Origin of the sequence: Bradyrhizobium sp. NP1 (assembly GCF_030378205.1) — a bacterium.
Taxonomy (GTDB): Bacteria; Pseudomonadota; Alphaproteobacteria; order Rhizobiales; family Xanthobacteraceae; genus Bradyrhizobium.
In genome coordinates, this window is the sequence record NZ_CP127385.1 from 3,480,788 (window position 1) to 3,536,324 (window position 55,537).

General features: G+C 64.9%; 56 protein-coding genes, 1 tRNA gene and 1 pseudogene (2 of these 58 cut by a window edge). 39 read left to right on the forward strand and 19 right to left on the reverse strand.

Annotated features, from left to right (window positions below):
• The 5 genes from QOU61_RS16610 to QOU61_RS16630 all read left to right on the forward strand — a co-directional run.
• Positions 1 to 586, forward strand: partial view of an ankyrin repeat domain-containing protein gene (locus QOU61_RS16610; RefSeq protein WP_289660494.1) — the 3' portion only. It extends 1,073 nt beyond the left edge of the window; 586 of the gene's 1,659 nt are visible here — the last part of the coding sequence; the start codon falls outside the window, past its left edge; its stop codon occupies positions 584 to 586.
• A gap of 55 nt (positions 587 to 641) precedes the next feature.
• The gene (locus tag QOU61_RS16615) at positions 642 to 1,364 is read left to right on the forward strand and encodes a M15 family metallopeptidase (RefSeq protein WP_289661558.1); all 723 of its coding nucleotides are present in this window, start codon (positions 642 to 644) and stop codon (positions 1,362 to 1,364) included.
• A 17-nt stretch (positions 1,365 to 1,381) separates the two neighbouring features.
• Positions 1,382 to 3,025, forward strand: a complete 1,644-nt coding sequence (locus tag QOU61_RS16620) for an acyl-CoA dehydrogenase family protein (RefSeq protein ID WP_289660496.1) — start codon at positions 1,382 to 1,384, stop codon at positions 3,023 to 3,025.
• A gap of 1 nt (position 3,026) precedes the next feature.
• Positions 3,027 to 3,794: a CPBP family intramembrane glutamic endopeptidase gene (locus QOU61_RS16625; RefSeq protein WP_289660498.1), complete on the forward strand. Its 768-nt coding sequence runs from the start codon at positions 3,027 to 3,029 to the stop codon at positions 3,792 to 3,794.
• Between the two features lie 130 nt (positions 3,795 to 3,924).
• Positions 3,925 to 4,617, forward strand: coding sequence for a CPBP family intramembrane glutamic endopeptidase (locus tag QOU61_RS16630; RefSeq protein ID WP_289660501.1), 693 nt, complete (start codon positions 3,925 to 3,927; stop codon positions 4,615 to 4,617).
• On the opposite strand, the gene QOU61_RS16635 is transcribed toward QOU61_RS16630, so the two are convergent.
• The 4 genes from QOU61_RS16635 to QOU61_RS16650 all read right to left on the reverse strand — a co-directional run bounded on the left by QOU61_RS16635 (position 4,595) and on the right by QOU61_RS16650 (position 8,047).
• Complete coding sequence (locus tag QOU61_RS16635) at positions 4,595 to 5,539, reverse strand: AEC family transporter (protein ID WP_289660504.1); 945 nt, start codon at positions 5,537 to 5,539, stop codon at positions 4,595 to 4,597. The genes QOU61_RS16630 and QOU61_RS16635 overlap by 23 nt on opposite strands.
• A gap of 3 nt (positions 5,540 to 5,542) precedes the next feature.
• Positions 5,543 to 6,025: a Holliday junction resolvase RuvX gene (gene ruvX, locus QOU61_RS16640; RefSeq protein WP_289660507.1), complete on the reverse strand. Its 483-nt coding sequence runs from the start codon at positions 6,023 to 6,025 to the stop codon at positions 5,543 to 5,545.
• Between the two features lie 86 nt (positions 6,026 to 6,111).
• Complete coding sequence (locus tag QOU61_RS16645) at positions 6,112 to 7,047, reverse strand: cyclase family protein (protein WP_289660510.1); 936 nt, start codon at positions 7,045 to 7,047, stop codon at positions 6,112 to 6,114.
• Between the two features lie 109 nt (positions 7,048 to 7,156).
• Positions 7,157 to 8,047, reverse strand: coding sequence for a LysR family transcriptional regulator (locus QOU61_RS16650; protein ID WP_289660512.1), 891 nt, complete (start codon positions 8,045 to 8,047; stop codon positions 7,157 to 7,159).
• Between the two features lie 101 nt (positions 8,048 to 8,148).
• Between QOU61_RS16650 and QOU61_RS16655 the strand changes: the two genes are divergently transcribed.
• The 7 genes from QOU61_RS16655 (at position 8,149) to QOU61_RS16685 (ending at position 14,893) form a co-directional block, all read left to right on the forward strand.
• Positions 8,149 to 9,138, forward strand: a complete 990-nt coding sequence (locus tag QOU61_RS16655; RefSeq protein ID WP_289660514.1) for an NAD(P)H-dependent flavin oxidoreductase — start codon at positions 8,149 to 8,151, stop codon at positions 9,136 to 9,138.
• Positions 9,139 to 9,333: 195 nt separating this feature from the next.
• On the forward strand, positions 9,334 to 9,621 hold the full coding sequence (gene gatC / locus QOU61_RS16660) for an Asp-tRNA(Asn)/Glu-tRNA(Gln) amidotransferase subunit GatC (protein ID WP_289660517.1): 288 nt from the start codon (positions 9,334 to 9,336) through the stop codon (positions 9,619 to 9,621).
• Between the two features lie 14 nt (positions 9,622 to 9,635).
• A complete protein-coding gene (locus QOU61_RS16665; RefSeq protein ID WP_289660521.1) occupies positions 9,636 to 9,860 on the forward strand; it encodes a hypothetical protein in 225 nt (74 codons plus the stop codon).
• Between the two features lie 157 nt (positions 9,861 to 10,017).
• Positions 10,018 to 11,493 (forward strand): Asp-tRNA(Asn)/Glu-tRNA(Gln) amidotransferase subunit GatA, encoded by a 1,476-nt coding sequence (gene gatA / locus QOU61_RS16670; protein ID WP_289660524.1) that lies wholly within the window; start codon positions 10,018 to 10,020, stop codon positions 11,491 to 11,493.
• A gap of 2 nt (positions 11,494 to 11,495) precedes the next feature.
• Positions 11,496 to 11,789, forward strand: coding sequence for a hypothetical protein (locus tag QOU61_RS16675; protein ID WP_289660526.1), 294 nt, complete (start codon positions 11,496 to 11,498; stop codon positions 11,787 to 11,789).
• Positions 11,786 to 13,264: an Asp-tRNA(Asn)/Glu-tRNA(Gln) amidotransferase subunit GatB gene (gatB, locus tag QOU61_RS16680; RefSeq protein ID WP_289660528.1), complete on the forward strand. Its 1,479-nt coding sequence runs from the start codon at positions 11,786 to 11,788 to the stop codon at positions 13,262 to 13,264. Before QOU61_RS16675 ends, gatB begins: the two co-directional genes overlap by 4 nt.
• 1,362 nt (positions 13,265 to 14,626) lie before the next feature.
• Positions 14,627 to 14,893: a hypothetical protein gene (locus tag QOU61_RS16685; RefSeq protein WP_289660530.1), complete on the forward strand. Its 267-nt coding sequence runs from the start codon at positions 14,627 to 14,629 to the stop codon at positions 14,891 to 14,893.
• Positions 14,894 to 15,067: 174 nt separating this feature from the next.
• On the opposite strand, the gene QOU61_RS16690 is transcribed toward QOU61_RS16685, so the two are convergent.
• The 3 genes from QOU61_RS16690 to QOU61_RS16700 form a co-directional block, all read right to left on the reverse strand.
• Positions 15,068 to 15,718: a hypothetical protein gene (locus QOU61_RS16690; protein ID WP_289660532.1), complete on the reverse strand. Its 651-nt coding sequence runs from the start codon at positions 15,716 to 15,718 to the stop codon at positions 15,068 to 15,070.
• Positions 15,719 to 15,919: 201 nt separating this feature from the next.
• On the reverse strand, positions 15,920 to 16,042 hold the full coding sequence (locus tag QOU61_RS16695) for a hypothetical protein (protein WP_289660534.1): 123 nt from the start codon (positions 16,040 to 16,042) through the stop codon (positions 15,920 to 15,922).
• 2 nt (positions 16,043 to 16,044) lie between these two features.
• Positions 16,045 to 16,263 carry a hypothetical protein gene (locus QOU61_RS16700; protein ID WP_289660536.1) on the reverse strand — a complete coding sequence of 73 codons (219 nt, stop codon included), beginning with the start codon at positions 16,261 to 16,263 and terminating at the stop codon, positions 16,045 to 16,047.
• Between the two features lie 260 nt (positions 16,264 to 16,523).
• On the opposite strand from QOU61_RS16700, the gene QOU61_RS16705 reads away from it, so the two are divergent.
• Positions 16,524 to 16,823, forward strand: coding sequence for a hypothetical protein (locus QOU61_RS16705; protein WP_289660539.1), 300 nt, complete (start codon positions 16,524 to 16,526; stop codon positions 16,821 to 16,823).
• Positions 16,824 to 16,916: 93 nt separating this feature from the next.
• Here the strand turns inward: QOU61_RS16705 and QOU61_RS16710 are convergent, their stop codons facing one another.
• The 4 genes and pseudogenes from QOU61_RS16710 to QOU61_RS16725 form a co-directional block, all read right to left on the reverse strand.
• A complete protein-coding gene (locus QOU61_RS16710) occupies positions 16,917 to 17,171 on the reverse strand; it encodes a hypothetical protein (protein ID WP_289660542.1) in 255 nt (84 codons plus the stop codon).
• An 11-nt stretch (positions 17,172 to 17,182) separates the two neighbouring features.
• Positions 17,183 to 17,506, reverse strand: coding sequence for a hypothetical protein (locus QOU61_RS16715; protein ID WP_289660544.1), 324 nt, complete (start codon positions 17,504 to 17,506; stop codon positions 17,183 to 17,185).
• Positions 17,507 to 17,585: 79 nt separating this feature from the next.
• Positions 17,586 to 18,033 (reverse strand): annotated as a pseudogene (locus QOU61_RS16720) (Hsp20 family protein).
• A gap of 657 nt (positions 18,034 to 18,690) precedes the next feature.
• Positions 18,691 to 18,784, reverse strand: a tRNA-Ser gene (locus tag QOU61_RS16725).
• Positions 18,785 to 19,056: 272 nt separating this feature from the next.
• Here QOU61_RS16725 and QOU61_RS16730 point away from each other — a divergent pair.
• Complete coding sequence (locus QOU61_RS16730) at positions 19,057 to 19,770, forward strand: hypothetical protein (RefSeq protein ID WP_289660546.1); 714 nt, start codon at positions 19,057 to 19,059, stop codon at positions 19,768 to 19,770.
• Positions 19,771 to 19,808: 38 nt separating this feature from the next.
• Here QOU61_RS16730 and QOU61_RS16735 read toward each other — a convergent pair whose 3' ends face one another.
• A complete protein-coding gene (locus tag QOU61_RS16735) occupies positions 19,809 to 20,660 on the reverse strand; it encodes a tetratricopeptide repeat protein (RefSeq protein ID WP_289660548.1) in 852 nt (283 codons plus the stop codon).
• A 267-nt stretch (positions 20,661 to 20,927) separates the two neighbouring features.
• On the opposite strand from QOU61_RS16735, the gene QOU61_RS16740 reads away from it, so the two are divergent.
• The 3 genes from QOU61_RS16740 (at position 20,928) to QOU61_RS16750 (ending at position 25,902) form a co-directional block, all read left to right on the forward strand.
• Entirely contained in the window at positions 20,928 to 23,066 is a 2,139-nt protein-coding gene (locus tag QOU61_RS16740) for a class I SAM-dependent methyltransferase (RefSeq protein ID WP_289660551.1), read from the forward strand.
• A 570-nt stretch (positions 23,067 to 23,636) separates the two neighbouring features.
• Positions 23,637 to 25,319, forward strand: a complete 1,683-nt coding sequence (locus QOU61_RS16745; RefSeq protein WP_289660554.1) for a porin — start codon at positions 23,637 to 23,639, stop codon at positions 25,317 to 25,319.
• Positions 25,320 to 25,461: 142 nt separating this feature from the next.
• The gene (locus QOU61_RS16750) at positions 25,462 to 25,902 is read left to right on the forward strand and encodes a DUF3617 domain-containing protein (RefSeq protein WP_289660557.1); all 441 of its coding nucleotides are present in this window, start codon (positions 25,462 to 25,464) and stop codon (positions 25,900 to 25,902) included.
• 117 nt (positions 25,903 to 26,019) lie between these two features.
• On the opposite strand, the gene QOU61_RS16755 is transcribed toward QOU61_RS16750, so the two are convergent.
• Positions 26,020 to 28,197 (reverse strand): lytic transglycosylase domain-containing protein, encoded by a 2,178-nt coding sequence (locus QOU61_RS16755; RefSeq protein ID WP_289660560.1) that lies wholly within the window; start codon positions 28,195 to 28,197, stop codon positions 26,020 to 26,022.
• A gap of 262 nt (positions 28,198 to 28,459) precedes the next feature.
• Here QOU61_RS16755 and dapA point away from each other — a divergent pair, with 262 nt between their 5' ends.
• Genes dapA through QOU61_RS16775 form a run of 4 tightly spaced genes read left to right on the forward strand, consistent with a single transcriptional unit; the run spans position 28,460 to position 30,885 of the window.
• Positions 28,460 to 29,350, forward strand: a complete 891-nt coding sequence (gene dapA / locus QOU61_RS16760) for a 4-hydroxy-tetrahydrodipicolinate synthase (protein ID WP_289660561.1) — start codon at positions 28,460 to 28,462, stop codon at positions 29,348 to 29,350.
• 44 nt (positions 29,351 to 29,394) lie between these two features.
• Positions 29,395 to 29,811: a large conductance mechanosensitive channel protein MscL gene (gene mscL, locus QOU61_RS16765; RefSeq protein WP_289660563.1), complete on the forward strand. Its 417-nt coding sequence runs from the start codon at positions 29,395 to 29,397 to the stop codon at positions 29,809 to 29,811.
• A gap of 1 nt (position 29,812) precedes the next feature.
• Positions 29,813 to 30,286, forward strand: coding sequence for an SsrA-binding protein SmpB (smpB, locus tag QOU61_RS16770; RefSeq protein WP_289660566.1), 474 nt, complete (start codon positions 29,813 to 29,815; stop codon positions 30,284 to 30,286).
• Positions 30,287 to 30,303: 17 nt separating this feature from the next.
• The gene (locus QOU61_RS16775) at positions 30,304 to 30,885 is read left to right on the forward strand and encodes a peroxiredoxin (protein WP_289660569.1); all 582 of its coding nucleotides are present in this window, start codon (positions 30,304 to 30,306) and stop codon (positions 30,883 to 30,885) included.
• Between the two features lie 157 nt (positions 30,886 to 31,042).
• On the opposite strand, the gene QOU61_RS16780 is transcribed toward QOU61_RS16775, so the two are convergent.
• Positions 31,043 to 31,696: a uracil-DNA glycosylase gene (locus QOU61_RS16780; RefSeq protein WP_289661560.1), complete on the reverse strand. Its 654-nt coding sequence runs from the start codon at positions 31,694 to 31,696 to the stop codon at positions 31,043 to 31,045.
• Positions 31,697 to 31,709: 13 nt separating this feature from the next.
• A complete protein-coding gene (locus tag QOU61_RS16785; protein WP_289660572.1) occupies positions 31,710 to 32,342 on the reverse strand; it encodes a LabA-like NYN domain-containing protein in 633 nt (210 codons plus the stop codon).
• Positions 32,343 to 32,691: 349 nt separating this feature from the next.
• On the opposite strand from QOU61_RS16785, the gene rpoZ reads away from it, so the two are divergent.
• The 10 genes from rpoZ (at position 32,692) to QOU61_RS16835 (ending at position 41,405) form a co-directional block, all read left to right on the forward strand.
• Positions 32,692 to 33,084, forward strand: coding sequence for a DNA-directed RNA polymerase subunit omega (gene rpoZ, locus QOU61_RS16790; protein WP_079603537.1), 393 nt, complete (start codon positions 32,692 to 32,694; stop codon positions 33,082 to 33,084).
• A gap of 375 nt (positions 33,085 to 33,459) precedes the next feature.
• A complete protein-coding gene (locus tag QOU61_RS16795) occupies positions 33,460 to 35,757 on the forward strand; it encodes a RelA/SpoT family protein (protein WP_289660579.1) in 2,298 nt (765 codons plus the stop codon).
• 29 nt (positions 35,758 to 35,786) lie between these two features.
• Positions 35,787 to 36,548, forward strand: a complete 762-nt coding sequence (locus QOU61_RS16800) for a pyridoxine 5'-phosphate synthase (protein WP_289660581.1) — start codon at positions 35,787 to 35,789, stop codon at positions 36,546 to 36,548.
• Positions 36,545 to 36,964, forward strand: a complete 420-nt coding sequence (gene acpS / locus QOU61_RS16805; RefSeq protein ID WP_289660583.1) for a holo-ACP synthase — start codon at positions 36,545 to 36,547, stop codon at positions 36,962 to 36,964. Before QOU61_RS16800 ends, acpS begins: the two co-directional genes overlap by 4 nt.
• A gap of 245 nt (positions 36,965 to 37,209) precedes the next feature.
• Positions 37,210 to 37,971, forward strand: coding sequence for a signal peptidase I (lepB, locus tag QOU61_RS16810; protein ID WP_289660586.1), 762 nt, complete (start codon positions 37,210 to 37,212; stop codon positions 37,969 to 37,971).
• Entirely contained in the window at positions 37,968 to 38,810 is an 843-nt protein-coding gene (rnc, locus tag QOU61_RS16815; RefSeq protein ID WP_289660590.1) for a ribonuclease III, read from the forward strand. Before lepB ends, rnc begins: the two co-directional genes overlap by 4 nt.
• Positions 38,803 to 39,729 carry a GTPase Era gene (era, locus tag QOU61_RS16820; protein WP_289660593.1) on the forward strand — a complete coding sequence of 309 codons (927 nt, stop codon included), beginning with the start codon at positions 38,803 to 38,805 and terminating at the stop codon, positions 39,727 to 39,729. Before rnc ends, era begins: the two co-directional genes overlap by 8 nt.
• Before the next feature lie 3 nt (positions 39,730 to 39,732).
• Positions 39,733 to 40,113 carry a hypothetical protein gene (locus QOU61_RS16825; RefSeq protein WP_289660596.1) on the forward strand — a complete coding sequence of 127 codons (381 nt, stop codon included), beginning with the start codon at positions 39,733 to 39,735 and terminating at the stop codon, positions 40,111 to 40,113.
• 120 nt (positions 40,114 to 40,233) lie between these two features.
• The gene (gene recO / locus QOU61_RS16830) at positions 40,234 to 40,977 is read left to right on the forward strand and encodes a DNA repair protein RecO (RefSeq protein WP_289660599.1); all 744 of its coding nucleotides are present in this window, start codon (positions 40,234 to 40,236) and stop codon (positions 40,975 to 40,977) included.
• 152 nt (positions 40,978 to 41,129) lie between these two features.
• The gene (locus tag QOU61_RS16835) at positions 41,130 to 41,405 is read left to right on the forward strand and encodes a hypothetical protein (protein WP_289660602.1); all 276 of its coding nucleotides are present in this window, start codon (positions 41,130 to 41,132) and stop codon (positions 41,403 to 41,405) included.
• Between the two features lie 53 nt (positions 41,406 to 41,458).
• Here QOU61_RS16835 and QOU61_RS16840 read toward each other — a convergent pair whose 3' ends face one another.
• The gene (locus tag QOU61_RS16840) at positions 41,459 to 42,445 is read right to left on the reverse strand and encodes an ABC transporter substrate-binding protein (RefSeq protein ID WP_289660605.1); all 987 of its coding nucleotides are present in this window, start codon (positions 42,443 to 42,445) and stop codon (positions 41,459 to 41,461) included.
• 180 nt (positions 42,446 to 42,625) lie between these two features.
• Between QOU61_RS16840 and parC the strand changes: the two genes are divergently transcribed.
• The 5 genes from parC (at position 42,626) to QOU61_RS16865 (ending at position 49,116) form a co-directional block, all read left to right on the forward strand.
• Positions 42,626 to 44,881, forward strand: coding sequence for a DNA topoisomerase IV subunit A (parC, locus tag QOU61_RS16845; RefSeq protein WP_289660608.1), 2,256 nt, complete (start codon positions 42,626 to 42,628; stop codon positions 44,879 to 44,881).
• A 90-nt stretch (positions 44,882 to 44,971) separates the two neighbouring features.
• Positions 44,972 to 45,901: a cation diffusion facilitator family transporter gene (locus QOU61_RS16850; protein ID WP_289660611.1), complete on the forward strand. Its 930-nt coding sequence runs from the start codon at positions 44,972 to 44,974 to the stop codon at positions 45,899 to 45,901.
• 146 nt (positions 45,902 to 46,047) lie between these two features.
• Complete coding sequence (gene dmeF / locus QOU61_RS16855; RefSeq protein ID WP_289660614.1) at positions 46,048 to 47,037, forward strand: CDF family Co(II)/Ni(II) efflux transporter DmeF; 990 nt, start codon at positions 46,048 to 46,050, stop codon at positions 47,035 to 47,037.
• A gap of 252 nt (positions 47,038 to 47,289) precedes the next feature.
• Positions 47,290 to 48,105, forward strand: a complete 816-nt coding sequence (locus QOU61_RS16860) for an N-acyl homoserine lactonase family protein (RefSeq protein ID WP_289660616.1) — start codon at positions 47,290 to 47,292, stop codon at positions 48,103 to 48,105.
• A gap of 132 nt (positions 48,106 to 48,237) precedes the next feature.
• A complete protein-coding gene (locus QOU61_RS16865; RefSeq protein WP_289660619.1) occupies positions 48,238 to 49,116 on the forward strand; it encodes a DMT family transporter in 879 nt (292 codons plus the stop codon).
• 19 nt (positions 49,117 to 49,135) lie between these two features.
• Here QOU61_RS16865 and QOU61_RS16870 read toward each other — a convergent pair whose 3' ends face one another.
• Together QOU61_RS16870 and QOU61_RS16875 are read right to left on the reverse strand one after the other, a co-directional pair.
• Positions 49,136 to 49,327 (reverse strand): hypothetical protein, encoded by a 192-nt coding sequence (locus tag QOU61_RS16870; RefSeq protein WP_289660621.1) that lies wholly within the window; start codon positions 49,325 to 49,327, stop codon positions 49,136 to 49,138.
• Positions 49,328 to 49,527: 200 nt separating this feature from the next.
• Positions 49,528 to 50,682 (reverse strand): MFS transporter, encoded by a 1,155-nt coding sequence (locus QOU61_RS16875; RefSeq protein WP_289661562.1) that lies wholly within the window; start codon positions 50,680 to 50,682, stop codon positions 49,528 to 49,530.
• 277 nt (positions 50,683 to 50,959) lie between these two features.
• On the opposite strand from QOU61_RS16875, the gene QOU61_RS16880 reads away from it, so the two are divergent.
• The gene (locus QOU61_RS16880) at positions 50,960 to 52,219 is read left to right on the forward strand and encodes an adenylate/guanylate cyclase domain-containing protein (protein ID WP_289660624.1); all 1,260 of its coding nucleotides are present in this window, start codon (positions 50,960 to 50,962) and stop codon (positions 52,217 to 52,219) included.
• A gap of 21 nt (positions 52,220 to 52,240) precedes the next feature.
• Here the strand turns inward: QOU61_RS16880 and QOU61_RS16885 are convergent, their stop codons facing one another.
• Positions 52,241 to 53,488, reverse strand: a complete 1,248-nt coding sequence (locus QOU61_RS16885; RefSeq protein ID WP_289660626.1) for an MFS transporter — start codon at positions 53,486 to 53,488, stop codon at positions 52,241 to 52,243.
• A gap of 174 nt (positions 53,489 to 53,662) precedes the next feature.
• Between QOU61_RS16885 and QOU61_RS16890 the strand changes: the two genes are divergently transcribed.
• Both QOU61_RS16890 and QOU61_RS16895 read left to right on the forward strand, forming a co-directional pair.
• Positions 53,663 to 55,045 carry an Nramp family divalent metal transporter gene (locus tag QOU61_RS16890; RefSeq protein WP_289660629.1) on the forward strand — a complete coding sequence of 461 codons (1,383 nt, stop codon included), beginning with the start codon at positions 53,663 to 53,665 and terminating at the stop codon, positions 55,043 to 55,045.
• 49 nt (positions 55,046 to 55,094) lie between these two features.
• Positions 55,095 to 55,537 carry the 5' portion of a hypothetical protein gene (locus QOU61_RS16895; protein WP_289660632.1) on the forward strand. The gene runs 433 nt beyond the window's last position, so 443 of the gene's 876 nt are visible here — the first part of the coding sequence; it begins with the start codon at positions 55,095 to 55,097; the stop codon falls past the right edge of the window.

Genomic DNA, 55,537 nt, shown 5'->3' on the forward strand with positions numbered 1-55,537 from the left:
CGGGCTGGGCGAGGTCGCCGATCTCCTCAGCCGGACCGGCAACGACGGCTCGCTTTCGGAGAGCGAGCGTTTCATCGCGGCCTGTGCCATGGGCGACGAGGCGGCCGCGCGACAGATGCAGTCCGCGCGACCGGACCTGCTCCGGACATTGTCGGATGTTCAGTTGCGATTGCTGCCGGAATTGGCCGCTCAGGGCCGCGATGAGGCCGTGAAGCTGATGGTCAGGCTCGGCTGGCCGATCGAGACCCGCGGTGGCGACTGGGAGGCGTCGGCGCTCAACCATGCGGTCTTCCGCGGCGACGCCGCGCTCGCCCGCTTCCTGCTCGAACATGGCGCGAGCTGGCAGGAAGCGCACGCCTTCGGCGACAATGCTTGCGGCACGCTGTCATGGGCGTCGTTGAACGAGCCGGCCGACGGCGGCGATTGGCTCGGCTGCGCCAGGACGCTGGTCGATCACGGGATGCCGGCGGGATCGCGAGACCCGGTGCACCCGGACGCCGTGATCGTCAACGGCCACGTCAAATGGTTTTCCGACGAGGTGACGGATTTCCTGCTTGATCCGTCGACCGCGCGGCTTGAGCATTAGTGCGGAGACAGCAATGGGAAGAACATCTGGGATCACCTGGCTTGCGATCCTTGCCATGATCCTGCTGACGGGTCGCCCCGCGTGCGCGCAAGCGCTGCCCGGCGGGTTCGTCTATCTGCGCGACATCGATGCCTCCATCATCCAGGACATCCGCTATGCCGGCGCCAACAATTTCGTAGGGAAGCGGCTCTCGGGCTACGCCGCGGCCGAATGCGTGGTGAAGCGCGAGGTGGGGTTGAGGCTGAAGGCGGTCCAGCAGGAGCTGTCGCGGCAGAACCTGTCGCTGAAGATGTTTGATTGCTACCGCCCGACCCGCGCCGTCGCCGACATGGTGGCGTGGTCGCAGAACGGCCGCGAGACGCCGGCCGACCGGCGCTTCAGCCCGCGCCTGTCGAAGACCGACCTGTTCCGGCTCGGCTATGTCGCGACACATTCGCAACATTCGACCGGCGCTGCCCTTGACCTGACGCTCGTCGACCTCCGGGCTGACAATTCGGCCGCCTTCGATCCGGCAAAAGCCTATGCCGACTGCACGGCGCCCGCCGAAGCCCGCGCGCCCGAGGGCAGCATCGACATGGGCACCGGCTATGATTGCTCCGATGCAAAGGCGCATACGGCGTCAGGCGCGATCACGCCGGAGCAGCGGCGCTGGCGCAAGCTGCTGGTGGCTGCGATGGCGCAGCAAGGCTTTGTGAACTATTCGAAGGAATGGTGGCACTTTTCGCTGCCAGGGGCGCACTGGGCGGCCTATGATTTCCCGATCGCGCGCCACCCTTGATTCCCGAGAGACCGGCCATGAGCAAGCCTGCCTTCGCGACCCACGAGGTCTTCAACCAGTCGCCGCCCTTCGAGGACGTCGATCTGTTTGCGCTCGACCGGCCGCTGGTGGAAGCGGTTGCGGCCAATGGCGGGGCCGCGGCGGAAAAGGAGCTTTCCGATTTCGGCAAGCATTGGGGCTCGGCCGCGATGGCGGCGCGCGGCCGGACCGCCAACGAGAACACGCCGAAACTCAGGACCTTCGATGCCAAGGGCAACCGGCGCGACGAGGTCGAGTTTCATCCGGCCTATCACGAGCTGATGGCGCACTCGGCGCATGCCGGCATCCACAATTCGACCTGGACCGCGGACGGCAAGCCAGCGGGCGGGGCCGCCGAAGTCATGCGTGCGGCGAAGTTCCATATCGCCTCGCAGGTCGAGACCGGCCATCTCTGCCCGATCACCATGACGCGCGCCTCGGTCGCGGCGCTCGCGATGCAGCCGGATCTTCTCGCGAAGCTGATGCCCGTGATCGGGACGCGGTCCTATGATCCCGCCTTTGCGCCGTGGTGGACCAAGCGCGGCATGACGCTGGGCATGGGCATGACCGAGAAGCAGGGCGGCACCGACGTGCGCGCCAACATCACGCGGGCCGCGCGCGACGGCGACGGCTACCGCATCACCGGGCACAAATGGTTCATGTCGGCACCGATGTGTGATGCGTTCCTGGTGCTGGCGCAGGCCGACGAGGGCCTGACCTGTTTCCTGATGCCGCGCTTCGCGCCTGACGGCTCGATCAACGCGATCCAGTTCCAGCGGTTGAAGGACAAGCTCGGCAACCGCTCGAATGCCTCCTCCGAGGTCGAGTTCATGGGCGCCTATGCGATGCGCGTCGGCGACGAAGGCAAGGGCGTCCGGACCATCATCCAGATGGTGCAGCTCACGCGGCAGGATTGCGCGATCGCCTCCGCCGGCCTGATGCGCTCGGGGCTCGGGCATGCGCTCCATCACGCCAGGCACCGCAGCGTGTTCCAGAAGCATCTCGCCGACCAGCCGCTGATGCAGGCGGTGCTCGCCGACATGGCGCTGCATGTGGAAGCGACGGTGGCGCTGGTGATGCGGCTCTGCCGCTCGTTCGACCGCACACCGGCCGACGCCGCGGAAGCCGCCTATATGCGGCTGCTGACGCCTGCGATCAAATATTGGGTCTGCAAGAGCGCGCCTCCTTTCCTTTATGAGGCGATGGAGTGTCTCGGCGGCAACGGCTATGTCGAGGAGGGCATCTTGGCGCGGCACTACCGCGAGGCGCCGGTCAATGCGATCTGGGAGGGCTCGGGCAACGTGATGTGCCTCGACGTGCTGCGCGCGCTGTCACGCGAGCCGGATGCCGCGGCTGCGGTGCTGCAGGGCCTCGCCGAGGATGCGAAAGGCCTGCCGGGCGTGACCGAGACGGTCGCCTTCATCGCAAAGGCGTTCCGCAGGGGGGATGGCGAACGGGTGGCGCGGCTTGCCGTGGAGCGGCTGGCGCTGCTCGCGGCCGCCGCTGCGCTCAATGGCGTCTTTCCGCATCACGCCGAGCTTTTCGCGGCGACGCGCCTTGCGACTGCTCATCCCAGCATGTATGGCGCAGTCGACCTCGCCAACGACGATATCAGAGGCCTGCTCGCGCGGGCGCTGCCGTAAGATGGATTCGCTCAATCTGGAAAATCCGGTCGTGACACCGGTCCCGGCCGAGAAGCCGAGGGCGTGGGGATTCTGGGGCACCGCGCTGTGGGGCCTCTTCATCTTTGCCGCGATGTTTGCCGGCCAGGCGGCCGTGATCGCCTGGTTCGTGCTGCGCCAGGACGGCCCGGTCGACATCGCGCACACGATCAGCGTCGTAGGGCGCGGCCTCACGATCTCGCTGTCGGTGATCATGGGCTTGCCGACGGTGCTCGCCGCACTGTGGCTCGCCATCCACTTCACGCGCATCTCGTTTGCCGACTATCTCGCGCTGCGCTGGACGTCCTGGCGCAATGTCGTGCTCGGCGTCGTCGGGCTTGCGGTCATCGTGTTCGGCTGGGACCTGCTGTCGCGCGCGACGGGCCGCGAGGTCACGCCGGGCTTCATGGTCGACGTGCTCAAATCGGCGCGCACCGACGGTGCGGTTTGGCTGCTGGTGCTCGCCTTCTGCGTCGCTGCTCCCGTCTCGGAAGAATTGTTCGCGCGCGGCTTTCTCTATCGCGGCTGGTCGGAAACTTTCTTGCGGCCAGCCGGCGCCATCGCGCTGTCGTCGGCGGTATGGACCGTCGTCCACCTGCAATACGACTGGTACTTCTTCGGCGAGATTTTCTCGATCGGGCTCTGGTTCGGCTATATCCGCCACCGGACCAATTCGACCTGGCTCACCATCCTGATGCACGGCCTCAACAATCTTGGCGCGGTGGTCCAGACGATGTGGCTGGCCGGATGATCAGTCCATATGTTAAGTAGAAGGCGGGCCCACCTTCGCTGCGACGTTGTTGCGCAACATCCACCACATGTCAGATCTCCAAAATGCCCACTCGCCGGTCTCGGCACGAGCGCCGAGGACGTGGGACTTTATGGAGACCACGCTCATCAGCCTGCTCGCCTACGGCGCTTTCACTCTGATAGCTGGATTTGTCCTGTTCATCGCGGTGGTCGCGCACGAAGGGGCAAACTCCTTATCTCACAGTCAGCTGCAAACATTGGCGATGCAGGGGCGTTGGCAAGGCATTGCGCTCACTTTGGCAAGTCCGGTCGCCATCGTCGTGCTTTGGGTCGCCATCCGCAGGGCTGGCCGCGGGTTCTCCGAATATCTGGCGCTCAATTGGCCGAGCTCAGGCGAGCTGCTCCGCGCGTTCGCGATCACAGCCATTGTCGTGATGGTTGGCGGATTCCTCCTGTCTTTCGTCGATAGTGCAGGACGCCCTTCGCTTATTCCCATTCTCAGTGTTCAAGGACCGGGTGGTTTGCTGATCCTGTTGATCGGCGGCTGCATAGCGGCGCCGATGATGGAAGAGTTCATCGTCCGCGGTTTCATGTTTCGTGGCTGGTCGCAATCTTTCCTGGGTCCGGTCGGCGCCATTGTGCTGACCTCGGTGGTGTGGGCATTGAATCACACTCAATACGATTGGTTCGATCGTTTCTGGATATTTGTTCTTGGTCTTGCTCTAGGCCACTTTCGATGGCGCACCGGTTCAACCTGGCTGACAGTGATCGTTCATTCGGCCACCAACATCTACCTGTTCTTCACCATGGGGCCGTACCGCTAGAGCCGGCTGCAGCGATCGCGACCGGCATCGTGATCGCCGCCAGAATGGTCTGCAGCGTGATGATCTGCGCAAGCAGCGGCGCGTCGCCCCCCATCTGCCGCGCCAGCACATAGGCCGAAGAGGAAGCCGGCACGGCTGACGCGGCCGCGACGATCACGAGATTGGCGCCGGATAAGCCGAACCACAGGGCGAGGGCGATCGCGAGCATCGGCATGGCGACCAGCTTGAGGAACACGCCGATGGCTGCGCCTGCGCTCGGACGCAGCAATCCCTCCAGATGCAGGCCGGCGCCGGTTACGAGCAGGCCGATCGCAAGCGAGGAGCGACCCAGGGCATCGGCGACCTCGTGCCAGATTTTTGGTAGCGGCACATGCGCGACATTGAGCAGGAGTCCGATCGCACAGGCCCAGATCAGGGGGTTGCGCACGACCGTCAAGACGATGCGGCCGGCCGGCTGCTTCTTGTCGGACGCATAGTGGGCGAGCACCGCGACGCTGAAGACATTGACCAGCGGAATGATCGCAACCATGGCGACGGATGCGAGCGCCAGCCCGACGTCGCCGAACAGATTGCCTGATACGGCGAGCGCGACATAGGTCTGCCAGCGGGTCGCGCCCTGGAAGATTGAGCTGAAGGCCGGCCCGTCAATCCTCAGTCGCGCCAGCAGCGGCTGCAGGGCGAGGCACAACAGCGACATCGCGAGCGCCGACAGGAAAAGCGCGCCGCCGACGCCGGCGACCGGCACCTTCGAAAGGTCCGCTTTCACCAGCGTCTGGATCAGGAGTGCCGGGAACAGCACATAATAGGTCAGCCGCTCCAGCCCATGCCACTGCGCGTCCTCCCGCATCAGGCTGCGCTTGAGCACGGCGCCGAACACGATCAGCAGGAATACCGGCAGCAGCGCCGAGACCACCACAATCATGGTTCAGCGCGATCCCGAAAGCTTCGCCAGCCGGTCGAGCGCGCCCTGCAGGATGAAGATCGCCGCATGCTCGTCGATCACCTCGGCGCGCTTGGCGCGGCTGACATCCATGCCGATCAGTTCGCGCTCGACCGCGGCGGTCGAGAGCCGCTCGTCCCACAGCGCGATCGGAAGGTCGGTGAGGCCGGCGAGGTTGCGGGCAAAGGCGCGGGTCGACTGCGCCCGCGGTCCTTCGCTGCCGTCCATGTTGATCGGTAGGCCCAGCACGAAGCCGACTGCCTTGCGCTCGCCGGCGATGGCGAGCAGCCGCGCCGCATCCGCCTTGAAGGCCTTGCGCCTGACGGTCTCGACGCCGGTGGCGAGCCGCCGGTCCGGATCGGAGACGGCGACGCCGATGGTCTTGGTGCCGAGATCGAGACCGACAAGCGCGCCGCGTTCAGGCCAGTGGGCGGCGGCATCGACCAGGGGAAGGATGGGGGCGGGCATCGCCCCGCATAACACGCGAGCTACGCCGCAGGCAAAGCGCTTCACCTCTCCCAATGGGAGAGGTGCAGCTGCGTTCGTTGATGCCTTTAGCGGATCGCGACCGGGTTGACGATGCCCTGCACCGCGCCGGTGATCTTGGGCACGCCGAGCACGAACAGGAATTCATAGGCCTTGTCGGCGGCAAGCTGCCCGGTGTTCATGTTTTCGAGGATGTAGGTGCCGGACATCGGCAGGAAGATCTGGTGCACCTCGAACACGTTCTTGGATTCGAACGGGATCACCTCGACCGCCCAGGTGTCGGCGCCGACGGCGACCACGCCCTTGCTGACCAGATATTTCGCGCCTTCGACGCCGACGCCGGGCTCGCCGGCATTGTAGCGCTTGTCGTCCTTGCCGATCAGGCCGACCCAGCCGGTGTGGAAGATCACGACGTCGCCCTGGCGGATCTCGACGCCCTGCTTTTTGGCGGCCTCCTCGATCTCCTTGGTGTTGAAGGCGGTGCCTTCCTTGACGACGTCGGTGTTGTAGTAGGCGGCCATGTCGAGCAGGACCCCGCGGGTGACGATCGGCGGGATTTTTTCGACGCCGAGCTTCTTCAGGCCGTCGGCGGCGGCGAAGTCGGTCGACTTGTTGCCGTTGTAATAGGTCCAGTCGACGCCGATATGGCCGAGCCCGTCGATCTGGCTGCCGATGCCGACCCAACCCTCGATGATGTCGTCATTGTAGGTGGTCTTGTTCGGCCCCAATCCGTTGCCGCCGGCCTGTCCGGGCTGCAGCACCAGCACCTTGAAGGTGCGCGGCGGGAAGGCGGGTGTTTTCGAATTGGTCTCGATCCCGAGCGCGTAGGTCTTGCCGGTCTTGATCAGGCCAGCCGCCTTCACCACGACCTCGGGCGACATGTTGTTGGCGGCGCCGATCTCGTCGTTCACTCCCCATTTCGACTTGGTCCAGTCCTGGGCGCTGGCCGTGCCGGCCGTAGCCAGCAACGCAAGCGAACAATACAGCACGAATGTGGTGCGCATCGCAGTTTCCTCCCGGAGGTTATCGTTGTTGCGCCCGGATGGTCGCGAGTGCGGGCGCTACCGTAGCGTGTGGCCGCTTTGTTGCAAAAGGATGACGGAAGCAAGCTCCTCAGGCGGCGGCGATGCGCTCGTCTTTCTTCAGGCAGGACAGGAAGCCGCCGAGCGCGCTGTATTGATGCGCGCTGCGCCGGTGGATGAACAGCGTGTCGACGCGCGACCAGGCCCGGTCAAGCGTATGGATATGGACGTTCTCGCGCTGCTCGCTGCGCTCGACCACGGCGCGCGGCAGCAGCGTGACGCCCATCCCGGCGGCGACGCAGCCGATCATGCCGTCGAGTGTGCCGAGCTCAAACCGGGTTGCCGACGGCCAGCCGAGCTCCGAGAGCACCTGCTCAAGCCTCTGCCGATAGGTGCAGCCGGTGCGGAAGACCAGAGCGGTCGGCCCGGACTCGGGCGTGCCGGCGCGAAGGCTTGCGAGGCTCGGCCAGCGCCGCGCGCTGACCAGCACCAGCTCTTCGCGGAATGCGATCGTGGCGGCGATCTCGCCATGCTCGATCGGACCTGCAACGAACGCGCCGTCGAAGGTCCCGTCGAGCACGCCGGCGACGAGATCGGCCGTGGTGGCCGTGCGCAGCGTCAGGCTCACCTGCGGAAACCTCCGATGGAATTCGGCGAGCAGCGACGGCAGCCGCACCGCGGCCGTCGTCTCCATCGAGCCGATCGAAAGCGGTCCCTTCGGCTCGCCATCGTCGCGCGCCGCCAGCATGGCCTCGCGCGACAGCGCCGCCATCCGCTGCGCGTAAGGCAGCAGGCGCCGGCCGGCGCCCGTCAACGTCATGCCGCGGCTGTGCCGCTCGAACAGCGCGGCGCCGATTTCCGCTTCGAGCGCCTTCACCCGCTGGGTGACGTTGGATTGCACGGTGTGGAGCTCCTCGGCGGCGCGCGTGATGCCGCCGGTGCGGGCGACCGCCAGGAAGGTGGTCAGGTCGGTCAATTCCATCGCGGTCACCGTTTCCAAAACAAGATCGGAACATTCTCCAGTATTCATTTTCAGAGAAAGGTAGTTGGCGCTAACGTGTCTGTCCAGAGCGGGAGGAGAGCATGCCGATCAGTACGCCACTCACAGCGCTTCTGGGTATCCACCATCCGATCCTGTCGGCGCCGATGCACCGGATTGCGGGGGCCCGGCTGGTCACGGCAGTGAGCAAGGCGGGTGGCTTCGGCATTTTGGGCGGCGGCTATGGCGAGCGGGCGTGGCTGGAGCAGGAAACCTCTACGCTCAAGCAATCTGCATCGCCCTTCGGCATCGGCTTCATCACCTGGAGCCTCGCAAAACAACCGGAGCTGCTGGACATCGCGCTCCATGCAAAGCCGCGGGCGATCATGCTGTCGTTCGGCGACCCCGCGCCCTTCGCGCCCCGCATCAAAGCCGCAGGCAGCCTTCTGATCTGCCAGGTTCAATCCGAGGACATGGCCAGCCAGGCGCTCGATGCCGGCGCCGACATCCTGGTCGCGCAAGGCACCGAGGCCGGCGGGCATGGCGCGTCGCGCACGACACTCGATATCGCGCCGGCCATTGTCGATCTCGCGGCAGGCCGCGTGCCGGTGGTTGCCGCGGGCGGCATTGCCGACGGACGCGGCCTGGTTGCCATGATGATGCTTGGCGCCGCCGGCGCGCTGATCGGGACGCGCTTCTATGCCAGCGTTGAATGCGACGCGCCCGACAAAGCCAAGCAACGGATTTGTGCCGCGACCGGCGGGGACACGGCGCGCGGCGTCCTGTTCGACTGGTCGCGCAGGATTTTCTGGCCGGCGCCGTTCACGCTGCGTGCCCTGGTCAATGATCATGCCCGGCGCTGGAGCGGCCGCGAGGCCGAGTTGATCCAGAACATGGATGCCGTCGTGGCCGACTATGCGTCGGCCCAGGCTGCGGGCAATTTCGACATCGCGGGCGTGTTCGCAGGCACCGCTGCCGGTCTGATCCATGACGTCCCGCCCGCATCGGAGATCGTGGAGCGAATCGTGAGCGAGGCCGAGCAGATCGTCCATGGCAGGCGCAATTCCGCCATGCTTGGGCAGGCGGCGTCGTGAGCAGGCCCGCGACGGGGCCGGGGCAGGCGCTGCAGGCACACCCGTCGGCGCGCTGACCCCCTGCGGCTACCCGGGAAACACCATCCATCCCGGTCATTTGGCTGCCCACGGCAGCTGCCCCGCGGTTGCGGCGCAAAAGCGGGCTCTGCTATACGGCGGGATAGACCTGCCGCCAGCGATTGAGGCCCCTATATAATGTCTGTAGACGCCGCCACCGTCCGCCGCATCGCGCATCTGGCCCGGATTGCGGTCAGCGACGAGGAAGTTCCGCATCTGCAGGGCGAGCTCAACGCCATGCTGGCGTTCGTCGAGCAGTTGTCCGAGGTGAATGTCGAGGGGGTCGAGCCGATGACCTCGGTGACCCCGATGGAAATGAAGAAGCGAGCGGACGTCGTCACCGACGGCGACATCGCGGACGATATCGTGAAGAATGCGCCGGCCACCGAAAATCACTTCTTCCTGGTGCCGAAGGTCGTCGAGTAACAAGGCAGGAAACCATGTGTCTGCTGTGCGACGATGAAAAGGCCTATCAGGCCTATATGAATTATCTCGACGCCATGGCGCGGCAGGGCAACGCTGCCGATCCGCAACAGGCGATCGATGCCGTGCTCGACCAGCTCGAGGCCGAGGCCAAGGATAAGGCCAAGGCGCGCGCCAAGGACGACCCGGCCAACGACAAGACGCTCTCTCCGTTCTTCTGCAGCCCGGTGCCGCCCAAGTGAAGTTCCTGCACTGCAAGCGGCAAATTCCGTTCAGGAACTTCACTTGGATAAGCGGCTCCGGAATTATAGGTTTGCTAGTGCCCATGACTTTCCGAAGTTCGTGAAAGTGGGTGCTGCGACGGGAGACGAACTTCGGAAAGTGGGCACTAGTCAATAAATGACCGATTTGACATCGCTGACGATCGCCGAGGCCAGGTCTGGCCTGGCGAGCAAATCCTTCACGGCGCTTGAGCTCGCCGACGCGCACCTCGCCGCGATGGAAGCCGCGCGCGCGCTCAACGCCTATGTGCGGGAGACGCCCGACCAGGCCCGCGAGATGGCGCGGCAAGCGGACGCTCGCCTTCAGAAGGGCGACGGCGGCCCGCTCGCCGGCATTCCCTTGGGGATCAAGGACCTGTTCGCGACCAAGGGCGTGCGCACCACGGCCTGCTCGAAGATCCTCGGCAATTTCGTGCCGACCTATGAGTCCACCATCACGTCCCAGCTCTGGCGCGATGGCGCGGTGCTGCTCGGCAAGCTCAACAATGATGAGTTCGCGATGGGCTCGTCGAACGAGACTTCCTGCTTCGGCCCGGTGACCAATCCGTGGCGGCGTGACGGCTCGAACACGACGCTGGTGCCGGGCGGCTCCTCGGGCGGATCGGCTTCCGCCGTGGCCGCGATGCTCTGCATGGGCGCAACCGCAACGGATACCGGCGGTTCGATCCGCCAGCCCGCGGCCTTCACCGCAACCGTCGGCATGAAGCCGACCTATGGCCGCTGCTCGCGCTGGGGCATCGTGGCGTTTGCCTCCTCGCTCGACCAGGCCGGGCCGATCGGCCGCACCGTGCGCGACACCGCGATGTTGATGCGCTCGATGGCCGGCCACGATCCGAAGGACACCACCTCGGTCGATCGTCCGGTGCCGGATTACGAGGCCGCGATCGGCAGGTCGATAAAGGGCATGCGGATCGGCATCCCCAGGGAATATCGGCTCGACGGCATGCCGGCCGAGATCGAGAAACTGTGGAGGGAGGGCGCCGCCTGGCTCAAATCGGCCGGCGCGGAGCTCGTCGAGGTGTCGCTGCCGCACACCAAATACGCGCTGCCCGCCTATTACATCGTGGCGCCGGCGGAGGCCTCGTCGAACCTGGCGCGCTATGACGGCGTACGCTACGGCTTGCGCGTGCCCGGCCGCGGCATCAAGGAGATGTATGAGGCGACCCGCGCCGAAGGTTTTGGCGCCGAGGTGAAGCGGCGGGTGATGATCGGCACCTATGTGCTGTCGGCCGGCTATTACGACGCCTATTATCTGCGAGCGCAGAAGGTTCGTACCCTCATCAAGAAGGACTTTGAGGACTGCTTCGCCAAGGGCGTGCAGGCGATCCTCACCCCGGCGACGCCCTCGGCCGCCTTCGGGATCGGCGAGAAGGGCGGCGCCGACCCGGTCGAGATGTATCTCAACGACATCTTCACCGTGACGGTGAACATGGCGGGCCTTCCCGGCATCGCGATCCCCGCCGGCAAGGATGCGCAGGGCCTGCCGCTCGGGCTGCAACTGATCGGCCGTCCCTTCGACGAGGAGACGCTGTTCTCCCTCGGTGAAGTGATCGAGCGGGCGGCAGGACGGTTCACGCCGCCAAAGTGGTGGTGAGCATGGCGGATTTCCGCGCCAGTCTCTCGGATGCGGCGCCGGCAAGCGACCTCGCGCCGCCGCTCGCCGCGCTGTGGTGGGCTCACAAGGGCGATTGGGATCAGGCGCACAAGATCGTCATGAACCAGGCGACGCGCGAGGCGGCCTGGGTGCACGCCTATCTGCACCGCGTCGAGGGCGATCTTTCCAACGCCGGCTACTGGTATCGGCAGGCGGGGAAGCCGGCGGCAAAGGATTCACTGGAAGCAGAATGGGAGCGGATCGTGTCCGATCTGCTCGGAGATCAGAAGTCATGACGGCAACAGGCGGCAAGCTGGTCAAGGGCGCAACCGGCGACTGGGAAGTCGTGATCGGCATGGAAGTCCACGCCCAGGTCACCTCCAACTCAAAGCTGTTTTCGGGCGCGTCCACCGCGTTCGGCGGCGAGCCCAACTCCCACGTGTCGCTGGTTGACGCCGCGATGCCGGGCATGCTGCCCGTGATCAACGAGGAATGCATCCGGCAGGCGGTGCGGACCGGGCTTGGCCTCAACGCCCAGATCAACCTGCGCTCGGTGTTCGACCGCAAGAACTATTTCTATCCCGACCTGCCGCAAGGCTACCAGATCAGCCAGTACAAGTCGCCGATCGTGGGCGAGGGCGAGGTCGTCGTCGAACTCGAGGGCGGCAGGACCGCAACCATCGGCATCGAGCGGCTGCATCTCGAGCAGGATGCCGGCAAGTCGCTGCACGACCAGTCGCCGACCATGTCCCTTGTCGACCTCAACCGGTCCGGGGTCGCGCTGATGGAGATCGTATCAAAACCCGATATCCGCGACGCCGAGCAGGCGAAGGCCTATGTGGCGAAGTTGCGCTCGATCCTGCGCTATCTCGGCACCTGTGACGGCGACATGGAGAAGGGAAACCTGCGCGCCGACGTCAACGTGTCGGTGCGCAAGGTCGGCGGCCCGCTCGGCACCCGCTGCGAGATCAAGAACATGAACTCGATCAACTTCATTGGTCAGGCCATCGAGTACGAGGCGCGTCGCCAGGTCGAGATCCTCGAAGACGGCGGGTCGATCGACCAGGAGACGCGCCTGTTCGACCCCAACAAGGGCGAAACCCGCTCGATGCGCTCCAAGGAAGAGGCGCACGACTACCGCTATTTCCCCGATCCGGACTTGCTGCCGCTGGAATTCTCGCAAGGCTTCGTCGATGAGTTGAGGGCGAAGCTTCCCGAGCTGCCGGACCAGAAGCGGGCGCGCTTCATCGCCGATTTCGGCCTGTCGCCCTATGACGCCGGCGTGCTGGTGGCCGAGCGCGAAAGCGCCGACTTCTACGAGACGGTGCTGGGAGGGCTTGCCGACAAGGCGCGGGACGGCAAGCTTGCCGCCAATTGGGTGATCAACGAGCTGTTCGGACGCCTCAACAAGGAAGGCCAGGACATCGCGGGCTCCCCGGTGTCGGCCGAACAGCTTTCGGCGATCGTCGACCTGATCGGAGAGGGCACCATCTCCGGCAAGATCGCCAAGGATCTGTTCGAGATCGTCTGGCAGGAGGGCGGCGACCCTCGCGCGCTGGTCGAAAGCCGCGGCATGAAGCAGGTCACCGACCTCTCGGCGATCGAAAAGGTCGTCGACGACATCATTGCGGCCAATCCCGACAAGGTGGCGCAGGCGAAGGCGAAGCCGCAGATGGTCGGCTGGTTCGTCGGCCAGGTCATGAAGTCGTCCGGCGGCAAAGCCAATCCGCAGGCCGTCAACGACCTGCTCAAGGCCAAGCTCGGCCTCTAGAGCATGTTCGGTTCTGATGGAATCAGAGCCGATGCTCCAGATTCTTGTTTTGACGCGCTTTCTTGACGCGAACCGGCCTCCACTCCGCTCGAAAACGCTCTAGTCGTCTGATTCCAACACCTTACTCGCTCCCGATTGCCTGACCGTCCGCGCGCTTGGCGCGCCGACACGTCCCGCGTTCAACCCCCGCCAGCTGTCCCTTCGTTGATCGGTCGACCGTGCGGCGCGGCGAATCGGATTGCCGCGATTCGGACGGAATCGCCGGTCGAGCGAGCCGCGACGCGGAAACGAACTCGTTAAGCATGAAAATTTTTTCGTTGCCAAAAAAGGCGACTCAGAGTCCGCGCGAGACGCTCTCCGTCAGCGACAGCGACTCGCAATCGCGTGATCGTGTCGCGATGCGTACTGCGCATCGACAACGAAAATGCTTGTGGCGCAGGCTTTTCTTGCAGTCTTGACTTTGTCGATGCCGTAGCGACGCGGGTTTTTCGCTTCCCACTTCGCGCGCGACGCAATGTGGTGTAGTATTGGTCTTGGCGCACCCGCACATCGGTGCGTCAACACTTCCTTAAGCGGGAAGCTGTTTTTTTCGATGTGTTGGTGTATTCGGGATGAAGTGCATCTCGATTCCCGAATGCACGCAGCGATTAAGCCATCTCACAATAGGAGGGCAACATGGCTAAGAAGGCTAAGAAGGCTAAGAAGGCGAAGAGCGCAGTGAAGAAGACTGCGAAGAAGACCCGCAAGGTCGCCAAGAAGAAGAAGTAACTCTCGCTAGCTAAATGCCGGCGTCTTTTGTGCCGGCTCGTCTTCAGACGCGCGCCGCGTGAATTGCCTCTCGCAATCTCGATGCGGCAGCCCTGATCGACGCAAGAGGGTGTCGGCGAGACATCAGGCCAACGGCTGGACCAGCTTCAATTCGAATCCGGTCCGGCAGAAGAAAGAAACAAGCTTTCTTCGTTCGGTGCGGTTCCCTCTCATGAGGCATCCGCAAGCTCACGGGTCGCAAAGGCCTTCAGGTGAGATCTGGTCCTGACGTGTTCGCCGACGCCCTCGTTCCCGTAGCCGGGCGCTGCGCCGGCTCTTGATCCGTCCATAATCCCTGAATGCCGCGAGCGTGCTGGTTTATTGCCAGCATCGGTCGCGGTCTTGTGCTTGCCGCGATCGCCCGCGGGCGCGATCGGCGTGTTTACGGGCCGTTCATCGCAAAGCTTAAGCCAGCCTTCAAACATGATCGGCCATGGTGCTCCCATAACAAGCCGGTCAACGGCAATGGGGATTAGAGGGACGTCGAACGGTGGGCAGGAGCCGCACTCGGCAAAAGGCCGGGCCGGCCAATAACAACAAGGGGAGGGGGCAAAGATGTTTCAGGGCAATATCGATGTGGACGGCGCGACGCCGGTCGAGGCGACGGCGGTCCCGGATATCCTGTTCGAGCGCGGATTGTATTGGGCGAGCGGCCGCTCCGGCGTCGTCAATCTGGTCGCCGCGCACAAATGGTTCAATCTCGCCGCCCTGAAGGGCCGGCGCGACGCGGTCGCGCTGCGCCAGGAGATCGCCGCATTGATGTCCGACATCGAGATCGCGATCGCCCAGCGCGAGGCGCGCGCCTGGATGGCGACGCACTGAGCGCGGGGCTCGCTTGTTGGCGCGCCCGCACCGCCTGCATGAGGTGACGTGGCCGCGGCACGACGCCATCCGTCGCACAGCCTGGTGTTGAGCAGGACGTTGCCGTTTGCGCCGTCGATCAGCCGCGCTGACGGAGCAGTCTTGCGTTTCGCGGCTCCTCGCCGTCGCGGCGGCTCACCCATTCTTGAAGGCCAGCCGAGCGAAGGTGCTCGATCTTAATTGCCCGGACATGCGGCAGTAATGTCCATCCCGGTAATTTCCTTCACAAACCGATGATGCACTTCCCGGGAGGAGGGCGAACCTCAGAGGGGAGATCAAAATGCGGCAATTGCCAAGCTCGCAGTCCAGCTCGGCAACGTGCCGGTCTTCGTTGGGATCGCGAGCTGCGTCCCGAAAGCCGTCGCGCAGGTCATTTGCCCGGGACAAACGCTCCGCTTGTCGTTCCCCAGCCCTCGCCGCCGATCCAGCTCCCACCGATGCCGCAAATGAACGTTCCTTTGCAGCCGAACCTCGCGCCGCGAGGGCAACCAATGGCCGCAGATCGCCGCGGGCGCCGGGCGTGGCGCTCGTTTCCCACGGTTCATCGCTGTGTCCGGCGCTCTGGCGCTCCTTCTGGACGAGGTGCGCGCCGAGCCGGAAGGCTGGGAAGAGGGCTTCGAGCAGGAGCTGAGTGATAGGATTGGTGAGGCCGAGCGGTACGAAGACGAATGTGATCAGGCAATCGAGGCGTCCGAAATTGAAGCGCGAAAGGAGCAAGTGCAGGCTTGCGCCGACGCTCTGTTCGACCTGACGCACCAGATGCCGCGAGCATCCGCCTCGCACCATGGCCGGTGTCTTGATCCACGCAGGCGCGTTGGCTGGCTACGCGGACGTCGAGCGGGACGGCTTCCAGAGGGCGCCAATGCAGGCTGCGGCGCCCCGCCAGCCGGGGCACACGCGCGTTTGGAGCCCGCTGCGAGGGCGCTCGCAACGATCACCGTGAGGCTAGGGACGACGGCGCATTGTCGGCGGCTTGCCCGTTTCCAACTAGAGGCCCGCAAAGTAGCGGGCGGCGAGGGTGGCGGCCGTGAAGCAAACCACGGTGAGAGCCGCGGAAAGCGCAAGCGCCGTCCGCAACTCGCGCGCCTTCTTGCTCAGCCGAATACTCACGATCAGGCCTCCCGCCAGTGGTCGGGCTTCTTCTTATCGTTGAGGTGACGGACGCGCGCGACGTGCGGTCGGTGTCCGTTTTTGCGCGCCCAATCGATCGCTTGATGCTGCATCTCGAATGTTGCAAGCACGTGGTCTGCGTGGTCCTCAACCACGAAGTCGTCGATCGGGCTGCCATCGGGCCGCCCTTTTGGTCGGGCCTCCACATAAACCACTGCCATGGGGCCAATCTCCTCTAATCAAAATTGTGGCTCTGGCGATGCGGGACACATCGCCAGAGCCGGTCTACGCATCGTTGGGGTTGTGGCGGGGAGCCACGCACGAATAAGCCGCTCGCATCATTCTCGTTCCAACCGATGCTAGAAAATATGCTCCGACGCCCTATTGGCCGACTACCGTGCGCATGTCGAGATCGAGGTCGGCAAAACTCAATCTGTGTATTTTGAGTAATTTTGCGTAGTCTCCGCACCGTAGAGGTGCGGTGCAGACCAGCGCGGTTAACGCCGGCTACTTTCTCATCATGGACGTGAACTCCGCGCAAAATTTAAAGTACGATGATGCCGTCGTCCGCTGCCCGCGCTGCGAGGCCGACGCAATAGTCGTGCGCACCATGCTCGATAGCGCGAAGGCCGAGGAGGTTCGGCTCTGCCGTGATCGCCGCGGCCGCACCGGGCTGCCGCCGCGGCCGAAGCACGCAAAGCCCTACGCCGCGCGTGAATGCGACTGTTCTCGTAGAAGCCCGGACAACGATCGTTCGTGCTCTTCGATCCGCCGTCTGTAATGTTCGGCTTCCGCTTCGGACGTCGCACTCGCCAACAGCTGCTGGTAGTGCCCGATGACTTTGTGGTGGCTCTCCACGACGAACGCCTGAAGGTCAAACATGGCTAACACCTTGGTCGATTGGTTGCGCGCGCCGCCCCGCGGGCTGCACCATCGGGAACGTCACCGAGATATTGTTGAGCGCGTCGGTCTCCTCCTCGAGCCGCTTCAGGACGTACCCTCGCTCGATCTCCGATAGCTGGGTCGTTAACAAACGACGATAGCGACTGATATTGTTGCGATGAGTTCGGAGGCGCGCGAGCTTCTCATCAGTCGACAGCTCGCGCGGCGATGGCTTGATCGTAGTCATAAGTCCGCTCTCTACGCCGCGAGCGTCCGGTCGACAGAACACAGTCGCTGTGGTTTACCGCCTGGTGGATGTCGCGGATGATCGTCGAGAGCCCGAAGAGCCTCAAGGATTTCGTCGATCGAAACCGGCGCCTTGAGCCCTTCCGGCGCGCGCAGGGACGGACATGACGCGATCGCCGCCGCGTCAGATGCCCATGACGCCAGGATGGCTCGCTTTTCGCTAGTGGAAAGCGTGGGGTGATCCAGAACATCCTTGGGATGCTCGAAGACCGTGCCCGGGTGAAGAAGCGCCTCGAAGTCAAAGACCTTCGGATCGTGAGCGGTCGTCGGCCGCATGGGTTGCCTCCGTTCTATAGACGATGCTGTCGATGAGGCGCCGCGCGACGTGCGAACAGCGCGCGGCGCCAGCGCGTGGTCAGGCCGCCTTGGCCTCGATCCGAGGCGCAGATCCATCGATCACGATGCGCCGCGGCTTCATGGCCTCCGGCACCTCGCGGACCAATTCAATCTTCAGCAGGCCATTGTCGAAGGCCGCGCTTTTCACTTGGACGTAATCGGCCAAGCTGAATTGGCGCTTGAAGTGCCGCGTCGAAATCCCCCGGTAGAGGTATTCGCGCTCGGTCTTTTCGACCTTGCTGCCCTCGATCGTGAGCACGTTCTGCTCTGCCGTGACGGATATCTCGTCGGGCGCAAAGCCCGCCACCGCCAACGCGATCTGGTAGCGATCGTCGGACAGTCGTTCGATGTTGTAGGGGGGGGTAGTTGTCCTCGCCACCGGCCCTCTGGGCCATCTCGGCCAGGTCGAACAGGCGATCGAACCCGATCGTCGATCGGAAGAGGGGGGAGAAGTCGTATGTGCGCATAGCCAAATCCTCCAAAGAGCAAGATGGATATGAGCGGCACCGGACACGACCGGTGCCCGTCCTCACCCGGACCCGAATGGGGCGCCCGGGACCACCCTAGGGGTGGCGCCGAAAAAACTAGAAAAGGCCCAAATCGGTTTCAAGACCTGGCCAAAAAAATTTCTGCTCAGCAGGCCCGGATCGTCCGAGCACCGCTCCGGACCGTCCAGTTGCCGCGCCCCCTGCCCGACGCCGCGCTCAAGATTGTCATGCGGCGGCGCCGATGATCGCAGGCTCGATGGGATCGACGCTGATGCCAATGGCTGCCGGCCGTGCTCATGACGATCGATCGTCGGTGGTTGGCAATCGTTGGCGGACTTATGCGTATTCTTTTTTCCGTTCTGGCTTGCCGACCTCGCGATCACAGTTGGCAGGAGTGCGTAAGCGCAGGCGCCAATCAATGCGGCTCGAGGTTTGCAGCACGCCGCTGCCATATAGTGAAAGCCGAAGGTCCGGCCCACGATCCTCATGTGGGGTAGACATAACGAGAACGGACCGCGAAACCGACTGTGCCGGGATTCGTGCCGGTGCAACCCGCTCATGGTCCGAGACGGCAGCACAGCCGCCGTGACACCATTTCCAGCGCCGGGATTTACGCAAGTTATTGAAATCATTGGCTGGCGGAGACGGAGGGATTCGAACCCTCGATAGGCCTTTACAAGCCTATAACGGTTTAGCAAACCGCCGCCTTCAGCCACTCGGCCACGTCTCCAGCACGGCCGATATGCCCGACGCGGCGTCGGGCCGCAAGCGGCCAATTTGACCCGCGGTACGCCGACATCGAAAAGCCGTCCCCCCGAGCCGCGACGATGGCAGAACGCGGGCTTTGCCGCGATCGGGCCTCGCCGCGAGCGGGCCGCCCGGAAAAGCCGGGAACCCGCATCGGTATCCGGGGGCGGGCCATTGCAGGTCTGCTTGACGCGTCAGGCGCACATGCCGCAAGTGAACAGGAGGCCCGTAGCCAGGGCAGGAAACGCGCAGCCCATGTCACAACAGCCGCATTCGATGACCCTGATCTTCCGCTGCCCGAAGGAGCTGGAAGGGCTGCTGCCGCCGCCGGTTCCGGCCGCGCAGGGACTGCCGGGCTGGCTGCGGGCGATGCCGCCGAAGGCGTTCAACACGGTGTTGGCGGGGGAGGACAACACGGTCAAGCGCTGTCCGCCCTTCGTCGACGCCATGACGTCAGGTTTCCTGATTCCGCTGATCTGCGATGTCAGGGTCGAGAATGGCGAATTCACCTGGGACAACGAGTTGCCGGCGGGCGGCGCTGTCGACTTCGTGCGTTCGCCGATCGGCTTCCACGATCCCGGCCAGGTCACGGGCACGCCGCTGTTTGATGGCGAGCGCTTCCTGATCAAGTTCCACAATCTGTGGACGATCGAGGCGCCGGAGGGCTACGCGCTATTGTTCACCCATCCGGTCAATCGTTTCGATCTGCCGTTCACCACCTTGACCGGGCTGGTCGATTGCGACCGCTTCCATGATGCCTGGATCCATTTTCCGGCACGCTGGGACGACGCGACTTTCAGTGGCGTGCTGCCGAAGGGCACGCCGGTCGCGCAGTGTTTTCCGATCAAGCGGGACGATTGGGGGGTGCGAACGGCAGCGTTCACGGAGGAGGAGACGCAGCGCGCGCACGATCTCACCAGCGAGATCTTCCGCGAGCCCGGCGTCTACCGCCGACAATTTCGCGCGTAAGGATTTTCTCGCACCAGGCGGTGGCGGCTGAGCGGCCGTCAATTCCTGTCGACGCGCAGGAATTTTGCAGCATGGGCCGGTCGAAGGAAGAAACGGCCGTGCGGGGCCGCGGCAAGCGCCAGCATCGCGCGGCCCGCGAGTTGCGGCGCAGTCCGCGCCGCCGCGCGCAGAGCCGCTTCGCCGGCGTCGCGCTCACCCATTTCCAGGAGACATTTGCCGAGATTGATCCGGGTGTCGGCGTCGTCGGGCTGCAGTCCGAGCGCATGCCGGTAGAGATCGGCGGCGGGCGCATATTCACCGTCCAGCACCATCACCTTGGCGAGCGCGACCAGCGCGTCGTGCCGCTGCGGCGCCGCGTCGCGCACGCGCAGGAACAGCGCGCGCGCCCTGGTGCGCTCGTTCCGCTTCAGATGCAGATAGCCGAGCGCCATCAGCAGATCGACATGACCGGGCACGAGCGCCAGCGCGCTTTCGAGCAGGGGGACGGCCTCGTCGAACCGTCCCGTTTTCGACAGTTGGCCGGCAAGTTCGAGAAACGCCGGCGGAAATGGGGGCCGCCGAGCCGTCGTCCGGCGCAGTTGATCCAGCGCCTCGTCGTCTCGTCCGGCGGCAGCCAGCGCCACCGCAAGCAGCGTTTCGGTTTCCGGGTCGTCGCTGCGCCGCGCGGCGCGCTGCAAGGGATCGATCGCCTCGCTGGCCCGGCCCTGCATCAACAGCGCGCGCCCGACGACCTGCGCGGCGAGGATATTGCCGCGGTTCGATTTGAGCACGGGGAAGGCGAGGCGCTCTGCCTGGTCGGGGCGTTGCATCTGCAGCGCGATGATCGCCTGTTCCAGCGCCTGGGGGATCGGGCTCGCCCTTTCGGGCGCTGAAGGCGGACGCTTCGACATCGGTCTCGACAACAAACAAGATCGCGCCGGCTGAACGCTGGATGAGTCGGCGGCTCAACGCATGCTGAGCGTCAGCCCGGCGACTTCTGACGCAATCGCCGGCCTTATGCAATAGCGGGGCGCGTTACGCCTTTTCGGCCGTGAAGGCCTTCCGCCGCTCGTGGCGGGTTTGCTTTCGCCGAAATTTCGCGGTTATCCTGTGGGCCAGAGGGCGCAAAAAGCGTCCCAGCGAGTCCGGGGTCAAACCCGGCTGCCGTGAGGTACTTGGTGAAGAGGAAACGTCCTGAAGTCGCCGCGACAAGCGGCGGCGAAGCAATGCTGTTCGAGCAGGCCTTGGTCTTGCACCGGGCGGGCAATCTGCTGCCGGCAGAACGGGCCTACCGTGACGTGCTGATGCTCAATCCGCGCCACGCCGGGGCACTGAGCCATCTGGGGGTGCTGGCCCATCAGGTTGGCCGCGTCCGCGACGCTGTCGCGTTGCTGCGGCAGGCGCTCGACGTGACACGCCGCGATCCGCAAATCCATTTCAACCTGGCGCTGGTGCTGTCGAGTTTCGGACAGGACGACGAGGCGATCGCTCACAATCTCAAGGCCCTGAAGATCAAGCCCGACTATGCCGACGCCCATACCAACATGGGCGCACTCCTGCTCCGCAAGGGGCAGACGGAGGAGGCGATCAGGCATTTCAATCGTGCGCTGCTGTTTGCTCCATCAGGCGCCGCGCGCGAGAACCTCGTCAAGGCGTTGTTTGCGGCCGGAAGAAATGGCGAGGCGCTCGGTTTGGTGCTTGACGCGCTGTCAAAGGGGGATAGCGAGGAACTGCGAAAGCTTTTCACCGTCATCGTGCGATCGATCGCGGCGGCCGGTGTTCCTGACCTGCCGCGTTTCGAGCATTTTTTGATCCGCGCCATGCAGGAGGCGTGGTGCCGGCCGCGCTATCTTGCGGGCACCGCGGCTGCCTTGCTGCTCAGGACGCCATCCATCACGGCACTGCTTCACGACATCGACCAGTCGGGCGCGGAGGGGCCATCGGCATTTCGGAAGATCGACGGCGACAGACTTGCGGCGCTTGATGACCACAGGCTGCTTCACGTCCTGCTGGTGGAGACGCCGAATGCGTCACTGCCGCTGGAACGCGTGCTGACGGCCGTGCGGCGGACGCTCCTCGAAAGTTTGGCAGGCGATTTGACGCGAGCTGAAGACAGCGGCTTCCTTGCCCTGCGCGCGGCGCTGGCGCGTCAGTGCTTCCTCAATGAATACGTCTTCGCCATCGAGCAGGAGGAAAACGCGCAGGCCTGTCGTCTCCGCGAGGCGGTTGCGGAAGCGTTGGCTGCGGAGCAGCCGGTATCGCCGCAGACGCTTGCAACGCTTGCAAGCTATTTTCCGCTGCACTCGATTCCCGGTGCCGAGCGACTGGCGCTGAGCACGTGGCCCGAGCCCGTCCGGCAACTGGTGGAGCAGCAGGTCATCGAGGTCGAGAACGAGCGGAAGGGCAGGGAGAGCATCGTCCGGCTCACACCGATCACGGATGCGACGTCGCAGCTTGTCCGCGAGCAATACGAGCAAAATCCCTATCCGAGATGGGCGAAGACGATCACCAACACCAATCCCGTCTCGGTCGATCAATACATTCGGACGCGGTTTCCCGGCGTTCGCTATCAGAACATCGACCGTGGCGATGTCGATTTTCTGATCGCAGGATGTGGAACGGGTATCCAGGCCGTCGAGCGCGCGCGGCAATTCAGGCTTCGAACGATCCTCGCGATCGATCTCAGCCTGAGCAGCCTGAGCTACGCGGCGCGGAAGGCGCATGAAGCGGGGATAACGAGTCTGGCGTTCGCTCAGGCTGATATCCTGAATGCGCAGGCGATCAATCGCCGGTTCAGCGTGATCGACTCGGCTGGCGTGCTGCACCATCTTCGTGATCCGCTCGATGGCTGGCGCAAGCTGATCGATCTGCTGGAGCCGAATGGCCTGATGCATATCGGGCTCTACAGCGCAAAGGCGCGCGCAGCGATCCGCGCGGCGAGGGAGATGATCACGGATGCTGATGTCGGTGATTCCGAACCAGCCATCCGCTCCTTCCGACAGCAACTCGCGGGATTGCAGCCGGGCAGCCCGCTTGCCGATATCGCCGGCTTTCCCGACTTCTACACGTTAAGCGAATGCCGCGATCTGCTGTTTCACGTGCAGGAACATCAGTTCGAGATTCCGGAGATCGCTTCTTTTCTGGCCGCACACCGGCTGAACTTTCTCGGTTTCGAAACCTCATCGATCGACGCCTACCGGCAGCGGTTCCCGGAAGACGGATCTGCCGCCGACCTCGAACGCTGGCACATTTTCGAAACAGAACGTCCGGCGACGTTCAGGGGGATGTACCAGTTCTGGGTTCAGAAACAGGGCTAAGCACCTGTGCCCTGTCATGTCGCGCCTCTCCTTTATATTAGGACGCGACTCGAAGGCGTGATCGGGCCAAGCAGGTGGTTTCGTAGCGCTTCCAGGCCCTTTCGCGAGCTGGCCTTCGCTGCCCCGAGAATCACGCTGACGATCACGCGATTCGAAGCGGCTCCGCGCCGCTCGCGTTCGGAGTCGCATTCGCCGCTTCAGCGCCACGATCTCGTGGGCAAAACATGGCTTCTAGAAATCAATTATAGAACAATGGGTTAGATGAGCGGCGACTTCACGACTGCGTGTTATTTGTGCAACACCCTTTTAAAAACGGTCGGAACAGGTCCGTTTGGCTCGGTTCCTTTATTGCCTGTGCATTGCCCTTCGGTAATTCTGACCCTGCGACGGAGGGGGGCATCCCGAGGTCGTCCCGTATTAGGTGGTTCGCTTAAGTCCCTCGCGTTCTCGCGGGTGTGTCCGAAGGCGCGAAGCGGCTAAGCGGTGGGATTAGGGACTAGGGAACCAACCTTCGGGTGTCTTCACCCAGCGGATGAGATCCTTCCCTTAGAGCAACTTGGAGGTTTAGCAATGAAGATGGTTAAGAGCCTACTCCTCGGCTCAGCGGCGGGACTCCTCGCCATGAGCGGAGCACAGGCAGCCGATCTTCCCGTGAAGGCCAAAGCGGTCGAATACGTGAGGATCTGTTCGCTGTACGGTGCCGGTTTCTTCTACATTCCGGGCACTGATACCTGCATCAAGCTGGGTGGTTATCTGCGCGCTGACTTGACGATCAACGGCGCGATCTATGACGGCCCGTTCTGGAACGGCGAAGGCGCGATCCGCGACCGTTACGCCAACTTCTACAACGACCGTTCGCGCTTGGCGCTGACGATCGACACGCGCACCGCGACCGAGTACGGCGTGGTTCGCACCTTCGGTCAGGCTGACTTCCAGTTCTCGACCTTCGGCGCGACCAGCAGCATCGGCACCGCGGCCGCCGTGTTCCCGTCGGCGTCTGTCGGCCAGGTGAACAACGACACCGCCGGTAACGGCTACACCGCGGTGGAAATGGTGTTCATCCAGTTCGCCGGCTTCACCTTCGGTAAGTCCGCTTCGGCGTTCTCCACGCCGTGGCATGGCTATCCGGGCAACAACTCGTCGTTCCTGATCGGCGGCTTCGACACGGTCACCGGCATCAACAACGTCCAGTACACCTGGCAGTTCGGCAACGGCGTGTCGGCGACCTTGGGTGTTGACGACTCCAGCGCCAACGCCTTCAACCGCACGCAGATCCTCAATACCGTGGGTGGTGCGGCCGGTGGTTCGATCGGCGCCACTGGCGCGGCCACGGCTTTCGTCACCGGTGTCGGCACCGCTTACGGCGGCACCTCCGCCCCTGACATCGTCGGCAACGTTCGCGTCGATCAGGCCTGGGGTCTGTTCCAGATTTCGGGCGCCCTGCATGACAACCATGCGGGCTACTTCCAGAATACAAACGGGCCGTCCACTGCCTTGGGTGGCGCGAGCCAGGTCGGTGCAATAGCTAACGGTCACCCCGACGACAAGTGGGGCGGTGCGGTGTCGGCTGCGTTGCAGATCAAGAACATCCCGACCGGTCCCGGCGACGATATCAAGATGGATGCGACCTGGTCGCTCGGTGCGTCGAAATACGTGCTGGCGACGAGCTCGCCGACTCCTTCGGCCTTCGACATCCTCAACAGCAACAAGCTCGCGATGGGCGTCACGACCGACTCGATCTACTCGGGCCAGAGCGGTATTAACGGCACCGTCTTCAACGGGAACAACTTGACCCAGCAGCAGCTGACCCGCGGTTGGGGCTTCCGTGGTGCGTTCAACCACAACTGGGATCCCTACTGGTCGACCAGCTTGTTCGGCGGCATCGCCGGCCTGAGCTACAACTCGACGGCGAAGACGCTGTATTGCAACGCCTACTCCTCGACTGCGGGCATTGCGATTGGTGGCACCAACAACGTCACCACGGGTGCTGCGGCTAACCCTGCCGGGTTCCTGGCGGGTTCGACCTGCGATCCGGGCTTCACCATCGGAATGGTCGGCCTCGTGACCCGCTGGACCCCGGTCAAGAACCTGACGTTCAGCGCCGAAGTGCTGTACGCCAATCTGCACACCAACATGAAGGGTGCTGCTAACTTCCCAACGCCGTCAACGGCTCTGCCGCTGCCGGCCGGGGTCTACACCTTCGGCGACAACGGGACGACGTCGCTCAACCTTCGCGTTCAGCGCAACTTCTGATCCTGGTCGTCTAACGACGCTCTAGGGGAAACCCCGGCGGGAAACCGCCGGGGTTTTTCTTTGCCGGTGAGGGATGCGAAATGCCGGTGGCCCGCGTGGCGCACGTCGATTAACAAGAGCAAGCCGATGCAAGGAGGGCTGAATGACCCGGTTCGGATACATGCTGATGCTCTGCTCGATCGTGGCGACGACCGGCGGGGTCGCCGCCGATCAGCTCATCGAACCCGGGCAGTGGAAGGTCACCTCCAGCACCGTGGTCAACGGCGCCGCCACACCGCCGCAGGTGAAGGCGCGCTGCCTCTCCCCGGAGCAGGCCGAAGATGTCGCCAGGACCTTTGGGCCCCAGTCGGGCACCATCAACTCCACCTGCGAACCGGCGCAGTATGAAACGAATGGACGAACGCTGAGGTGGCGCCTCCAGTGCAGGGGGCAACTTGATATGGACGTCGGTGGCGATTTCAACTTCGACAGTCCGCAGCACTACACGGCGACCATCACCTCCAGGGGCCGGATGGCTGGCGCGCTGGTCAGCGACCTCAAGACCGAGCTGGAAGCCGACCGCATCGGCGAATGCACTCAGTAGGTAGCTGATCGGAAACGGCCGCGCTTCGGTCCGTGCCCGGAGCAGGCGCTTGCACTGCGATCGCGCCGGAAGGCAACACGCCGGCAGCCGCGCCGCGATCATGCCAGAGGATGCCGCCTATTCCAGGCTTGCCCCACGACGAAGGTCCGCCTCGATCTGCAGCCGCGTGCCGCCGCCGAATCGCGCGCGGTAGACCTGCAGGTTCTCCATGATCCGCTGCACGTAGTTGCGGGTCTCCGAGAAGGGGATGAGCTCCACCCAGTCGACGGTGTCGACCTTCGGATCGCGCGGATCGCCATAGCGCTCCACCCACTTTTTCACGCTGCCGCGGCCTGCATTGTAGGCGGCGAACGTCATGACATAGGACCCGCGGTAATCCTCCAGCAGACCGCCGAGCTCGGCGGCGCCGAGGGCGGCGTTATAGACCGGGTCCGTCTTCATGCGGGCGAGATCGAAGGCGACGCCCGCCCGCTTGCAGACATAGCGGCCGGCTTCCGGCGTGACCTGCATCAGCCCATAGGCCTGCGCCGGCGACACCACGGCCGGGTTGAAGGCGCTCTCCTGCCTGGCGATGGCATAGACGACGCTTTGCTCGACCTCCGGACCGATCGACCTGAAGGAGGGAATGCCGGTCGCCGGATAGGCGTAGAAATCGAACGGCAGTCCGCGGTTCAGCGCCGCCTTGCCGAGCAGCAGCATGCCGCGGGCGTCGCCGTGGCGGGAAGTCAACTCGCCGAGCCCCACCAGGGCGTCCGGATCGCCGTTTTCGCCCATGTCGGCGAGCATGGGAATCGCGAGCTCGCCTTCATCCAGCTCGTAGAGCAGCTGCGCGGCCCGCACGATCTCAAGCCTTTCGACGCCGCGCGAGCGGGCGGCCGGCGTGCCGTTGAGCGCAAGCTGGGGCAGGCCGAGCTTTGCGCGCGCCAACTGGCCATAATAGCTGGTCGACTGTTCCGCCGCGGCCGTATACGCGGCACGGGCCTCCTGGGCGCGGCCCGCGGCTTCCGCGGCGCGGCCCTGCCAGTAGCCTGCGCGCGCCAGCGCGGTCGGATTGACGCTGCCGACGCCGATTCGCGCGAAATGCTGCGAGGCCACCGCCGGGTCGTTGAGGAAACGAAGTGCGATCCAGCCGGCGGTGAATTCCTGCTCGGTCTTGTAGATATCCCGGTTGGGCAGCGCCGCATCGCGCGCGATCAGGTAGGCGGTGCGAGGCTCGCCGACGTCGATCATCTTGCGCGCCAGCAGACGGCGCTCGATCCACCATTCATCGACGTTGTGAAGGCGGGCCGGATCCTTCGGCGCGCTCAACATGAGCTGTCCGGCCTCGGCGAATTTTTCCTCACGCCGCAGCAATTGGATCCTGCTGAAGAGGTAGCCGGTATCGCCATGCAGTTCGCGCGGGACCGCTTCCAGTAGCGCCCTCGTGTTCGCCGCCTTCTTCACGGCGGCAAGGCGCGCCTTCGCGAGCGCAACATAGCCCGCGCCGAGACGTTTTGCCGCGCGCATGGCGGCTGCTTCGTTCTCGGTGGTGTACAGCAGCGTGTCCATCCGCGCCTTGTGGTCGCCTGGCGTCACCAGCGCGCCGAACAGATCGAGTGCCGCGTTCTCGGTGTCCTCCGACATCGGATCGCTGCGCCAGGCTTCACGCACCAGCCTCTCGGCGTTGGCCTTGTCGCCGCGCGCCAGCATGGCGCGCGCAAGCACGAAGCGACCCTTCGCCGACAGCGGCGACTCGTTCTCGAACCAGGACCAGACGACGGCGTCTTCGCGCTTGTCGTCCCATAGCGCCGCCTCGAGCCGCTTGCGCAGGAAGGTCTGCGACGGCCAGCTCGGATTGGCGGCGAGGAAGGCGCGGTAACGCTCGACGCTGGCATTGTTGTTGTCGCTGCGCAGGATGATCCATTCCGCCAGCTTTTTTGCCACCGGGTCGGAAATCGCGGCTTCGAGCTGGGTGGCGTCGTCAGGCTTGCGGTTGCGCACGAGCTCGATGACGTTCTCGAGGGCGTCGGTATCGGCTTTCGATGTCGATGAGGTCGCAGCGATCGCGGCCGGCACGGTCGGTTTGCGCGCCGGCAACGCGGCACGTTGACGGAGGGAAGGGGCGGTTGCCGCCCCCGCAGCCGGCGGCACCGCGGACGTCTGCCTCGCCGGCTCCTTCGGCGTAGCAGTCGCGACATTCGTCTTCGGAACGACATTGCGCGCGATCGGCCGCGGCTTGGGCAAGGGAACCTTCGCCGCCCATGCGTCGGCCGCCAGGCATGTCACGTCGAGCGCCAGCATCAGGCTGGTTGCCATCGCCGTCGATCGCAAAGCGGCTACGCGGATGAAGGGATTCACTGCGCTCCCCGACGGCGAATCATTCGGTCGCCAAACTACTACTGGATTGAATATGTGGACAAAATGCTAATCACGCGGCGGTGCGGGGCTGTCTGCACCAACACAGCGGCAAAATCGCGGCCCCGGGCTGGGCTGCGGCCTTTCGTCGGGCGACCAGACCCGATATGAATGGTCTTTCGCGCGAAAGCCGTGCCGCAAGCCACGCGTTTGGAGAAAGTCCATGGCAGCCAAGACCAAGTTCCGGGGGTCCTTTACCGCCCTGGTGACGCCCTTCAAGAACGGTTCGGTGGATGAGGGCACCTTCCGTTCGCTGGTGAATTGGCAGATCACCGAAGGCACCCACGGCCTCGTGCCGGTCGGCACAACCGGCGAAAGCCCGACGCTGAGCCATGACGAGCACAAGAGGGTGGTCGAGTGGTGCATCGCGGAGGCAAAGGGCCGCGTTCCCGTGATCGCCGGCGCCGGTTCCAATTCGACCAAGGAAGCGATCGAGCTTGCCGAGCACGCGGAAGAGGCCGGCGCCGACGCCGTGCTGGTGGTGACGCCCTACTACAACAAGCCGACCCAGGAAGGGCTGTACCAGCACTTCAAGGCGATCAATGACGCGATTGGAATTCCGATCATCATCTACAACATCCCGCCGCGCTCGGTGATCGACATGTCGGTCGACACGATGAAGCGGTTGTTCGAATTGAAGAACGTCGCGGGCGTGAAGGATGCCACCGCGAGCATGGTGCGGGTCTCGCAGCAGCGCGCGGCGATGGGCGAGGACTTCAATCAGCTTTCCGGCGAAGACGCCACGGTGATCGGCTACATGGCCCATGGCGGCCATGGCTGCATCTCCGTGACCGCGAACGTCGCGCCGCGCCTGTGCTCCGAGTTCCATGTCGCCTGGCAAAAGGGCGATCATGCGACGGCGCTGAAGCTGCACGACAAGCTGATGCCGCTGCACACCAACCTGTTCATGGAGTCGAGCCCCGCGCCGGTAAAATACGCGCTGTCGCTGCTCGGCAAGATCGAGGAGAGGCTGCGCCTGCCGATGGTGCCGGTGTCGGAGCCGACGCGCGTCGCGGTGCGCAATGCCATGGTCCATGCCGGCCTGATCAATTAAGAGGCGGCTGCGCAATCTTCGTTTGCCGGACGGAGCGAGGGGACATGCTGAAGGAATTTCGCGAATTCGCCATGAAAGGCAATGTCGTCGACCTCGCGGTCGGCGTCGTCATCGGCGTGGCCTTCGGCGCCATCGTGAATTCGCTGGTCGGCGACATCATCATGCCGCTGATCGGCGCGGTCACCGGCGGGCTCGATTTCTCCAACTATTTCGTGCCGCTGGCCAAATCGGTCACAGCGACCAACCTGGCCGATGCGAAGAAGCAGGGCGCCGTGCTGGCCTATGGGAGCTTCATCACGCTGACCCTGAACTTCATCATCATTGCCTTCGTGCTCTTCATCGTCGTTCGTCTCATGAACCAGTTGAAGCGCAAGGAGGCGGCGGCGCCGGCCGCACCGGCAAAGCCGACGCGCGAGGAAGAACTCCTGACCGAGATCCGTGATCTCCTGAAGAAAAGCTAAAGTGGCCACCAAGAACGAGCGCCCGATCAAGGTCGTCGCCGAAAACCGCAAAGCGCGCTTCAACTACGCGATCGAGGACACGGTCGAAGTAGGCATTGCGCTCACCGGCACCGAGGTGAAGTCGATCCGCAACGGCAAGACGACGATTGCGGAGTCCTACGCCGACTCCAAGAACGGCGAAATCTGGCTGATCAACGCCAACATCCCGGAATATCTGCAGGCGAACCGCTTCAACCACGAGCCGAAACGGCCCCGCAAGCTTTTGCTGCACCGCAAGGAGATCAACAAATTGATCGGCGCGGTCGACCGCGAGGGCATGACGCTGATCCCGCTCAAGCTTTATTTCAATGAGCGGGGCCGCGCCAAGCTGTTGCTCGCGGTGGCGAAGGGCAAGAAGCTGCACGACAAGCGCGAGAGCGAGAAGAAGCGCGACTGGAGCCGGGAGAAGGGCCGCCTGCTGCGGGCGCGCGGATAGGACAAGCCGAGGCGACGATGAACCAGAGAAACCTGCTTGAAGTGGACTGGAGCAAGATCCCGGCACCCACCGATGATGGCGGTGCCGCACATCTCAAGGGCATGGCGGTTCCGCCGATCAGCCTGCTCGCGACCAACGACACGTCGGTCACGTTGTCGGCGCTGCCCGGGCGCACGGTCGTGTTCGGCTATCCCCGCACTGGCGAACCGGGCAAGATCGCGCTGGTCGACGACTGGGACATGATTCCAGGCGCGCGGGGCTGCACGCCGCAGACCTGCGCCTTCCGCGACCTGTTCGCCGAGTTGAAGGCCGCAGGCGCAGCCCAGGTCTTCGGCCTGTCGACGCAGAGCAACGACTATCAGGCCGAAATGGCGGCGCGGTTGCATCTGCCGTTTCCAGTGCTGTCGGACGAGAGACTGGAACTGACCAGGGCGCTCAAGCTGCCGACCATGGAGGTCGCGGGGCTGACGCTGATCAAGCGGCTGGCGCTGATCATCGACAGCGGACGCATCACCCATGTGTTCTACCCGGTGTTTCCGCCGGACCGGAACGCCGGCGACGTGCTGGAGTGGCTGCAGGAAAACCCCGTCAAAACCTAGTGTGGCGGTGCAGAAGTCCGCATCATTGCCGCCGCAAGTTCGTCATGCGGACTTCTGAACCAAAGCCACACCAGATCAATAAGTTGCTAGTGTCCGTTCGATTACGAAGTTCGCAAACGAGGGGCCGCAGAATGATGCGAACTTCGGAATCGGGACACTAGCCCAGATCGGCGCGCACGGCCGCGAACACGCGGCGGAACATGTCGGGCGTCAGCACGCCCGTGTTGGTGTTGTAGCGCGAGCAATGATAGCTGTCGTACAGCTTGAAGCCGCCGGCCGGATGGATTGCGCCATGCCCGAACGGCGCCGCCGCGCTCTTCACGCCCAGCGCCTTCAATAGCGAATCATGCGCGACCCGCCCCAGCGCGACGATCGCGCGCAGGTTCGGCATGGTTTCGATGGTCGCGGCGAGGAAGGGCCGGCAGGCGTTGATCTCGGCCGGCAGCGGCTTGTTCTGCGGCGGCACGCAGCGCACCGCGTTGGCGATCCGGCAGTCGACCAGCCGCAGCCCGTCGTCCGGGCTGGCGCGATAGGTGCCCGCGGCAAAGCCGTAGTCGAGCAGCGTCGCGTAGAGCAGGTCGCCGGCATAGTCTCCGGTGAAGGGACGACCGGTGCGGTTGGCGCCTTGCAGACCCGGCGCCAGCCCCACGATCAGGAGCCGGGCGTCGGCATCGCCGAAAGACGGTACCGGCGAATTGAACCAGGCCGGCTCGCGCGCACGCGCCTCCTCGCGGAAGGCCATGAGTCTGGGGCAGAGCGGGCAGTTCCGGTTGGGTTCGGTGACGAGGGCAGCTGGCGGGGAGCCCGCCAGCGCCGCATTGCGCTCATTCGTCGAAATCGTCTTCGCCCCTCGGCGCCATCGTGGTGGCGCGATGCAGGAATTGCGGCGCGTGGTGGCGCGACTCGCGCTCGCGCGGGGGCGGGCGTTCGGACGGATCGCGGCCCAGCTTGGATTGCAGCTCGACCAGATCGGTGAACACGTCGGCCTGCCGGCGCAGTTCGTCGGCGATCATCGGCGGCTGGCTCGATATCGTGGAGATGACGGTGACGCGCACGCCGCGCCGCTGCATGGCCTCCACCAGCGATCGGAAATCGCCGTCGCCGGAGAACAGCACCATCTGGTCGATGTGCTCGGCGAGTTCCATGGCATCGACCGCAAGCTCGATGTCCATGTTGCCCTTGACCTTGCGCCGGCCGCTGGCGTCGATGAATTCCTTGGTCGCCTTGGTGACGACGGTGTAGCCGTTGTAGTCGAGCCAGTCGATCAGCGGACGGATCGAGGAATATTCCTGATCCTCGATGATCGCGGTGTAGTAGAACGCGCGCAACAGCGTCCCGCGGCTCTGGAATTCCTTCAGCAGGCGCTTGTAGTCGATATCGAAACCGAGCGTCTTGGCCGTTGCATAGAGGTTGGCGCCGTCGATGAAGAGCGCGATCTTGTTGGAAGAAGTGGACATTCGGTTTCTCGCATAGTTGTTGCTAGTCGTTTATTGGCGCGGCGGCAGTCGATCCGCGCATTTTCACGCACTGCCAGAATCCTCCCAAATCGGATCGGTCGGACGCTACCGCAGATTAGGGAGGTTCAGGGCAATAAAAGTATAGTCTTGATGTCGCAATGAAGCGTTTTCTTGTCCAAATGCCGTGTCCCGCGGCTTTGGATGCTCCGGCCCATAGGCCCCGGCGAGGGGGTTAGCAGAGGGTGTTGCCAGGGCCAAATCACAAATTGATCTTGCGAAACGGCCCCGAGAGCTATAACTAGCGCTCATAATCCGCATTTCTGGTCCCATTTAACGAAAGCGACAGGCGATGGCGCGCGTCACTGTGGAAGATTGCATCGACAAGGTCGACAACCGTTTCGACCTGGTTTTGTTGGCCGCGCACCGCGCTCGGATGATCTCGTCAGGCTCACAACTTACGATTGATCGGGATAATGACAAGAACCCGGTCGTCTCGCTACGGGAAATCGCCGACTCGACCATTTCTCCCGAAGATTTGCGTGAAGAGTTGGTTCACTCGCTGCAGAAATTCGTTGAAGTGGATGAGCCGGAGCCCGATACCGTGCCGCTGATCGGTTCGGCTGGCGCCAGCGTCGATGCCGACGACACCGAAGTCGCAGTCGAGCGCATGACCGAGGAGGAACTGCTCAAGGGCCTCGAAGGTCTCGCCCCGCCGGAAGAGCAGCCTGAAGAGGACGAGTGAGCCGGCCGCGGGCCGCTTCCCGGAAATTCCACAAGGCCCGGACCATGGTCCGGGCCTTTGCTTTTGCCGGCCGCCGCGATCGGGGCGCCGCTGGCGATCGGCCTCGTCCGTCTCCAAATGATCGGAACGGCGCCGGGATTTGGCGCCGGTGAAGCGGATTTGACCTCCGCCGCCCCCCTTGCGGGGCCTTCTTGACGCGAACTCAAATCCGAAGCTTCACCGGCATCAGCGCTTTGCTGGTGGTCCTTTAATTCTAACATTCGCGAAAGTGCCTCCCAAAGTGGCGAGCGAATGTTAGAATCACGTCGTCAGGCTGAGCTTTTTTAAGGGATGCCCCGTAACAGAGGTGTCCCGGACGTTGAGAGCAGTGATCCGATGGCGTATTGGCGCCGCAGCCCACCGCAGATGCAGGCCGCGACCGAGCAGGTCGCGGTGGCGCCATCGTCGTCCTCGCTTCCCGCGAAGCCGGCAAAGCCGGCGCGCCCGCGGATGATGCGGCAATACGACCTGGTCGAGCGCGTCCGCTCCTACAATCCGAACACCAACGAGGACCTGCTCAACCGCGCCTATGTCTACGCCATGAAGGCGCATGGCTCGCAGACCCGCGCCTCCGGCGACCCCTATTTTTCACACCCGCTCGAGGTCGCCGCGATCCTGACCGGGCTGAAGCTCGACGACGCCACCATCGTGGCGGCGCTGCTGCACGACACCATCGAGGACACCGAGGCGACCCGGGCCGAGATCGACCAGGTCTTCGGACACGAGATCGGCGCGCTGGTCGAGGGCCTGACCAAGCTGAAGCGGCTGGAGCTGGTCTCGCGCGAGGCCAAGCAGGCCGAGAACCTGCGCAAGCTCCTGCTCGCCATCGCCGACGACGTCCGCGTGCTCCTGGTCAAGCTTGCCGATCGTCTCCACAACATGCGCACGCTCGAATTCGTAGCCCCGGCCTCGCGCCGGCGCATCGCCGACGAGACGCTCGACATCTATGCGCCGCTCGCCGGGCGCATGGGCATGCAGGAGATGCGGGAAGAGCTCGAGGACCTTTCCTTCCGCACGCTCGATCCGGAGGCCCATGCGGTCGTCACGCAGCGGCTCGACGCGCTCGCCGAGCGCAACCGCAACCTGATCGGCGAGATCGAAAGCCAGCTCTCCAAGAACCTGCGCAGCAACGGCCTCACCGCGCGGGTCTATGGGCGGCGCAAGCGGCCGTTCTCGATCTGGACCAAGATGCAGCGCAAGTCGGTGGGCTTCGAGCAACTCTCCGATATTTTCGGCTTCCGCATCGTGATGGGTGATCTGGAGGCCTGCTATCGCGCGCTCGGCGTCGTGCACACGACCTGGCCGGTGGTGCCCGGGCGCTTCAAGGATTACATCTCGACGCCGAAGCAGAACGACTACCGCTCGATCCACACCACCGTGATCGGCCCGGGCAACCAGCGCGTCGAGCTGCAGATCCGCACCGAGGAGATGGACAAGATCGCCGAGTTCGGTATCGCGGCGCACGTCTTCTACAAGGACGGGGTGGGTTCGCCGACCGAGCTCCTGAAGCGCGAATCCAACGCGTTCGCCTGGCTGCGCCACACCATCGGCATCCTCTCGGAAAGCGCCAATCCGGAGGAGTTCCTCGAGCACACCAAGCTCGAGCTGTTCCACGACCAGGTGTTCTGCTTCACCCCGAAGGGCAAGCTGATCGCGCTGCCGCGGCAGGCCAACGTCATCGATTTCGCCTATGCGGTGCACACCGACGTCGGCAACAGCGCGGTCGGCTGCAAGATCAACGGCAAGTTCGCGCCATTGTCGTCCGAGCTTCAGAACGGCGACGAGGTTGAGGTCCTGACCTCGCAGGCGCAGTCCGCGCCGCCCTCGGCGTGGGAGTCGCTCGCGGTGACCGGCAAGGCGCGCGCGGCGATCCGGCGCGCCACCCGCACCGCCGTGCGCGACCAGTATGCGGGGCTCGGCCGGCGCATCGTCGAGCGCCTGTTCGAGCGCGCCAAGATCGACTATGCCGACGACAAGCTGAAGGGCGCGCTGCCCAGGCTGGCGCGTGCCTCGATCGACGACGTGATGGCGGCGGTCGGCCGCGGCGAGATGAAGGCCTCCGACGTCGCCCGCGCGATGTATCCCGACTACAAGGAGGAGCGGGTCGCCCGCTACGGCGGCAAGAAGAGCCTCGCGGTGAAGCTGAAGCTCAAATCGCCGCCCGAGCCTACACGCAGCCCGTCGGCGATCCCGATCCGGGGCATCAACTCCGACCTGCCGGTCAAGTTCGCCCCGAACGGCGGCGCCGTGCCGGGCGACCGGATCGTCGGCATCGTCACCCCGGGCGAGGGGATCACCATCTATCCGATCCAGTCGCCTGCGCTGAAGGATTTCGAGGAGCAGCCGGAGCGCTGGCTCGACGTGCGCTGGGATGTCGATGAGACGACCCCGCAGCGCTTCCCGGCGCGCATCCGCATCGACAACGTCAACGAGCCCGGCAGCCTCGCCCAGGTCGCCACCGTGATTGCCGAGCACGACGGCAACATCGACAATATCAGCATGCACCGCCGCTCGCCCGACTTCACCGAGCTGACCATCGACCTCGAGGTCTATGACCTCAAGCATCTCAGCGCTATTATCGCTCAGTTGCGCGCAAAGGCCGTGGTCGCCCGGGTCGAGCGCGTCAACGGGTAGTCCTGCCTGTCCGCCTGAGAGTCCTGGAAATGCCTAATCCCTTGCCGCTTCGCCTCGGCGTCAATGTCGATCACGTCGCCACCCTGCGAAATGCCCGGGGAGGGCCGCGCCCCGATCCGGTGCGCGCGGCGCAGCTCGCGATCGCGGCCGGCGCCGACGGCATCACGGCGCATCTGCGGGAGGACCGGCGCCATATCCGTGACGTCGACATGGCCCGGCTGAAGGCCGAGATCGCCAAGCCCCTGAATTTCGAGATGGCGGCAACCGAGGACATGCTGCGCATTTCGCTCGCAACCAGGCCGCATGCCGTGTGCCTGGTGCCGGAGCGGCGCGAGGAGCTCACCACCGAAGGCGGCCTCGATGTCGTCGGCCAGCACAATGCGCTGGCTCCCTTCATCGCCAGGCTCGGCGATGCCGGCATTCGCGTGTCCCTGTTCATCGCCGCCGACCCGCGGCAGATCGAGATGGCGGCCAAGCTGCGCGCGCCGGTCATCGAGATCCATACCGGGGCCTGGTGTGACGCGGTCGTCGACGGGCACGTCGAGAAGGCGGAGGCCGAATGGCGGCGCATCGTCGCCGGCGCAAAGCTCGCCCGCGCGGCCGGCCTGGAGGTGCATGCCGGCCACGGCCTCGACTATGCGACCGCGGAGACGATTGCCGGACTGCCCGAGATCGCCGAGCTCAACATCGGCTACTTCATGATCGGCGAGGCCCTGTTCGTCGGGCTCGGCGAGACGGTCAAGGCCATGCGCGCGGCGATGGACCGCGGCCGGGGCGGGATAGTTGCATGATCATCGGGATCGGCTCCGATCTGATCGACATTCGCCGCGTGGCGAAGGTGATCGAGCGGCACGGTGACCGCTTCCTCGACCGCATCTTCACCGAGGTCGAGCGCGGGAAGGCCACCCGCCGCGCCAGGAGCGAGAAGATGGTGGTGGCGACCTATGCCAAGCGCTTTGCCGCCAAGGAGGCCTGCTCGAAGGCGCTCGGCACCGGGATCAGGCGCGGCGTCTGGTGGCGCGACATGGGGGTCGTGAACCTGCCGGGTGGCCGGCCGACCATGGAATTGACCGGCGGCGCGCTGGCCCGGCTGCGCGAGCTGACGCCGGCCGGGTTCGAGGCCAGGATCGACCTTTCCATCACGGACGACTGGCCGATCGCGCAGGCCTTCGTCATAATTTCGGCGGTGCCGGCAGGCAATTCCTGATGCGGGCGGCCGATTCGGAGGCTGGAACAAAAATCCGTTATATTTCAATGGATTGTCTAGTTTTGATGAGACGGTTGATTGCGCGTCTGCCAACAACCGTCTAAAGATCGCCCAAGGGCTGGTTCGGGGTTCTCCCGGAACCGGCCCTCATTGACAGAATTGGACCAATTCCTTGAGGCGAGGCAGCGCGCCATTCGCGAAAGGAAGATGTTCTGCCACAGGGTCGCGACGGGGATTGGATAACGATGAGCGTGACTTCAGGGACGAAAACCGAAAGCGGCCTGGGCGAAACCATCCGCGTCGTCATCCATGCCCTCTTGATCGCGCTCGTGATCCGCACCTTCCTGTTCCAGCCCTTCAACATCCCCTCCGGCTCGATGAAGGCGACGCTGCTGGTCGGCGACTACCTGTTCGTATCGAAATATTCCTACGGCTACAGCCATTATTCGATCCCGCTGTCGCCGCCGTTGTTCTCGGGCCGCATCTTCGGCTCGGAGCCCAATCGCGGCGACATCGTCGTGTTCCGCCTGCCGAAGGATGATTCCACCGACTACATCAAGCGCGTGATCGGCCTGCCCGGCGACCGCATCCAGATGAAGGAAGGGCTGCTCTACATCAACGACGTGCCGGTCCAGCGCGAACGCATCAGCGATTTCATCGGCGAGGACCCCTGCGGGTCGTCGGACGCGACCGCGCGGGTGAAGCGCTGGAAGGAGACGCTGCCGAACGGCGTCAGCTACGAGACGCTCGATTGCGTCGACAACGGCTTCTACGACAACACCAACATCTACACGGTGCCGGCCGGCCACTTCTTCATGATGGGCGACAACCGCGACAACTCAACCGACAGCCGCGTGCTGTCGGCGGTCGGCTATGTGCCGTTCGAAAACATCGTCGGCCGCGCCCAGATGATCTTCTTTTCGATCGCCGAAGGCGAGCATGCCTGGATGATCTGGCGCTGGCCGACGGCAGTGCGCTGGAATCGCCTCTTCAAAATCGTGCGATGAACGACGAAACGCCCGACATCCAGACTGCGACGGCACGCGAGGCCGAGCCGCAAGCTCAGGCGCCAGCTCGTCAGAAAGCTGAAGGGCAGGAGGCTGCTGCCGCGCGCAAGCCGCCCCGGAAGAAGCGCGCCAAAAGCAGCGCGAAGGCTGCGACCGCGGCGATCGAGGCGCGCATCGGACACACGTTCGCCGACGCAAGCCTGCTCGCCACCGCCTTCACCCATGTCTCGGCGCTCAAATCCAGCCGCAAGCGCAGCGAGAGCTACCAGCGGCTGGAGTTCCTCGGCGACCATGTGCTCGGGCTGGTCGTGTCCGACATGCTCTATCGCGCCTTTCCGAGCGCGGATGAGGGCGAGCTCTCGAAGCGCCTTGCCGAGCTCGTGCGCAAGGAAAGCTGCGCCGACGTCGCGCGGTCGCTCGGGCTCGGCGACGATATCAAGCTCGGCGCGGTTGGCGCGGGCGCGGGCGCGCGGCTGCGCAAATCGGTGCTGGGCGACGTCTGCGAGGCGGTCATTGGCGCGATCTATCTCGACGGCGGACACGCGGCCGCGGCGGAGTTCGTCGCGCGCAACTGGACCGAGCGAATGCACAAGCCGCGCCGGCCGCTGCGCGATCCGAAGACGGTGCTGCAGGAATGGGCCCAGGGCAAGGGCCTGCCGACCCCGGTCTATCGCGAGGTCGAGCGCACCGGCCCGCACCACGACCCGCAGTTCCGTGTCGCGGTCGACCTGCCTGGGCTCGCGCCGGCCGAAGGCGTCGGCGGCAGCAAGCGCGCCGCGGAAAAGGTCGCGGCATCCGTGATGATCGAGCGCGAAGGCGTCGGCAGCAATGATGGCTGAGTCTGTCGGCGGCGCCGCGCCCGCCGAGACGCGTTGCGGCTTCGTCGCGCTGATCGGTGCGCCCAACGTGGGCAAGTCCACCCTGGTCAACGCGCTGGTAGGCTCCAAGGTCACGATCGTCTCGCGCAAGGTGCAGACCACGCGTGCGCTGATCCGCGGCATCGTGATCGAGGGCCACGCACAGATCATCCTGGTCGACACGCCCGGCATCTTCGCGCCGAAGCGCCGCCTCGACCGCGCCATGGTGTCGACCGCCTGGAGCGGCGCCCACGACGCCGATCTGGTCTGCGTGCTGCTCGACGCCAAGGCCGGGATCGACGACGATGCCGACGCCATCCTGGCGAGGGCAGCCGCGGTCGATCACGAGAAGATCCTGGTCATAAACAAGATCGATCTGGTGCCGCGCGAGAAGCTGCTGGCGCTGGCGAAGGCCGCCAATGAGCGCCTGCCGTTCGCGCGCACCTTCATGGTCTCGGCGCTGTCGGGCGACGGCGTCGCCGACCTGCGAGAGGGGCTCGCGGCGATGGTGCCGGCGGGGCCGTTCCTCTATCCGGAAGACCAGATGTCGGATGCGCCGATGCGACACCTGGCGGCCGAGATCACCCGGGAGAAGATCTTCGCCAAGCTGCATCAGGAACTGCCGTACCAGTCGACCGTCGAAACCGATAGCTGGACCGAGCGCAAGGACGGCTCGATCCGCATCGAGCAGACGATCTTTGTCGAGCGCGAAAGCCAGCGCAAGATCGTGCTCGGCAAGGGCGGCGCCACCATCAAGTCGATCGGGGCGGACGCGCGACGCGAGATCGCCGAGATCACGGGCTGCCTGGTCCACCTGTTTCTGTTCGTCAAGGTGCGCGAGAATTGGGGTGACGATCCCGACCGCTACAGGGAGATGGGGCTCGAGTTTCCCCGGGAATAGGCAATGAACGTACCCCGCAACGTGCTTTGGTTCGAGGCACTGCTTTATCTGTCGCTGACGCTCGATGCGCTCTCGGTCGCGTTCCAGGATCGGACGCCGAGCGCCGAGATGACGGAAGCCATGATCATGGTGGCGACCGTCATGGCCGGCGCGTTGATCCTGCTGCTCGTCTATTTCGTTTACCTCGCCGCCCGGCAGCGCAGGAACTGGCCGCGCTGGGTGCTTGCCGCCGCGCTCGTGTTGTCCGTGATCTCCCTGGTGCAGATCATCGGCGACAGCGGGCTTGCGCTCGACAGCGGCATCGAAATCGTCTCCTGCCTCCTGACCGCGGCCGGGCTCTATTTCTCGTTCACCGGCGACGCGCAGGGCTGGTTCAACGCGTAGGACGGCCGTTGCGTAGGGTGGGCAAAGGCGCGTTTCGCGCCGTGCCCGCCACGACGATGCGTATTGATCGGTTTGGTGGGCTCGCTTCGCTTAGCCTACCCTACGTGATACCTTTAGCCCATGGAATGGACCGACGACGGCATCGTGCTGGGGGTGAGGCGGCATGGCGAGAACTCCGCCATCGTCGAGCTCTTGACGCGCGAGCATGGCCGGCATCTCGGGCTGGTGCGTGGCGGCGCCGGATCGCGGATGCGGCCGCTCTTGCAGCCGGGCAACAATGTACGTGCGGTGTGGCGGGCGCGGCTCGACGAGCATCTCGGCACCTATGCGATCGAGGGCATGCGGCTGCGTGCGGCGACCTTCCTCGCGTCCTCCCACGCGGTCTACGGCGTCACGCATCTTGCGGCGCTGACGCGGCTGCTGCCGGAGCGCGATCCGCACCAGGACATCTATGGGATGCTGGAGCGGACGCTGGACGATTTCGACGATGCCGGGGTGGCCGCCATGCATCTCGTCCGCTTCGAGCTTGCGATGCTCACGGAACTCGGCTTCGGCCTTGACCTCGAAAACTGCGCGGCGAGCGGCGAGACCACCGACCTCGTCTATGTGTCGCCCAAATCGGGCGGCGCGGTGTCGCGCGCGGCCGGCGAGCCGTGGCGCGACCGGCTGCTGCCGCTGCCGGCGTTCCTGCGCGGCGCCGGTCACTGGTCGGACCAGGATTTGCAGGACGGTTTCCGTCTGACCGGACTATTCCTGCTGCGCCATGTGCTGGAACCGCGCGGGCAGGGCCATTCCGATGCGCGCGAAGGCTTCATCAATGCGGTGGTGAAGCGACGGGCACAGATGCTAGCGTCCTCGCGATGATGGCGCGCGGGTTCCACGGCTGCGCGCATCGCGTTTGCTCTGCGAATAACTGGTGACAGTTCTGTCGCGCCCACCACTTTAATTTGCGCGATTCAGACGCCTGTGATGCTCTGCAAGTGGGGTAGCACTGACTCTCTTTTCCTGGGGGCACTATGTTGTTGCGTGCAGTCGGCGCTGTGGTGCTGGCACTGTTGTTGTCGTCTGCTGTTACCTCGATCGCGTTCGCCGGCGGCGGCGCTCATCATGGCCTGGTGCACCGCGTCTCCTGTTCGGTGGTCCGCTATTACGTCGAGAAATACTCCGCCTCCATGGCCGAGACCTGGGCGCGCAGCCACGGCGCCACCGAAGCGCAGATCGACGCCGCGCGGCGGTGCCTGCGCGAGCAGCCTTCCGAGACGGCCCAAGCCACCCGGTGGGACATCCGATAGGACGAGTTCCATCAGCGGAACCCTTGGGGATCGTCGTCGCGCAGTCTGATGGCCTATTCGATGACCTCATCGGCGCGCAGCAGGATCGAGGTCGGCATGGTCACGCCAAGCAGCGCCGCGGTCTTCAGGTTGACGACAAGCTGGAAGCGCGACGGCCGCTCGACCGGCAGCGTCGCCGGCCGCTCGCCGTCGAGGATCTTGGCGACCAGGACTCCAGCCTGGAAGAACAGGTCGATCAGGTTGGTGCCATAGGCGAGGAGGCCGCCGACCCGCGCAAATTCCGGGTAGAACGTGATCGCAGGCAGCCGGCGCTGGATTGCGAGGTCGGCGATCAGTTTCGGATTGGTGCCGAACAGCGGCGACGACAGCACCAGCATGGCGTCCGCCTTCGCATCGACGCCATTGGCGAAAGCCGGCTCGAAATCGGCTGGCGACCGCACCGGCAAAACCTGCAGCGAGAGCCCGCGCGAGCGGGCTTCTTCCGAGACAGCGTCCGCCTGGTATTTGCCGGTCGCCGGATCCCAGAGCATCGCGGGACGGGCAAGGCCGGGCACCGCCTCAGAGAGGAGCTGCAGCCACTTCTTCGCAAAGTCGGGGAAGTCGAAGAACATGCCGGTGAGATTGCCGCCGGGGCGCGTGATGCTCTGCACCAGCCCAGCCTTGATCGGATCCGATTCAAGGTCGAGCGCCACGATGGGGATTGTCGGCGTCGCGGCCTTGGCGAGCCGCGTCATGGCGGGACCGACCGCAAACAGGACCTTGACGTCACGTTGCACCAGTTCGCGGACCAGCGGCTCAAACTGATCGGGATGCGACTCGCCGTTGCGGATCACGGTCGTGATGTTGCGGCCTTCCTCATAGCCCTTCGAGCGAAGCCCTTCCTGGAAGGCCTTGGCCCTGGGGATGCTGGCGGCGCCGATGCCTTCGTAGACGAAGCCGATCTCGATCGGTTTGGCAGTGCTCTGCGCATGGGCCAGGCTGAGCCGGACGAAGGGCAGGCCGAGGGCCCCGGCCAGGAAATTGCGACGCCGCACCAGCATATTGCCGCTCTCGAAGCGTTGGTCGGGTCTTCCTTAGCTTGGAAGAGGGGTTCGGGCTATGCCTCACGCCCGCGTTTCGCCGCAAAACCCCTGGAAATAGCGGCCTCCCCGGCGGCAAGGCGTGCGAGCGGGCATGATTCGCGCCTTGCCCGATTCACCCCGAAAGTCTAACCCGGTCGCATGGGAAAAACACTGATTCCGCCTGAACCGGCCGAGGTTCACGAGGTCCCGTTGCGCGAGGCGCTGGAAGAGCGCTATCTCGCCTACGCGCTGTCGACCATCATGCATCGCGCGCTGCCCGATGCGCGCGACGGCTTGAAGCCGGTGCATCGCCGCATCCTCTACGGCATGCGCCTGCTGCGGCTCGACCCGGGCTCCGCCTTCAAGAAATCAGCCAAGATCGTCGGCGACGTGATGGGCTCGTTCCATCCGCATGGCGACCAGGCGATCTACGACGCCATGGTGCGGCTCGCGCAGGATTTCTCCTCGCGCTATCCGCTGGTCGACGGCCAGGGCAATTTCGGCAATATCGACGGCGACAATCCCGCCGCCTATCGCTACACCGAAGCGCGGATGACCGATGTCGCGCGGCTGTTGCTCGACGGCATCGACGAGGACGGCGTCGAATTTCGCGCCAATTATGACGGCCAGTCGAAAGAGCCGGTGGTGCTGCCCGGCGGCTTTCCGAACCTGCTCGCCAACGGCGCACAGGGCATTGCGGTCGGCATGGCGACCTCAATCCCGCCGCACAATGCCGCCGAGCTCTGCGACGCCGCGCTGCACCTGATCGAGAAGCCGCAGGCGAAGTCGCGCGCGCTCCTGAAATGGGTCAAGGGTCCGGATTTCCCGACCGGCGGCATCGTCGTCGATTCCAAGGAAGCGATCGCGGAGGCCTACGCCACCGGGCGCGGCTCGTTCCGCACCCGCGCCCGATGGGAGAAGGAAGAGGGCTCGCGCGGCACCTGGGTCGTGGTCGTCACCGAGATCCCGTGGCTGGTACAGAAGTCGCGGCTGATCGAGAAGATCGCGGAGCTCCTGAACGACAAGAAGCTGCCGCTGGTCGGCGACATCAGGGATGAGTCCGCCGAGGACGTGCGCGTCGTCATCGAGCCGAAGTCGCGCTCGGTCGATCCGGAACTGATGATGGAATCGCTGTTCCGGCTCACCGAGCTGGAAACCCGGATCCCGCTGAATCTCAACGTGCTGATCAAGGGCGGCCGCGTGCCGCAGGTGCTGGGGCTCGCCGAAGCCTTGCGCGAATGGCTCGACCATCTGCGCGACGTGCTGGTGCGCCGCTCCAACTACCGCAAGACCCAGATCGAGCACCGCCTGGAAGTGCTCGGCGGCTATCTGATCGCCTATCTGAACCTCGACAAGGTGATCAAGATCATCCGCACCGAGGACGAGCCGAAGCCGGTCTTGATGAAGACCTTCAAGCTCACGGACATTCAGGCCGATTCCATCCTCAACATGCGCCTGCGCAACTTGCGCAAGCTCGAGGAAATGGAGATCCGCACCGAGGACAAGAATCTTCGTGGCGAGCTGAAAGGCATCAAGGCGCTGCTCGGCTCCGAGGCCGAGCAATGGACCAAGGTCGGCGAGCAGGTCAAGAAGGTCCGCGACATGTTCGGGCCGAAGACGCCGCTCGGCAAGCGCCGCACCACCTTTGCGGACGCGCCCGAGCATGATCTCGCCGCGATCGAGGAGGCCTTTGTCGAGCGCGAGCCGGTCACGGTCGTGGTTTCCGAAAAGGGCTGGGTGCGCACGCTCAAGGGTCATGTCGCCGATCTCTCGGGCCTGGCCTTCAAGACCGACGACAAGCTCGATCAGGCGTTTTTCGCCGAAAGCACCTCGAAGCTGTTGCTGTTTGCCACCAACGGCAAGTTCTATTCCCTCGACGTGGCGAAGCTGCCCGGCGGCCGCGGCCATGGCGAGCCGATCCGCATGTTCGTCGACCTCGACCAGGATGCGGCGATCGTGTCGCTGTTCGTCAACAAGGGCGAGCGCAGGTTCCTGATCGCGAGCTCGGAAGGGCAGGGCTTCATCGTCAAGGAAGAGGATTGCGTCGGCAACACCCGCAAGGGCAAGCAGGTGATGAACGTCACCATGCCGAACGAGGCGACCGCGATCGCCACAGTCGCCGGCGACACGGTCGCGGTCATCGGCACCAACCACAAGATGGTGCTGTTCCCGCTCGACCAGGTGCCGGAGATGGCACGCGGCCGCGGCGTGCGCCTGCAGAAATACACCAGCGCCTCGCTGTCGGACGTCACGACCTTCGATTCCAAGGAAGGGCTGACCTGGAAGGACTCCGCCGGCCGCGACCAGAGCATGAGCACCAAGGAATTGGCGGACTGGCGCGGCAACCGCGCCGATGCCGGCCGCCTCGCGCACGGCCTGCCCAAGTCGAACAAGTTCGGCAAGCCGATCGAGTAACCGTAAAACGGCTCAGTCCCGGGCTGTGATAGTATTCATCCGCCGTTGCGCTATATCCCCCGCCAGGGATCGCAGCGGCGGTTGTTTTTCATGGCGCATCACCACCACGATCATTCCCATGATCACGCCGGGCATGGCCATTCCCATGCACCGGCCGATTTCGGCTCTGCCTTCGCGGTCGGCGCCGCGCTGAACACGGCCTTCGTCGTTGCCGAGCTCGGCTTCGGCTATGCCGCGAACTCGCTGGCGCTGGTTTCCGACGCCCTGCACAACCTGTCCGACGTGATGGCGCTGCTGCTGGCCTGGGGCGGGGCCTGGCTCGCCCGCAGGCGGCCGACCGCGACGCACACCTATGGCTATCGGCGGGCCTCGATCCTGGCGGCGCTGGTCAATGCCGGCCTGCTCCTGGTCGCGGTCGGCGGCATCGCGGTCGAAGCCGTCAACCGCCTGCAGGCGCCGGCCGAGGTGGCGGGCTGGACCGTGCTTTTGGTCGCGGCGCTTGGCATCGTCATCAACGGCGGCACCGCGCTCCTGTTCATGCGCGGACGGCACGACGACCTCAACATCCGCGGCGCCTATCTGCACATGGCCGCCGACGCCGGCGTGTCGCTCGGCGTCGTGGTCGCCGCCGCGCTGATCATGCTGACCGGCTGGCAGTGGCTCGATCCCGCCATCAGCCTCGTCATCGCGGCGGCGGTGCTCGTCAGCGGATGGGGGCTGGCGCGCGACAGCGTCAACCTTGCGCTCGACGCGGTGCCCAAGGAGATCGAGCTCGCTGACGTCCATGCCTATCTGCGCGGGCTCGACGGCGTGCGCGAGGTGCACGATTTGCACGTCTGGGCGATGAGCACCAACGAGATCGCCTTGACCGTGCATCTGGTGCGGCCGGGCGGCCACGACGACGCCTTCCTGCACCTGGTCTGCGAGGAGCTCGCGCTTCGCTTCCGGATCGGCCACGCCACTTTGCAGATCGAGCAGAGCGGGGAGGCCTGCCGGCTTGCCCCGGCCGATCTGGTGTGAGACTGCCTCGTTTTCCGATCGCCCCGAACGGCCTCGCCGCGGCGCCTGCCGGCCGTCAGCGTCACGGCGAAGTGTGATAGTATTCGCTCTCCGGCGCGCTATACGGTCGGGCGAAACAGGAACCATTGTCGCCAGGAGGCGATCCGATGCACTCCCATTCCATCGACCACTGGACCCACGACCACATCTTCCTGGGCGAGCAGCACGAGCAGAACGAGCGCCGCACCTGGTTCGTCGTCGCCCTGACGCTGGTCATGATGGTCGGCGAGATCACGGCCGGAACGATCTTCGGCTCGATGGCGCTACTCGCCGATGGCTGGCATATGGCGACCCACGCCGCCGCATTGGGCATTGCCGGCATTGCCTACCTGTTCGCGCGCCAGCATGCGCGCAATGCGCGCTTCGCCTTCGGCACCGGCAAGTTCGGCGACCTTGCCGCGTTTTCCAGCGCCATCATCCTCGGCATCATCGCGGTGCAGATCGCCTATGAAAGCGTGCTGCGGCTGTTCTCTCCGGTGCCGATCGTCTATGGCGAAGCGATCGCGGTGGCCTGCCTCGGTCTTTGCGTCAATCTCGCCAGCGCCTGGCTTTTGCGTGACAGCCACGACCACCACCATCACGGTCACGCCCACGACCACGAGGATGATGACCATGACCATGATCACGGCCACGATCATGATCATCATCATGATCATGCGCATCATCACCATCACCGCGACAACAATTTGCGCGCGGCTTACGTCCACGTGATGGCCGATGCCGCCACGTCCGTGTTGGCCATCGCGGCGCTCCTGGTCGCGCGCTACTCGGGATGGGCGTGGGCCGACCCCGCGGTCGGCATCGTCGGCTCGATCGTGATCGCGAGCTGGGCATTCGGCCTGATCCGCGATTCCGGCGCGGTGCTGCTCGACGTCTCCGTCGACCGCAAGCTCGAGGGTATCATCCGCGCGCGACTGGAGACCGCAGGTGACCGGGTCACGGATCTTCACCTCTGGCAGGTCGGTCCCGGCCACCGCGCCGCCGTGATCTCGGTGGTCTCCGACCACCCGCTGGCGCCCGCGAACTACAAGGAGCGCCTCCGCGGCCTGCGCGGCCTCAGTCATGTGACCGTCGAGGTCGAGCTTTGTCCGCACTAGTGGTCCGATTCTAACATTCGCATCTCGTCTCGGCAGGCATTTCTGCGAATGTTAGAGTCTCGCGGCCATTTGGAGAGCGGATGTCAAATCCACTCCACGAGCACGCCTGCTGACAATTGCTGCCAGCACCTGAACAGGCGCGGTGCTGGCAGCGATTTGATCGATGCGGCGCGCGCGCCGTCTGGGCAACATGCATGCCATGAACTAGCCTCTCCCGTGTCGGCGGAGTTCGTGCCGACACGGGAGAGGCGCATGAACAAGGTGGTCGGTCTGGCCGCGCTCGCGGCCGTGCTGTGGTCCGTCAATGGCGCGCAGGCGCAAACGGCCGAACGGCTCTATATCCTCAATTGCGGCGAAGGCGTCGCCGGCGACATCTCGCGCTGGTCGCCCGGCGTCAACGAAGGCAAGTCGATGGACTTCGTCGACAATTGCTACCTCATCAAGCACAAGCAGGACTGGTTCCTGTGGGACACCGGCATTCCCGACGCAGTCGCGGCGATGCCCAATGGCCTGGCGCCGGCCGATCCAAAGGCGGTGACCTGGAAACGGCCGAAGACGCTGGCCGCGCAGCTTGACGCGATCGGTGTCAAGCCTGCCGACATCAAGGCCATGGCCGTCTCGCATACCCATCCCGACCATATCGGCAATGTCGAGATGTTTCCGCAGGCGATGCTCTATGTGCAGAAGGCGGAATATGAGTGGCCCGGCGCCGACAACAAGCCGCGCTTCAACCCCGCCCATCCCGTCACCCAGCTCGAAGGCGACCGCGACGTGTTCGGCGACGGCAGCGTGACCATCCTCGCCACGCCGGGTCATACGCCGGGCCACCAGTCGCTGCTGGTGAAGCTGCCGAACACCGGCGCGCTGGTGCTGTCGGGTGATGCGGTGCACTTCAAGAGCAATTGGGACAATCGCGGCGTGCCGGCGCTCAACGTCAGCAAGGAGCAGACGCTGGCCTCGATGCAGCGTATCGCGGACACGCTGACCAAGGACAAGGCGCAGCTCTGGATCAACCACGACAAGGCGCAGCGCGATGGCTTGAAACTGGCGCCGGAGTTCTACGACTAGATCTCAGGCACGTCTCTGCTCGTCATCGCGAGCGTCAGCGACGCGATCCGGAAGGCTCAGGGAAAATCGGGATTGCCTCGTCGCTTTCGCTCGTCGCAATGACAATCCGTAGCTGGCAGCAGGGGGACGGCGTTGAACGAGTGGATCGGGGTTGCGATCGCGTTGGTCTCGAGCTGCCTTGGCGGCAGTGCGGCGGCGATCACCCGCTATCTGACCGGCAATGCCGATCCGGTTGCGCTCGCGATCCTGCGCTGGGGCATCGGCTTTCTCTGCCTGTTGCCGGTCGCATTTCTGTTGCGGGTACGCTGGCCGCAGCCGCGCGACTGGCCGCCGGTGATGGCGCTCGGCCTGTGCTTCTTCGGCGTGTTCTTCGTGCTCTACAACATCGCGATCAGCTACACGACCGCGGCGCGCGCGAGCCTTGCGCTGGCGACGCTGCCGCTGCACACCATGGTGGTGGCGGCGCTGCTCGGCGTCGAGCGGCTCACGCTGCGAAAGACGGCAGGCGTCTGCATCGCCGTGCTCGGCGTTGCGGCTGCGCTGGCGGCCGGGCTTTCATCGGCGCCAAAGAATGCCTGGCGCGGCGAATTGATCATGATGGCGGCCGTATTCTGCATGGCGTTCTACAATGTCTTGTCGCGCCCGTTCATGCGCCGCTCGAGCGCGCTCGGCTTTCTCACGGTCGGGATGGGCACCGGCGCGGTCGCACTGCTCATCGCGGGCGCTTTCACCGGCAGCTTCGCCGCGATCAAGGACTTTGGCACGCCGCAATGGATCGCCGGGCTTTACCTCGGCATCGGCGGCGGCGCGGCGGCCTTCATCCTCTGGGTGATGGCTCTGGAGCGGGCGACACCGACACGCGTCGCCAACACCATGACGGTCAATCCGATCGCCGCCGGCCTGCTCGCGACGCAACTCGTCGGCGAGCCGATCACGCCGAACCTCGTGATCGGGCTGGTCGCCGTCTTCATCGGGATCTGGATCGCGACGAGTGAAGCCAGGAAGGCCTGAACCGCGAGGCCTGATCCGCTCAGTTCTTAGGCGCGGATATCGGCGGCGGGCCGAGGCCCTCGGCCTTCTTGGGACGCAGCGTGCCCACGTAGAACGACAACAGCCACACCAGGATGAGGCAGATCAGATAGGCCGCATAGGATTGCGGCGGGGTCATCGCCCAGCGCAGCAGGCTTTTGGGCTTCGGGTCAGGCCCGGTTTCGTTCGCCATGGCCTGTTCTGCGCCAAACCACAGGCGAAGGGAAGGGGCCTCGTGGAGCGGATTTGACGTTCGCTACCTTCGTCCGGAGTCCTTGATGCGAACGTCAAATCCAAAGCTCCACGAGCAACGAGAATTGCTCGTGGTCCTTATGATTTTAACATTCGCAAAAGAGCCTGCCGCAACGGAACGCGAATGCTAGAACCGGACCACTAGGGCTCCGCTCGCCGCGCGTTCAGCATGACCAGCGCCGCCAGCGCCGCAAGGCTCAGCGCCGAGGACACGACCAGGATGCGGCTGCCCATCAGCTCGATCAAGAGGCCGAACAGCAGCGGCGCCGCCGCCTGCGCCAGCCGCGCCGGCGCGCCGATCAGCCCGAGCCGATAGGCGTAGTTCTTCGGCCCGAACATCGCGAGCGGCAGCGTGCCGCGGGCGATGGTCAGGACACCGTTGCCGGCGCCGTGGAAGATCGCGAATACGCTCGCCGCCGCACCGCCGGCAAGCGCCAGGATGGCCGCGCCGATCGGATGCATCACGCAGGCCAGGCGGGTCGAGACCAGCGGATGGTAGCGGCTGAGCAGGCTCGCCTCCGCGATGCGGGCCAGAACCTGCGCCGGCCCGATCAGCGCGCCGGCCGCCACCGCCTGCACCGGCGTCGCGCCGGCCGCCTCCAGGATGCGCGGCAGGTGTGCGGCCATCGCGCCCGTCACGGTCCAGGCCGCCGCAAAAGTGAAGGCGAGCAGGATCATGACGCGGTCGATCGGGATGTGCGGCTTCTCCGACGGTTCAGTGGCGACCTTGGCGCCCTTGATCGCCGGCATCATCAGGAGGTTGAGCGGCAGCCCGATCAGAAGATGCGCGAGCGCCCAGGCCAGACAGGTGTCGCGCCAGCCGATGTGCTCCAGTCCGAGCGCGGTCAGCGGCCAGCCGACGGTCGAGGCAAAGCCCGCGATCAGCGTGATGCCGGTGATGGCGCCGCGCGCCGCCTCGCCGTAGGTGCGCCCGAGCGCGCCGAAGGCGGCATCGTAGAGGCCATAACCCATGCCGATGCCGAGCAGGAGCCATGCCGCGAACAGCATCGCCACGGAATGGGCGAAGCCGAGCACCGCCAGCCCCGCAGCCAGCAGAAGGTTGGAGAGCGACAGCACCTGGCGTCCGCCGACCCGGTCGATCTGGCGGCCGACGCGCGGGCCGAGCATGGCCGAGATCACCAGTGCCGCGGAATAGGCGCCGAACACCCAGTTCGAGGACACGCCGAGGTCGCGCGCGATCGGGTCGGCCAGAATGGCCGGCAGGTAGACGCTGGAGGCCCAGGCCAGCGTTTGCGTGGTGCCGAGGGCCAGAATGACCGGGAGTTGCCGCCCCATCTCATCAAGCTTGTTGTTGCGCCGGCGGCCCTGCCATGAGGCATTTGCATCCGTCATGAAACTGTCGTCAAGCTCGCTCGTGGAGCGGATTTGACGTTCGCTCCCATTTGCCGCGCCGCCCGCATGCGAACGTCAAATCCAAAGCTCCACGAGATCAATATTTTGCTGGTGGTCCTTTGGTTCTGACATTCGCAAACGTGGCCCCGAGATGGGAAGCGAATGTCAGAATCGGACCTCCAGCCTTCCGTCTTCGTGCATTGCCCGGCATAATCGACCCATGGAACTCACCCCACGTCTGAACCTGATGAACTGGCTGGTCGGCCAGGGGCTGACCGGCGTTCCCGAGAACGAGCTGCTGCGCGGCTTCTGCGAGCGCTGCTGCGCCGAAGGCCTCGATCTGTCGCGGGGGCTCGTTTTCATCGATACGCTGCATCCGATCTATGAGGGACGCGGCTTCCGCTGGACCGATACCGAAACCAACGAGAGCGACGCGTTCGAGTACGGCTCGACCGCCGAGGGCGATGCCGCGCGAAACTGGCGGCGCTCGACCTTCTTCCACATGCTCGAGCACGGCCATGACGAGATGCAGATCGATCTGGCCGAGTGCGAGAAGCTCGACTTCTCGCAGATCGATGAGCTTGCCTCGAAGGGCCATCGGCATTTCCTCGCCTTCGTGCATCGCTTCGGCGAGACCGGCGCGCTCGGCCAGATGGACTGCTTCTATTCCTACTGGACGACACGGCGCGACAGAGGCTTTACGGAGCCCGAGCTGTCGTCGCTGCGCGACCTGGTGCCGATCCTGGGGCTCGCGATCAAGTCCGCAGCCCAGGTCGACATCGCGCGCACGCTGGGGCGCGTCTATCTCGGGCGCGACGCGGCCGATCGTGTGCTGCGCGGCCGCATCTCGCGCGGCGTGACCGAGCGCATCAATGCCGTCCTGTGGTATTCCGATCTGCGCGGCTCGACGGGGATCAGCGAGAGCATCGGCCCCGGCGAGATCATCCCGTTCCTCAACGACTATGCGCAGGCCTCGATCGAGGCGATCCACGATGCCGGCGGCGACGTGTTGAAGCTGATCGGCGACGGCGTGCTCGCGATGTTCACCGGCGAGGACATGGCGGCGGCCCACCGCGCCGCGCTCAATGCCGAGCATCGCTTCCGCAAGAACATCGCAAAGCTCAACGCCCGCCGCTCGCAGGAGGGCCGCCCGGTCACCACGGCCTATATCGGCCTGCATGTCGGAGAGGTCTATTACGGCAATATCGGCAGCGACGACCGGCTCGATTTCACGGTGGTCGGTCCGGCCGTCAACGAGGTGAGCCGGATCGCCTCGATGTGCCGCTCGATCGACCGCGAATTTCTCGCCTCGACCGAGTTCCGTGCCGGGCTCGACACGACGGGACGCCGTTACATGGTTTCAACCGGCCGCTACGCGCTGCGGGGCATCGGCCGCGCCCAGGAGCTCTACACGCTCGATCCCGACATGGCCTCGAACGAGGCCATGTCGGGAAGCTACGAGCGCTATCTGATGAGCTGATCGACTGCTGCGCGACGGCGCTCACGCCTTCGCGCAGTGGCCTTCGACCACCATGTCCGGCTGGCGCACCAGCGAGACGGCGGGCGACGCCAGGATGACGATGGCCTGCGCGCCGAAGATTGCGACCGCGAGATAGAGGCACATCTCCGCGCCATAGAGCCCGCCGACGATCGCCCCCAGCGCCGAGCCAAGCGGACGGGCGCCATAGCTCATGATGTTGATGGCGGAAACCCGGCCCAGCAATCGCGGCGGCGTCACCGATTGGCGCAGCGTCGTGGTCGAGATCACCCACAGGATCGGCCCGACCCCGAGCAGGAAGAAGCTCAACCCCGCAAGCCATGGCGTCGGCACGACCGTGGTCAGCGCCATCACGACCGCGGCCAAGAAGCCGGCGACGGGGCCAAGGCCGATCACGGTGCCGAAGGCGAGGCGCTGGATCGCGCGGGTCGCCAGCAGTGCGCCCACCACCATGCCCACGCCGTACATCGCCAGCACCACGCCGACGCCGCTTGCGGACAGCGCGAGGTGCCGCACGGCGTAGGGCACGAACACCGCGAGCACGAGGAAGGAGGCGGTGTTGAAGATGAACTGGGTGATGAACACCGGCCGCAGCAGGGCGTGATGAAACACGAAGGCGGCGCCTTCCCGGATCTCCTGCAGCGGATGGCGGCGTGTGGCGGCCGGCCGCGCCGGCTCGTAGATGCCCGACAGCAGCACCACCGCGATCGCCGACAGCGCGGCCGCAACGCCAAAGGCGGGCGCGGCCCCGATCCACCCGACCAGCACGCCGCCGAGCGCCGGCCCCGAGGCGAACGCGACGGTGCGTGCGAGCTCGATCCTGGCATTGGCAGCCGGCAGCATGTCCGGGCTCACCAGGGACGGCACCAGCGCCGGCGCGGCCACGCTGTAGGCCACCGTGCCGCACACCGCGACGAAGCCGAGCAGCGCGAGCAGCGGCATCGTCAGGCCGCCGAGCCAGATCAGCGCCAGCACGGCGGCGAGCGCCGCGGCGCGCAGCGCCTCCGAGCCCGCCATCAGGAAGCGCCGCGAGATGCGGTCGGCAAGCAGGCCGGCGGGGATCGCGAACAGGATGAAGGGCAGGGTCAGCGCTGTCTGCAACAGGCCGGTCTGGCCCTCGCCGACGCCGAGCAGGAGCACGGCGACGATGGGCGCTGCGGCCAGCGCGATCTGCTCGGCGGACTGCGCGGCGAGGTTGGACCACGCCAGGCGGTTGAAGGTCGGGGGCAGGTGGGGCGTGGATTCGCTCATGGGGAACTCCCGTTGCAGTGTTGTTCGCACCGTGGAGCCCTCTCAGGTCCAAACCCACCCGATTTACCCGCCCGATTTCCGAGTTCCTCACTTTCGCGCCAGGTTTTCACTTTCGTGCTAGATGCAGTTGCAAATGAGTTGCAATAAAGAACGAGTTCGGCTTACTTTGATGGTATGGACGCGCGATCACCCGGCTTGGCTTCCGAATCCTCGGCAGAAGTGGCTCCGACCGCGCCGGACGGCTTGGGCTGGCGTGGCGAGCGCGGTGATCCGTCGCTGGCGGGCATGTTCGCCTCGGTGCGCACAGCCAGGGATGGTTCGTTCGGGCGCAAGCTGCTGGCCTTCCTCGGGCCCGGCTATCTGGTCGCGGTCGGCTACATGGACCCCGGCAACTGGGCCACCTCGCTCGCCGGCGGCTCCAAGTTCGGCTACGCGCTGCTGACCATCGCGCTGTTGTCCAACGTGATGGCGATCGTGCTGCAGTCGCTCTGCACCCGGCTCGGCGTCGGCGCCGGGCGCGACCTCGCGCAGGCCTGTCGCGACGCCTTTCCGCGCTGGGTTGCGTTTCCGCTCTGGCTGTCAGCGGAGATCGCGATCACCGCGACCGATCTGGCCGAGGTGATCGGCACCGCGATCGGGCTCAACCTGCTGTTCCACATCCCGCTCGAGATCGGCGTCATCATCACGGCGCTTGATGTTTTCCTGATCCTGGCGCTGCAGGCCTTCGGCTTCCGCTGGATCGAGGCTTTCGTGGTGGCGATGCTGGGCGTGATCGCGGCCTGCTTTGCCGTGCAGATCGCGCTCGCCGATCCCGACTGGGGCGCCGTCATCCGCGGTTTTGCGCCGACCACCGAGATCCTGCGCAACCCCGAGATGCTCTATCTCGCGCTCGGCATCCTCGGCGCGACCGTGATGCCGCATAACCTCTATTTGCATTCGGGCCTGGTGCAGACCCGCGGCTACGGCCCCTCGCTTGCGGAGAGGCGCGAGGCGATCACGCTTGCCAATATCGATTCCGCGATCGCGCTGTGCCTTGCGCTCACCATCAACGCCTCGATCCTGATCCTGGCTGGCGCGACCTTCCACCGGACCGGCAGGACCGACGTCGCCGAGCTCGACCAGGCGCATGCATTTCTGGCGCCGCTGCTCGGCTCGACGCTGGCGCCGACGCTGTTTGCGATCGCGCTGCTGTGTTGCGGGTTGAATTCCACCATCACGGCGACGCTGTCGGGCCAGATCGTGATGGAAGGCTTCCTGAACTGGCGGATCGCGCCGTGGCTGAGGCGGCTGGTGACGCGGCTGATCGCGATCGTGCCTGCCGTGGTGGTAACGATCTGGGCCGGCGAGAAGGCAACCGGGCAACTCCTGATCCTGAGCCAGGTCGTGCTCAGCCTGCAATTGCCGTTCGCCGTGGTGCCGCTCGTGATGTTCACGGCCGACCGCACCAAGATGGGACCGTTCACCGCGCCGCGCTGGCTCACCGTCGCTGCAGCGCTGATCGCGGCCTTGATCATCGCGCTGAACGCGAAGCTGGTGTTCGATCTGATAGTGCGATGAGCGAGGCACGCGCGATTCTTAAGGCCGCGTTTTCAAATTCAATGCTGTTTTGGGCACGGCAAAGAGCAATGCGTTAAGGCTGGAGCTGCGTTGGATTGGATGCCGGCCCTGCGATGTGCGACGAATGCCGCGGCAGATTGATTGCTGCGGCCATCAGATGGACAGAAAACCACTTCTTCTCGTTTCCGCCTGGCTCGTCTTTGCGACGGGCCTGATCGGCCTCGGCTTCTATAACAGGACGGCCTTCCAGTGGACGTTCGACAATAATCTCGCGCGCTATCCGCTGGCCGCTTCGATCGCGGCGCAGGATCCCGACCTGAGAGAGCTCTTTCTTCGCCGCACGGAGGCCGCCTTCAACAAGGGCGGCTGGCGCGCGGCCAATGGAGCACTCAAGGCGAGCCTTGCCGCCGAAGTGGAGATTTATGCCGACGACGCCCATTTGAACGCCGTATTGCGTGCGCGTTTGGCGGTGCTGCTCAAGCTTGCGGCCGA

Coding starts and splice junctions, on each gene's coding strand:
- QOU61_RS16690 (WP_289660532.1), bottom strand. CDS start 15,718: ATGGTGCGAGGCGGATGCTCGCGGCATCTGGTGCGTCAGGTCGAACAG.
- QOU61_RS16735 (WP_289660548.1), bottom strand. CDS start 20,660: ATGTCGAAGCGTCCGCCTTCAGCGCCCGAAAGGGCGAGCCCGATCCCC.
- QOU61_RS16825 (WP_289660596.1), top strand. CDS start 39,733: ATGAACGTACCCCGCAACGTGCTTTGGTTCGAGGCACTGCTTTATCTG.
- QOU61_RS16655 (WP_289660514.1), top strand. CDS start 8,149: ATGCCGATCAGTACGCCACTCACAGCGCTTCTGGGTATCCACCATCCG.
- QOU61_RS16850 (WP_289660611.1), top strand. CDS start 44,972: ATGGCGCATCACCACCACGATCATTCCCATGATCACGCCGGGCATGGC.
- QOU61_RS16750 (WP_289660557.1), top strand. CDS start 25,462: ATGACCCGGTTCGGATACATGCTGATGCTCTGCTCGATCGTGGCGACG.
- ruvX (WP_289660507.1), bottom strand. CDS start 6,025: ATGCCCGCCCCCATCCTTCCCCTGGTCGATGCCGCCGCCCACTGGCCT.
- acpS (WP_289660583.1), top strand. CDS start 36,545: ATGATCATCGGGATCGGCTCCGATCTGATCGACATTCGCCGCGTGGCG.
- QOU61_RS16635 (WP_289660504.1), bottom strand. CDS start 5,539: ATGATTGTGGTGGTCTCGGCGCTGCTGCCGGTATTCCTGCTGATCGTG.
- QOU61_RS16645 (WP_289660510.1), bottom strand. CDS start 7,047: ATGCGCACCACATTCGTGCTGTATTGTTCGCTTGCGTTGCTGGCTACG.
- QOU61_RS16710 (WP_289660542.1), bottom strand. CDS start 17,171: ATGACTACGATCAAGCCATCGCCGCGCGAGCTGTCGACTGATGAGAAG.
- QOU61_RS16665 (WP_289660521.1), top strand. CDS start 9,636: ATGTGTCTGCTGTGCGACGATGAAAAGGCCTATCAGGCCTATATGAAT.
- QOU61_RS16675 (WP_289660526.1), top strand. CDS start 11,496: ATGGCGGATTTCCGCGCCAGTCTCTCGGATGCGGCGCCGGCAAGCGAC.
- gatB (WP_289660528.1), top strand. CDS start 11,786: ATGACGGCAACAGGCGGCAAGCTGGTCAAGGGCGCAACCGGCGACTGG.
- rnc (WP_289660590.1), top strand. CDS start 37,968: ATGAACGACGAAACGCCCGACATCCAGACTGCGACGGCACGCGAGGCC.
- QOU61_RS16715 (WP_289660544.1), bottom strand. CDS start 17,506: ATGCGGCCGACGACCGCTCACGATCCGAAGGTCTTTGACTTCGAGGCG.
- mscL (WP_289660563.1), top strand. CDS start 29,395: ATGCTGAAGGAATTTCGCGAATTCGCCATGAAAGGCAATGTCGTCGAC.
- QOU61_RS16870 (WP_289660621.1), bottom strand. CDS start 49,327: ATGGCGAACGAAACCGGGCCTGACCCGAAGCCCAAAAGCCTGCTGCGC.
- QOU61_RS16795 (WP_289660579.1), top strand. CDS start 33,460: ATGGCGTATTGGCGCCGCAGCCCACCGCAGATGCAGGCCGCGACCGAG.
- QOU61_RS16775 (WP_289660569.1), top strand. CDS start 30,304: ATGAACCAGAGAAACCTGCTTGAAGTGGACTGGAGCAAGATCCCGGCA.
- gatC (WP_289660517.1), top strand. CDS start 9,334: ATGTCTGTAGACGCCGCCACCGTCCGCCGCATCGCGCATCTGGCCCGG.
- QOU61_RS16885 (WP_289660626.1), bottom strand. CDS start 53,488: ATGAGCGAATCCACGCCCCACCTGCCCCCGACCTTCAACCGCCTGGCG.
- rpoZ (WP_079603537.1), top strand. CDS start 32,692: ATGGCGCGCGTCACTGTGGAAGATTGCATCGACAAGGTCGACAACCGT.
- QOU61_RS16880 (WP_289660624.1), top strand. CDS start 50,960: ATGGAACTCACCCCACGTCTGAACCTGATGAACTGGCTGGTCGGCCAG.
- parC (WP_289660608.1), top strand. CDS start 42,626: ATGGGAAAAACACTGATTCCGCCTGAACCGGCCGAGGTTCACGAGGTC.
- recO (WP_289660599.1), top strand. CDS start 40,234: ATGGAATGGACCGACGACGGCATCGTGCTGGGGGTGAGGCGGCATGGC.
- QOU61_RS16620 (WP_289660496.1), top strand. CDS start 1,382: ATGAGCAAGCCTGCCTTCGCGACCCACGAGGTCTTCAACCAGTCGCCG.
- QOU61_RS16685 (WP_289660530.1), top strand. CDS start 14,627: ATGTTTCAGGGCAATATCGATGTGGACGGCGCGACGCCGGTCGAGGCG.
- era (WP_289660593.1), top strand. CDS start 38,803: ATGGCTGAGTCTGTCGGCGGCGCCGCGCCCGCCGAGACGCGTTGCGGC.
- QOU61_RS16840 (WP_289660605.1), bottom strand. CDS start 42,445: ATGCTGGTGCGGCGTCGCAATTTCCTGGCCGGGGCCCTCGGCCTGCCC.
- lepB (WP_289660586.1), top strand. CDS start 37,210: ATGAGCGTGACTTCAGGGACGAAAACCGAAAGCGGCCTGGGCGAAACC.
- QOU61_RS16860 (WP_289660616.1), top strand. CDS start 47,290: ATGAACAAGGTGGTCGGTCTGGCCGCGCTCGCGGCCGTGCTGTGGTCC.
- QOU61_RS16875 (WP_289661562.1), bottom strand. CDS start 50,682: ATGGGGCGGCAACTCCCGGTCATTCTGGCCCTCGGCACCACGCAAACG.
- QOU61_RS16630 (WP_289660501.1), top strand. CDS start 3,925: ATGGAGACCACGCTCATCAGCCTGCTCGCCTACGGCGCTTTCACTCTG.
- QOU61_RS16650 (WP_289660512.1), bottom strand. CDS start 8,047: ATGGAATTGACCGACCTGACCACCTTCCTGGCGGTCGCCCGCACCGGC.
- QOU61_RS16835 (WP_289660602.1), top strand. CDS start 41,130: ATGTTGTTGCGTGCAGTCGGCGCTGTGGTGCTGGCACTGTTGTTGTCG.
- QOU61_RS16700 (WP_289660536.1), bottom strand. CDS start 16,263: ATGGCAGTGGTTTATGTGGAGGCCCGACCAAAAGGGCGGCCCGATGGC.
- gatA (WP_289660524.1), top strand. CDS start 10,018: ATGACCGATTTGACATCGCTGACGATCGCCGAGGCCAGGTCTGGCCTG.
- dmeF (WP_289660614.1), top strand. CDS start 46,048: ATGCACTCCCATTCCATCGACCACTGGACCCACGACCACATCTTCCTG.
- QOU61_RS16890 (WP_289660629.1), top strand. CDS start 53,663: ATGGACGCGCGATCACCCGGCTTGGCTTCCGAATCCTCGGCAGAAGTG.
- QOU61_RS16615 (WP_289661558.1), top strand. CDS start 642: ATGATCCTGCTGACGGGTCGCCCCGCGTGCGCGCAAGCGCTGCCCGGC.
- QOU61_RS16730 (WP_289660546.1), top strand. CDS start 19,057: ATGTCACAACAGCCGCATTCGATGACCCTGATCTTCCGCTGCCCGAAG.
- QOU61_RS16625 (WP_289660498.1), top strand. CDS start 3,027: ATGGATTCGCTCAATCTGGAAAATCCGGTCGTGACACCGGTCCCGGCC.
- QOU61_RS16755 (WP_289660560.1), bottom strand. CDS start 28,197: ATGGCAACCAGCCTGATGCTGGCGCTCGACGTGACATGCCTGGCGGCC.
- QOU61_RS16800 (WP_289660581.1), top strand. CDS start 35,787: ATGCCTAATCCCTTGCCGCTTCGCCTCGGCGTCAATGTCGATCACGTC.
- QOU61_RS16785 (WP_289660572.1), bottom strand. CDS start 32,342: ATGTCCACTTCTTCCAACAAGATCGCGCTCTTCATCGACGGCGCCAAC.
- QOU61_RS16745 (WP_289660554.1), top strand. CDS start 23,637: ATGAAGATGGTTAAGAGCCTACTCCTCGGCTCAGCGGCGGGACTCCTC.
- dapA (WP_289660561.1), top strand. CDS start 28,460: ATGGCAGCCAAGACCAAGTTCCGGGGGTCCTTTACCGCCCTGGTGACG.